Here is a 57,671-nt window from a genome sequence, read left to right on the forward strand (position 1 = left end):
GGACCGGTGCCTGCCCCCGCCCGGCCGCCGCCCGGCCACCACGGCCGCGGCCTGCTCGCGCCCGCCGCGCCCGCACCCGCGGGCCCGTGAGCTCCGTGCCGACCCCGGGTGATTCGGGCGCTGTCAGTGGCGCCCCGTATCCTCAGTGACCATGCTCGAAGATCCCTCGCTCGCGGCCCCCGCGGTGTGCCCGGCCTCCGCGGACTCCACGGCGTCCGCGGTGACTTGGCCTGCCGCCTTCCCCCAGGGGTACGCGGTCGTCGACGTGGAGACCACGGGCCTCGCGCGTGACGACCGCATCGTGTCGGCCGCCGTCTACCGCGTCGACGCCCGCGGCGAGATAGAGGACCACTGGTACACACTGGTCAATCCGGAGCGCGATCCGGGCCCCGTGTGGATCCACGGTCTGACGCACGAGGTCCTCAAGGGCGCGCCGCTCTTCGCGGACATCGCCGAGGAGTTCGCGTCCCGTCTCGCGGACCGCGTCCTGGTCGCGCACAACGCGGTCTTCGACTGGTCCATGATCGCCCGGGAGTACGCGCGGGCGCAGCGCACCGCGCCCGTGCGGCAGCGGCTGTGCACCATCGCCCTCAGCAAGGAGCTGGGCCTTCCGCTGGCCAACCACAAGCTGGAGACGCTCGCGGCGCACTTCGGCGTCGTCCAGCGCCGCGCGCACCACGCGCTGGACGACGCACGGGTGCTCGCCGAGGCGTTCCGGCCCAGCCTGCACGCCGCGGCGCACGGCGGGGTGCGGCTGCCGCTGCTGGAGTGCCGGCCGCTCACGGAGTGGTACGAGGGCGGGGCGGACCAGGGGGCGGCGGGCCGGATCGGACGTCAGGCGGGTTACCGGCCCGGCGGTTGGCGCCCGTCGCGCAAGCGACCGCCGTGCCCGTATCCGAACCCGGGCCGCTACGAACCGGGCAGGCCGCTCCAGCAGGGCATGCGGGTGGCGTTCTCCGGTGACACCTCCGTCGAGCGGGAGCTGCTGGAGGACCGGGCGGTGGCGGCGGGCCTGCACGTGGCGACCAGTGTGTCCCGGCTGACCAGCCTGCTCGTCACCAACGACCCGGACTCCGGCACCGGCAAGACCGTCAAGGCCAGGCAGTTCGGGACCCCCGTGGTCGACGAGGCGGCCTTCGGCCAGCTCCTGCAGGACGTGGCTCCGGCCCAGTAGCGCGGCGGCGCGGCATCCGGTGCGGACCCCGACGGCCTGCGCCAAGGGCAGCCACCCGCGCCGGGGCGCCGGCCGACGACTGCGGCGACACGGACAGCACGGCGACGGCGACGGCGACGGGCAAGGGTGACAGCCACAGCCGCGGCCACAGCGACCGGGTGACGCGCGCACCCTCGCCCCACGGCCCGGCACCCCGCGCCCCCTCACTCCGCGCCCCTCACCCCGTGGCGTCGGGTGGCGGCGGTCGCCGGCCGCGTAGGAGGCAGACGGACGTCAGACGGGTGACAGGCGGGCGACGCGCCCGGCCGTGGCTCGCCCCGCCGGCCGCGGAACCCCGCCCTGTGGCCCATGGCGGTGTGCGAGGTCTGCGGAAACGACTACGACATGTCCTTCGAGGTGCACGCGCCGGGCGCCGTCGTCGGGCACGCGTGGCACGTCGCAGGAGCCGGCGGACCGGGAGGGGGAGGGGGCCGCACCGCCGCCCGCCGCCGGGCCGCTCGTGCAGGTGCCTTCGGCGGACGACGAGGCGGCCGCCTGGCACCAGTTCATGGTCAAACTAGACCGCGCCAACGGCTCGGGATGACAGCTCCTCACCAAGAAGCTGCATAGTGCCCTGTCGGGCGGCGAGAAGGCGATAGCTCTGCACCTCCCGCTCTTCGCCGCTGTGGCGTCCCACTACGAGGCCGTACCGGATGCACCCCGCCCCATCCTGCTGGACGAGGTCGTCGGCGTGGACACCACCAACCGAGGTCAGGTGTTCGCCCTGCTCAGCGCCCTCGACCTCGATCTGATCCTCACCACCGACCACGAGTGGTGCACGTTCCGGGAGCTCTCCGGTATCGCCGTCCACCAGTCGATCACCGGGCTTCTGTCCAGTTTTGTGGGCCCACGCGACGATGATCCACTTTCCCCCGGTGACGCTTCCGTGTCGCGAAGAGTCTCCGTTGATGTCAAAAGTTGATGGGTGCGGGCAGAGTGCTGTGACCGGCACGGTTCACCGGCTTGCGACGCCCGACACGGCGCCTCGCTTCGTCGCCGAACCGACCGAGCAGCCCCGCTGCGAGGCCGGCCCGGCGCCTTGCGATTTACGGCACCGGACGCCGCGAGCTTCCGGCAGATCATCCGGGTCACAGCCCCAGCCGCCCGACGGCTGCGCTGGACGGGCCGGCGCCACGCCTGCTGCGGCCGAGGAGGGAGATCGGCGCTCCGGCCCTCATGGGTGGATCCCGAAGGGGCCGAGGACGTCGGAGTCGATGCGGAGCGATTCGACCAGCGCGGCGGCGTTGTCCACGGTGAAGACGTCGGCCGCGGCCAGTACCCCGAGGTATTTGCTGGTCACCGGGGCGGCGGCTTGCTCGGCGACTGCTGTCAGGTAGGTCTTGAAGACGGCCCAGAAATTGCCGGTGGGGCCGTATTTGGCGAAGTACGGGGTCGGGTCGAGCCCTGTGAGGGCAGCACGTGTGCTGGCGGTCAGGTCGGCCATGTACTGCTTCTGCGTCTCGGCGTCCGAGCGTTGGCCCAGGCGCCCGAGGTGGCCGCCGACCAGCGTCTGCCAGGGGTAGCCCAGCGCTGTGTCGTGGGCTTTGACCCAGTCGGGGATGTCCTGCGACACCGCGAGTTCCTTGAAGGGCACCCAGCCCGGGAAGAACACGTCGACCAGCATCAGGGTGCGGTACTCGGGTGCGTAGACGTAGATGTTGTCCGGGGAGTGGTTGGGCCCGTGGTAGGCCAGTTCCAGGCGCTCGCCGCCGACCTCGAGGGTGAAGTGGTCCTCGAAGACGGTGGTGGGCACAGGGCGCTCCGGGTCGGCTTCGCGCTGCAGCAGCCGGCGGCTCTCGACGTGGCCGATGCGCTCCACTTCCTTGCCCCACATCCCTGCCGCACCGATGTGGTCGGCGTGAGAGTGGGAGTAGACGAGGTGCGTGACCCGGCTCGGCAGGCCGAGCGGTCCGGTGACATCCTGGATGGCGCGCTGCAGGTTGTGGCCCAGGGTCGGCGGTGCGTCGACAAGCACCACTCCCTTCCGGGTGGCGAGGAACATCGCCTGGTAGGTGCCGTCGGTGACCCAGTGCAGGGCGCCGCCGATCCGGCCCACGTAGTAGCCCTGGGCGTTCGGCGCCGGGCCGAACGCCTGGCCGGGCAGGGGGGCGAAGTCGGGCAGGCCGTCGGTGTCGGCCGCGTGCGCGGTGCCGGGCAGCGCGGCGCCCAGCAGGCTGGCCGCGGCAGGTATGGACGCGGCCAGTGCGGCCCGCTTGAGAAGCGCGCGGCGGGCCGTCGATCCGGGTGTGTCGGTGGTGGTCATGCGCGATACCTTTCGGTGGAGGCGTTCGCCGCTACGGCAACGGCGAGCAACAGCAGCAGGGCGAGCAGGAGAGCCCACGCCGTGCCGGCGTGAAGGGTGAGCGCGGCTCCGCACAGGGCGCCGCACAGCATGGCTGCCACGGAGACGAGGCGGCGTATGGTCGGGAGCCCCGGGCGGTCGGACGCCAGCCCGGTGACGGTCAGCGTGAGCACGGTGGTGGTGAGGTCGGGGACGGCCAGTCGGCGGACGACTGCATTCTGCAGCCCCATCCCGCAGCCGAGCAGGATGATCAGCACCGTGACCGCACCTGTGGAGCGGTGGCCCAGCGTGGCAGCCGCCACCGCGGCTCCCGCCACCAGCAGAGCCTGGAGGCCGACAATGACTTGGAAGCGCCGCACGGTGTCGGCGGGGGTGCCCGCGAGGCGCGCCTCCGCCCACGCGCCCGCCATGAATGCGGCGATGGCCAGCGCGGGTGCCCAGACGGAGAGGGACTTGGCCCCCGCCAGGGAGAAAGCGGAGAAGACCACGTTGCCCGTCATGTTGGCCACGAAGACGTGACCGAGGCTGCGGTAGCTGACGGCGTCCACCACACCGGTGACGAAGGTGAGCACGATCAGCAGTGTCGGCAGCGGCCCGTACTTCGCGGCACCGCCGGGCAGCAGCCGGTCGGAGACACGGAGCAGGGCGCGTATCATGGCGCGTCCTCGGCGGCGGGGGTGGGCGGCGCCCGGTGCAGGACGAGTCGGGTGAGCAGGCCCGCGGCCACACCGGTCGCCGCGGCGGCCGCGGCGGCCCAACCGGGCCAGGGTGTCAGCCCGTAGACACCGTCGAGTGACCAGCGCCCGGGCCCCGTGAAGCCGAGCACCGCCGCGACCACCACGAGGAAACCGGGGTACTCGTAGCCGTCGCCCGGGGCCCAGGGCCCGTTCGCCCACTTCACGGTGACGGCGACGACCATCACTCCCACGGCTGTGGCGGCTGCCAGAGGAGTGAGCGCACCGGCGAGGAAGAGCGCTCCGGCCACGAGTTGACCGCCGCCCGCGGCCAGGGCGGTGAGCGCCCCGCCACGGAAACCGTCCCCACGGAACTCGGCGATACCGCCTGCCAGCCCCTGTCCGCCCAAGCGGAAACTCACCTTCTGCAGCCCGTGCGCGGCCAGCAACAGCCCGGCGGAGAGCCGGAGGACAAGCAGACCGACATTCATCCAAGCCCTCCCTATCCGAAGCAAGGGTCATCGAGGGCGGGGACATCGCCGGCCAGTCCGCGTTCGGCACGCCAACTGCGGTATTGGGTGGAATCGGCGGCGGCCTGGGCCAGCACCTCGGCCTGCCGGACCCCGGAGGGCTCCGGGCGGGACGGCCTGGGGGATGCCTGATAGCCGCCGAAGTGGGCGATCGGGCTCCAGTCAGGCACCACCGTCGGCGCCGGGGCGGCCAGTCCTTCGAACTGGCCGGCTGCGTACACGATGCGGCCGCCGGCTACGGTGAGCAGCGCTTCGATGCCGGGGATCTCCTCTTCCGGGACGGTGAAGTAGTCGTCGCTCAGGACTGCGAGGTCGGCGTAGAAACCGGGCCGCAACACGCCCTTGATCCCCTCCTCCCCGGTGAGGGACGCGCCGGCCGAGGTGTACATCGCCAGGGCCGTCTCCCGGTCGACCCGGTTGGCGCGCGAGCGCAGCGGCACCCCGCGGACGTTGCGGCCCGAGACCAGCCAGTACAAGGCGACCCAGGGGTTGAAGGTGGACACGCGGGTGGCATCCGTCCCCGCGGCCACGGTCAGGCCGCGCTCCCGCATCGCGCCCAGCGGCGGGGCAGCAGCAGCGGCCTCGTCACCGTAACGGTCGCGGAAGGTCTCGCCCTGATAGGCCAGCCGGTGCTGCACGCCTATCGCGCCGCCCAGGGCGGCGACACGGTCCAGGCTCTCGGGCGAGATGGTCTCCGCATGGTCGAAGAGCCAGCGGTTACCACCCGGGAAGAGCCCCTCAGCGGCCAGCTTCTCGAAAACAACAAGGTCGCGGCGGATGGTCTCGTCGTAGGTGGCGTGCAGCCGGAAACCCCAGCCATGCTCCATGAGCAGCCGCACCGCCTTTTCGAACTCACCCTCGTACGCAGGCAGTTGGGGGCGCGGCTGAGCGAAGTTCTCGAAGTCGGCGGCGGCCCAGGTGAGGTTCTCCCCCGCGCCGTTGAAACGCAGCCAGCCGTCGCCGTCCTCGGGGCGGACCATACCTATCCAGCGGCGCAGATCCTCCAGTTCACCGCCGAGGGTCTGCGGGAAAAGGTGATAGGCGACGCGCACGGTCAGCTCACCCGCCTCGTGCAGGCTGGTCACGGCGGCATAACCGCCGGGGAAGTCCTGGAAGCCGCCTGCCGCGTCGATCAGCGAGGTCAGCCCGAAGCGGTTCAGCTCGCGCAGGAACTGGCGCGTCGACTCCCGCTGGCCCTCGGGGTCCAAGACCGGGGCCTTGGCGATCGTGGAGTACAGCAGCAAGGCACTGGGAGCGGCGATCAGCATGCCGGTGGGTTCGCCGTCGTGGCCGCGGACGATCTGGCCACCAGGCGGCGCCGCGGTCTCCCGGCCGATCCCGGCAGCCTTCAGCGCGGCACGGTTGAGGATCGCCGCCTGATAGAGGTGCGTCACGATCACCGGCGTGTCCGGGGCAGCCTCGTTCAACTCGGCCGGAGTGGGCATCCGGCGCTCGGCGAAGGACTCCACGCTCCACCCGCCCGCCACCCGCACCCACTGGCCCTCCGGGGTCCGAGCGGCCTGCTCCCGCAGCATCGCCAGCGCCCGACGCAACGAACGCACCCCGTCCCAACGCAGCTCAAGGGTGTAGTGCAGACCACCGCGGACCACATGGTTGTGCGAGTCGTTCAGCCCGGGCACGGCCCGGCGGCCCATGGCGTCCACGACCACGGTGTCCGGCCCGATGAGGCCCGCGACGTCGGCGTCGCCGCCTACGGCGTCGATCACGCCATCGGTGGCCGCGAGCGCAGTTAGGAACGGCCGCCGGGAATCCCCCGTGTAGATCTTCGCGTTGCGGACGATGAGATCGGCGGGCCGGGCGGGCGATCCGGGGGCGAGACCCGCGACGGGCATGAATGTCATCCTTGGCTCCGTTTCCTGCCGCGTGTGAAGCGGCCTAGACTTCCGTGTTGAGCACTGCGCACCTGCGCTGACTTGAGTAGGAGTCGTTGATCTCGGGCCGGGTGAGTTCGATGCCCGCTGCTGTGCCATTCGAGGCCGGCGACTTCACGTGCCGGCCCGCGGCAGTCGGCCATGTCCGAGTAGGAGGCTGCTGCGTCCAGCAGACCGCGCACCCAGAGCACCGCGATCCACCGCCGGCGTCATCGCCTAGGGATGAATACCGAAAGCCCCGAGGACTCCCGCGTCGATCCGCACTGATTCGACCATCGTGGCAGCATTGTCGAGGGTGAAGACGTCCACGGCTGCCAACTTTCCGCGGTACTTGGCGACCAGAGGCGCCGCGACCTGCTGGGCAGCCGCATCCAGATACGCCGCATGTATGGCCCATGAATTATGGGACGGCCCGAACTCCTCCACGAAGGGCGCCGGGTCGAGCGAGGAGATGGCGTCTCGAGTTCCCGCTTCGAGATCCGCGACATACCGTTTTTGCAGTTCCGCATCCGCACGAAGCCCGAGCCGTCCGATGTGACCGCCCACAAGCGTCGTCCAGGGATACTTGAGAGCAATATTGTGCGCTTTGATCCAACCTGGTATGTCGCCGGACACGGCAAGCCATTTGAAGGGCACCCAACCGGGGTAAATGATGTCGACGACCATGAGGGTCTCATAGTCGGGGGCATAGACGAAGATGTTGTCCGGCGAGTGGTTCGGGCCGTGGTAGGCAAGTTCAAGGCGTTCGCCTCCCACGGAGAGATTGAAGCGGTCATCGAACGTCACCGAAGGAGGTATGCGGTTGGGGTCCCGGTCGATTCGCAGAAGGCGTCGGGTCTCCGTGTGACCGATCCGGACGACGTCCTTGCCGAAAACAGAGGAGGCGCCGATGTGGTCGGCGTGCGAATGAGAATAGATCAGATGAGTGATCCGACCCGGCCGGCCGTTCGCCTTGGTGACCTCGCGGATACCGCGCAGCAGGTTGTTGCCGATCGTGGGAGGCGCGTCGACGACGACGACGCCTTCACGTGTGCTGAGGAACATGGCCTGGAAGTAGGAGTCGGTGATCCAGTACAGGTTGCCCTTGATTCGACCGACGAAGTAACCGTCGGAGTTGAGGGCGGGCCCCAGCGCTGCGGAGGGGATCGGAGCATAACCGGACGAGGTCGGCGGCTCGTCCGCAGCCGCACTCTGGGATTCCAGCCCCAGAATCTGGACCGCCGTAGATCCGGCCGCAGCACCGGCGGCAATCCGGACGAATCCGCGACGATCGGGCCGGATACGGTGGGGTTGAATGGACATCAACGCTCCTTTGCTACAGAAACTTACGGGCGACATGGCACGGAACAGCAGCCTGCCCCCTTTTTCCGGGGTCGGCGAGACAGCGTACGATCAAATTCGGCCCACTGTTCTACGCAGCGGCAAATGATGCATTGCCGGGGTGCCGAGCAACCTCGGCTTCCAAGGACCGACCCGGCCTCCAGTCGGTACATGCAGCAGACCTCTGAACCGGCTTTGAATGCCGATTCCCTCCTGCATCCTCATCGCACCGCCGACAGTTGCGGTCACCAATTCCACCGCCCGCCGGCTGGCTTATGGGTGGTTGCCGAAGGGGCCGAGTACGTCGTAGTCGATGCGCATGGAGTTGATCATGGCGGCGGCGTTTTCCGAGGTGAAGACGTCGGCTGCGGCGAGCCGTCCGAGGTAGGCGCTGATGACAGGGGCGGCGGCCTGCTGCGTCGCGGCGTCGAGATAGGTCTTGAAGATGGCCCATCCGTTGCCGGTGGCACCGTACTTCTCGAAGAAGGGTGTCGGGTCCAGTGTGCTGAGCGTGGTGCGCACGCTGTCCTGGAGGTCGCTGACGTAGCCGCGCTGGACGTCCAGGTCCGTACGGGTCCCCAGGCGTCCCAGGTGCCCCCCGACCAGGGTGGTCCACGGATAGGAACGGGCGGTCTCGTGTGCGGCGATCCAGCCGGGGATGTCCTGGGACTCGGCGAGGTTCTTGAACGGGGTCCAGCCCGGGAAGACGACGTCCACGACCATCAAGGTCGCGTACGCGGGGGCGTGGATGAAAATGTTGTCAGGCGAGTGGTTGGGGCCGTGGTAGGCCAGTTCGAGCCGCTCGCCGCCGACCTCAACCACCAGGTTGTTCTTGAAGGTCACCGTCGGCAGGGGCCGATCGGGATCGGCTGCCCTGCGCAGGATCTCGCGTGTCTGGACGTGGGCTATGCGCTCGACCCGGTCGCCGAACAGGCCGGCCGCGCCGATGTGGTCGGCGTGGTTGTGCGAGTAGACCATATGCGTGACGCGGCTCGGCCTGCCGAGGGGGCGGGTCACGTCCTGGATCGCGCGCATCAGGTTGTGCCCGAGCGTGGGCGGTGCGTCGACCAGGACCACGCCCTCACGCGTGGTGAGGAACATGGCCTGGTAGTAGGAGTCGGTGACCCAGTACAGGTTGCCCGAAATGCACCCGACGAAGTAGCCCTCGGAGTTCACGGCCGGTCCCAGCGAAGCCGCGGGGACGGGCGCGAAGTCGGGCAGCGCGGAGCTTGTGGCCGCGCCGGCCGCAGTGACCGGAGTGGCCGCGGCGGCCGGTGTCGCCAGCACCGGTCCGAGCAGGGCAGCGGCCGCGGGCACGACCGTGCCCAGCGCCGCCCCCTTGAGGAGGACTCGGCGGGAGGACGACCGTGTCACATTGGAGTCGCGAGATTCAGATGTCATGATGATTCACCTTCGTGGAGTGGCCGGGTGAGTAGCCCGGGCCTTCGGATGAAGCGCTGTTTATCGGTCTTAGCCGTGCGCGGGGTCTGTCGGCCCGCAGCGGTGGCGTGGGAAGCCTTCGGAAGGAGGCGACGCTCAACTCGGCAGCGCGGGGCGGGCGCGATCGGCGCTGCGGGCCGACGCGTCACCGCGGGAGACGCTCGCGGTCCCCGGGACCGGGGCAGGCGCCCAGCAACGTGAAACGCGGTGTGGATCGTCGACGTCTCACGGGTGACCTCATCATGGTTCTTCCTGCCGCTGATGGCTGACGCACGGCCCTGGGGTGCAGCCGCGCCGGTGGCCTCAGATGCCCTGCCGCTCGAGCCAGGCGAGGGTGTATTCCGCGATCTCCCGCCAGCCGTGGTCGAAGACCAGCGAGTGGCCGCGGTCGGGGAACACCTGGTACTCGGTCGTGGCGTTCGAGCCCCGGTACAGTTTCCAGGCGGCCTTGGCGACGACTTCGGGGACGGTGTGGTCCTTTCCGCCGCCGATGATCAGCAACGGCCCCCGGTTGCTGTTCTTCGTGTCCACCGCTGCAGGGGAGGTCCTGCTGAAATTGGCGCTGCTCGCCTCGAACAGCGGTCGGCCGGGACCGGGGATGGCCCATCGCTCGAACAGGTCGTCCGATTCGGCCTTCGGAATGGCGTTGCCGAAGCCGTAGCGGAACTGCTTCCTGGTGAGCGAGACGGCCTTCTTCTTGTTGCCCGGCTTGCCGAGCACGGGCAGACCCGAGCGGATCTGTGCGAGCGGCACGGGCTTTACACCCTTGATCTGGCCGGGGTCGATGGCGACGGCGGCGCGGGCCCGCCCCTCGGCAAGGAGTTTCTGCGCTATCAGGCCACCGAAGGAGTGGCCGATGACGACCGGCGCGGCATCGAGCGTGTCGATCACACGACGGTAGCTCTCGGTGATGGCTTCGATGCCGTGGTTGGCCACCGCGGCGGCGTTCTGACGGGTGGCAGCCACGGTGTCGCCGTCTCCCGGCCAGCCCGGGGCCGTCGGCCGGTAGTGCGCCTGCTGGTAGACCTCCATCCAATTCTGCCAGGAGGTGGAGTGGATCCACAGGCCGTGAACAAGGACGATCGGAGTCGGAGCGGACATGGTGGGACTCCCCGCACATCAAGGTGGGCGTAGTAATAACTCAACGGGACGTGGCATGGCGCCGTAGGCCGCGGAACAGAGGCCCCCGGACCGGGGCTGCGGGCCGCGGGCCGGGAAACAGGTGAGGACGAGAGGATGCACCGCGTGAGTGAGCGGTCCGCCGGCACCGGCAGATGCCGAGGCAACGGCACCGGTTGCCGCGCCGGCCTCGGCTCCGGCCGACATCTGACCCGAAGGCACCGTTGCGTCGGCCGCGGCGACGGCATGCAGCCGATCGCGCCGGCGCGGCACTTCGCGGTCTTCGATGCTGACGAGCGGGGCGAAGTGGCTGCCGCAGGGGCGGCCCGTCCGGACACAAGTACCGTGTACTTCGCTCTCCGGCGCTGCTCCGGTCTCTCCTTGACGATGCGGAAGGAGGGGACCTTCGCGCCGGAGCGTTGTCGCGGACGGGCTTTCTCACGATAGTGCGGTGTTCTTCATTCCTGCCTTCCCGGGGAAACGTGGGTGTCTCGCGGTCATCGATGCGGCCGGCGAGGGGCAGGGGCGGTACGGTCCTGCGGTTTCCAGCCGCCCTCTTCCACGTCGGACGCGATGGACCTCGACAACGATTGCCGACTGGCCTCTTGCGCCGCTCGTCAGCGTCTCCCGATCGGCTGGTAACCGCATCCGTCGAACGACCGCCGTCGGCTGTCACGACACTCCGGGACGGGCAGTCGGTCCATCCCTGTCACCGGTATTTGTGCGGGTCGGAGGGTGGACGACGAGTGTCCCGGCGCGCATCAGTTCCCTGGCTCAGCGGTGGGGGTCGTCGGGGAGGGCGTCTGGACGCTGTGCCAAGCCATACGGGCGAGCAGGTGTCGGTCGGTGGTCGTGCCCGCGGGAATCGGCGGGCGGAAGGTGACGAAGGCGGTCAGGCCGCGTGCCCCGATAACGCGCCTTACGTACGAGAACAGATCCTCCTCGCCGAGGACTCCTGCGGTGACAGGTGCCGGGGCGCGGGGCCCCCGAACCGGGCGGCCTGACCGGCGTGTACTCAGGCCCGACGAGTTGTGCGGGCGACCTCCACTTCCCGCCGAGACGGCCGGAGCGGATACTGCCGTACACCGCACTGGTATCCGATGCATCGCGGAGGAAACCGGGTGGGACGGAACACGGGCGCCGTCGCCGACCAGTCCGCCGTAGTCCCGGTCTCAGTCACCCAACTCATGCGGGCGGGTCCCGTCCTCACTGATACTTGCCCGACAGGTCCGTACGGCAGCACGGGAGGTGCTGTTCCACAGCAGGCTTCCGAGGCTGGCAGGGGGAGAGGAGGGACGGTCCAGCAGCGGGCGTGAGCCGCCTGGTCTCCTTGGACAAGCTGTCGGCAGTGACCACACCGGAGAAGCCGCAATGTCAGGCATGTTCTGACGCCACTCTCCCGCGGGAGTGGCCCACGCCAGGCGCTCAGTACGTCCGCGGCCTTCGTGCCGCCGGCGGCATGCGCCGAGGAGCACTATGTCCAAGATCGTTCTTGTCGCGGAAGCTTCCAGCGGCCTCGGGGCAGCCACCGCGACGGCACTGGCCGACACCGGCCACACCGTCTACGCCGGCGTGGGACCCTTCACGGTCCATCCGGCTGCCGGCCCGGCCATGCCAGACCGGCGGACCCGTGACCACGACGCGCCCCTGCGTCCCATCGCCCTGAACACGGCCGACCAGCGCTCAGTGTCCACGGCGATCGCCGGCATCCTGGCGGAGGCCGGAAGAATCGACGCTGTTGTCCACGTCGCGGGACCTGTACCCCGTGGTCCCGTTGAGTCCTTCACCCCGTACCAGTTGGCACAGATCTACGACGCACATGTGCTGTCCACGCAGCGGGTGAACCGTTCTGTCCTGCCGCAGATGCGGCAGCGGCGTGAGGGTCTGCTGGTCTGGATGGTGCCCGGCGACCGCGAGGGCGCGAGCTTCCCCTACCTCGCCCTGCACTCCGCAGCGGTGACGGTGATCGAGCATCTCGCGGAGAGCTACGCACGAGAACTGATCGGCTTCGGGATCGAGACCACGATAGTCGCCGCAGGTTTCCCCACGCCGGTCACTGGATCGCGCTTGCGCGCCGTCCATCCCGACGACACCGAGGCTGTCCTGTCGTACGAAGGCCGCTACCCCGGCCTGCTTCATCGGGTTGAGGTGCAACTGGCCGAGCAGACGCCCGCGGAGGCAGAGGTGGCTCGGACGGCGCTGGCCATCGCCGCTGCCGTCGGCAGGCCCAAGGGTGCCCGTCCGCTACGGATCACGGCTGCCCGGTCAGGCTGCGGACCCGGCAGCGGCACATCACGGTAGGCGGCGTCCGCGTCCGCCAGGCCGCGTACTCCCGGTCCGGTCGCGCGGGGCAACAGGCGCCGGGCGGGGAGCATCCACGTTGTACCGTCCTGGTGGCCGGCCGGCCGGGGCAGCGGCTTGACGAACGCTCGGCCGCGGCGGCGGGGAGCTTTCGTATGTCTATGCCGCTGATCGGTTCGGCTTTCCCCCTGGCGGCGGCCCGATCAGCCATCGGGCCGCGCACCCGGCATGCGACATCCTCCGACCTGCGGGAGTACCGCCCGCACCGTTGTGACGACTGGCCACCCCGGCGGGTCGCGCCGGCGGACGGTGGTTGATCGACCGATGCGGCCACCATCTGTCCCAGGTGACATTCGGGGAGAACGGCCAGGGCCCGTGTGATCAGGCCGGACCTCGGTGAAAGACAGGGCTCTACGCCGCTGTGTCGCGTACGGCTCCCCTGTCTTATTCGATCTCGGCCACAACTCGTGACCACACATGGCCCTTACCCGGAGACATCCCTCTCAGAAGGAGACAACACATGTCCAGACGCCGCAATATACGCATCGCCGTCTTCGGCGCTGCAGGCTTCTCTTTGGCTGTGGGTATGGGTACGTTCGCGTGGGCTGCGCCGTCCGACGGCGCGGTCACCGCTGCCAAGCCGACTGTCGTGCTGGTCAACGGTGCCTGGTCCAACTCGGCCGGCTGGAGCGGTGTGATCAAGCGCCTACAGGCCGACGGCTACCCCGTCACCGCCCCGCCCACCGGCCTGCGCGGCCTTGCCGAGGACTCCGCCTACCTGGCCTCCTACCTCAAGACCATCCAGGGCCCCGTCATCCTGGCCGGCCAGTCCTACGGCGGATCCGTCATCACCGACGCCGCCACCGGCAACACCAACGTCAAAGCCCTCGTCTACATCTCCGCCTTCGCACCCGACACCGGCGAAAGCGCAGTCCAACTGGCCACCATGTACCCCGGCAGCCACATCACCACCGACCCGAACGCACCCGTCCCCACCGCCCTGACCGCCGTCCCCTACACCCAGCCCGACGGCACCAGCGCAGTCGACCTGTACGCCAAGGCCGACCAATACCACGACCTGCTCCTCAGCGGCCGCCTCAACAACAACACCGCCGCCGAACTCGCCGCCGCCCAAAGCCCCATCGCCTTCCAGGCCCTCGGACAGCCCTCCACCACACCCGCCTGGAAGACCATCCCCTCCTGGTACCTCGTCTCCGACGACGACCACCTCATCCCCCCCGCCGCCGAAAGCTACATGGCCACCCGCGCCCACTCCCACACCACCGAAGCCGACACACCCCACGCCGCACAGATCACCAACCCCGGACTCGTCACCCACCTCATCGAACAAGCCGCAAACACCACCACCGTCACCACCAACTGACCACACCCGACCACCCTGGCGAAAGCCGGGCGGCCACAGACCGGCACCTCGGCCGGGCGTGGTCGCAACGGGGGTGCCAAGCCCGCACACCCGGTCCTGGCACCCCCGCGCCAAGGGCGCCGTGGACCGTGGCCATCCCGGAAAACCCCAACAGGAGGCGGTCGGTCACAGCCCCGCCGAACCACGCAGGACCCAGGCCGGGGCCGTGAGCGACGGGGTCATTCCTGCGGGTCCGCCAGGGCGTCACGAAGAGCGGACCTGGACGTGATACCGAGCTTCGGAAAGATCTGGTACAGGTGTGAGCCGATGGTCCGGTGCGAGAGGTACAGCCGCTCCGCGATCTGCCTGTTGCTCAGGCCGGATGCCGCGAGCTCCGCGATCTCCCACTCCTGCGGCGTGAGCACCGCGCCGCTCGCCGTGGTCTTCACCGTGCCCCACCCGGTGGCCCGCAACTCCTTGGCGGCACGCTCAGCCCACGGCCCCGCACCGAGCAGCGTGAAGGCGTCGTACGCCAGCCGCAGCGGCTCCCGGGAATCGGCGTTCGCGCGGGCCCGTCGCAGCCGCTCCCCGTAGACCAGACGCACGCGGGCCAGATCGAACGGCCACCGCTCCGTTCCTGCTATGGCCAGCGCCTGCCTGAACAGGCAGATGGCCTCGTCGTCCTCGGTCGCGCACAGCGCCGCCGAGCCGCCTGCCAACAGGGCGAGCCGCGGGGACAGCGCTGCCATGCCGGTCTCCCGCATCGCGCACACATGAGCGGCCGCCTCGCCCTGCCGGTCGGTCCGTATCGCGGCTTCGACGACATCCATCGCCACCCACAGGGCGTGCGGAACGTGGGAGGCGAAGGTACCCGCGGCGCTGATCGCCGTCGCGTTGTGGTACGCGCGTTCGAAGTCGCCGCATCCGAGTGCGCCGACAGCACGTGCGTGCCGCGCGTAGTGCACCGCTGTCTCGATGCCCCTGGGGGTGGCCCAGCGGATCATCCGGTCGGTCATGCGGTCGGCGGTTTCCTCGTCGCCACGGGCCGCGGCGACGATGGCCCGGCTGTACAGGAAGTACCAGGCCAAGGCGTGGTACCCGGAACTCTCGCACAGCTGTATGCCTTCCTCGGCCAGTTCTGTGCACTCGTCCCACCGGCCGGTCAGATAGTCGTCCAGGCACAGGTGCACCAGCGCGCCGAGGTGCCGGCGCACCGGACCGCCGTCGCGCCCCTGCAGGACGACCCGCCATGAGGAATCGCGCACAGCCCCCAGGCGGTCGGCATAGATCGAGGCACTGCCGGCCCGGACGATTTGGGCCGGGTCGGTCTCGTCCTGGAACTCGGCGAGGACGGAATCCAGTTGATCCAGCGCGGCAGCCCCCGAACGAGCCGGATCGGAACCGGTCCGGGCAGCCACGGACAGCAAGGCGGGCGGCTCCGGTCTCAGACGGCCGACTGCCACGTAGAAAGGTTTCCACAGCTCTGCGCGGCCGCTGAAGAAACACAGGACCAGCAGCAGGTGGAGCGCGTCGACGAGGGCGCTGTCACTGGCCAGGTACTGGTGGGTGCCGGACTCGATGGCACCGACGAGCAGCCGGTAGGCAGCGCCGACGTTTCCGTCGTCGTTGAGGACCAGGAAAACGGCGGCGGCGGCGGAGCGCAGGGAACCCTTCAGATCCGGGTCGGCCAGCCGGGCGTTCTCCAGCAGTTCCGAAGCACCGCGGAGCTCCCCGGTCGCCTCGGCACCGAGGTAGGCCGCTTCTGCCAGCCGACGGGCACGGTCCGAGCCGCTCGGGCTCAATTCGGCCGCCCGCACGAGCACGGCCACCGCCCCGACACAGTCGCCCCGGCCCGTGATCCGGTGCGCCGTCTGTTCCAGCAGGGCGGCCACCTGCTCGTCCGGTTCGACGGAGGCTTCCCCGAGGTGCCAGGCGCGGCGCTCGGGCTCGTTCACCAGGACGTGCGCGAGGGCGCGGTGCGCGGCGCGGCGTTCGGCACTTGTGCAGACGTCCACCACCGCCGACCGGATCAAGGGATGCCGGAAAACGAGCCGTCTGGTGCCCTCCTTGAAAGTCACCAGGCGGTCCTGCTCAGCCGGGGCGAGCGCGTCGAGCTCGGCTTCGTAGCCGGCCCGCCGCGCCGACGCCTGCAGGATTCCGAGGTCGCCGGTCCCCTCCATCGTCACGAGAAGCAGCAGGCGCCGTGCGGCAAGGGGAAGGGCGGCCACCCGGGAGGCGAACATGGCCTGGAGCCGTCGGCTCATTGGCAGTACCTGGGGAAGGTCCTCCAGGGCCGCGCGCTGCTGGCCGTTCAGGGCCGTGGGCAACTCCAGAAGAGCCAGGGGGTTGCCCTCTGCCACCGACAGAATGCGCTGGGAAACGCGCTCGGCGAGCGTCGGGAATTGCGTGGTGAGTAGAGTTCTCGACGACTCCGCGTCCAGGGGCGGCACCTCGAACTCGGGCAGGCCGCCGCCGTTGAAGAAGGTATCGGTACCCGAGCGCATGGCGCCGAGGAAGGTGACGCCGGTGCCGTCGAGTCTGCGGGCGACGAAACCGAGGACGGCGGCACTGGCTCGGTCCAGCCAGGTCAGGTCGTCCACGACGAGGAGGAGGGGGCTGGATGCGGCCACGTGCCGCAGCAGCATGAGGGCCGCGCTGGACACGACGAGACGTTCCGGTGGTGGCCCACTGCCGAAGCCCAGGGCGACCCGCAGGGCATCGCCGTGACTTGTGTCGAGGTCACCGAACGCCTCGTGGAAGGGGAAGAGGACCTGGTGCAAGCCGCAGTAGCTCACGTCGGCTTCGAACTCCACGCCGGCAGCACGCAGTACCTGCGAACCGTCGGCGACTGCGGCCTCTGCCACGGCGTTGAGCAGGGCGGTCTTGCCCACTCCCGGATCGCCCGACAGCAGGAGTGCCCCACCGCGGTCCGTCGAGCCGAGAAAGTCGCGAATGCGTTCGAGCTGCCTGGCGCGCCCCACCAGGGCGTCGGCGGCGTCGTCTGTGAAGGGACTGCTGTAGCCCACAGGTCACGCTCCCCTTGTATCCGCGCCGAGCCTGGTAGATGGAAACGCGTTCGGCGAACATTCTTGATGCAACTGTGCGGCGTGTGTTCGCCGCGTGCTCGGTGTCCGTCGTCTGTGCCGTGCACCGGCTTACGCCGCATCCCGCGGACAGGAGATCACACAGCGCTGCCTCAGGACATCACCAGGACTGACGAGGACGACCAGCGGCGTCCTGTGTCCGACGCCCCGGAGGGTCGTCGGAACTGGTGATCCGTGCTGTGCCTCCATGGCGCCTTGCACGCAGCCTTGGCGCGGACCATCACCCGTTTGTCGGCCACCCTGGCCCGGTGGAGTCGGGTGCGGCTCTTCCGGACCGCACGACCAGCGGGCCGGGATGCGGGCGGAATCGTCGGTGAGCAGGTCGTCGATCCGGTCCGCATGGGTGCAGTGGACGAGGATGCAGACCCGTATGGTCTGGCGGCCGTCGACGACGGTGCTGGAGAGAAGCACACGCGGATCGTCGTTGAGCCGCGCCAGCAGGTGACGGGTGGCCCGGTCCGCCTCTTCCGCAGCCTGCGGGCTGTCATCGCGGGGGCGGGCCCGGAAGGCACGGTGGTCAAGTCCGGGCGCCGGGGAACCCCGAGCGCCTGGAACCCCGTCAGCCTGCCGTACACACGCTGGGCGAGGTCGATTTCTTCGTCGAGGGCTTCCCGGGAGGCTGCCCCGCCGCGCAGGTGCAGGTCATCCAGGCGCGCAGCCCACGCGAGGCGGTCGTGCCGGGCCGCGGGCACCGCCGAGAACGTCGCCACGGAGCCGCCGGTGGTCAGCAGGCCGGTACTGCCCTCCGGTAGACCGCACACGTCCTGCGCCATCCAGCGCAACACGCTCCTTCAGCGCGGTGAGTGCCGGAGCGCCACGGCCAAGCTGCTGTACGGGTCGGTACCCCGGGCGTAGAACTCGGCGAGTGCGGAGGTGCACGGACCACCGTACGCCAGATCCCCAGTCCCGCAGTCTCCGGAGCGGAGTCGACGGCGCTGTCCGGTAGCCCGTGGACGGCCGGCGAGCGACATCACCCGGCCGACTGCCTATCGTCACGAAGCTTGTTGGCGAGCTGGACGCGTGAATTGATTTCCAGCTTCCGGAATATGGTGCGAAGGTGCGCGGCAATCGTATTGGGGGAAAGCATGAGCTCACCGGCGGCCGACCGATTGGAGTGGCCTGCTCCCACGAGACGGGCGACACGCTGCTCCGTGTCGGTCAGCGCTTCCCAGCCGGACAGGGGCCGCTCGCCGGCGCTGGTCCAGCGCCGGCGACGCAGGCCCGTGGCCTGCATGGCGTGCTGGACGCGGCGCACGTCCCCCAGTGCCCCCAGGTTCTGGAAGGCGTCCCCGGCCGTTTCCAGCATCTGGGTCGCCTCCGCCTTGTCGCCGCGCCGGAGCAGCGCATACCCGACCCTCTCCCATGCCCCGGCCTCGAGAAGCCTTCGCCGGCTATGCTTGATCCCTTCGAGCCCCCGCCGCAGGAGTCCGACGTCATCGGTTGTCAGTCCTTCTGCCTGGTCGGCCAAGCCGCTGATCAGGTGGGAGTTCGGATTGCGCTCGGCGTAGCAGCGGAGAAGGCGGGCCATCCGGACGGCCACATCGTGATGACCGCTCGCGGCCGCTGCCTCGGTGAATTCGACGATCCACTCGGGAATGCCGGCCGGCTGCTCGGACCCCCTGAAACCGATGCGGAAGTCGTCCAGTATGCGGTGGTGCAGGACGAGGCGGATAGCTTCGTCGGGCTTGCCTTCGGCGAGGAGAATGCGACCCCACATGATCACCTGGCGTGGCTCGGGCGGTTCCCCGGTGACGTCCCAGTTCACTGCGCCGCAGAGCTCGCGAGCGATCCGGAGGTCGCCGCGGTGGAGGGCGATCCGGGCCATGACGACCTTCGCCGCTTTCTGGAAAACATGTTGTGGACCATCTCCCAGGGCCATCAGCGCGGCGAAGCCGGTGCTGGATTCGTCGAGTCGGCCTTTTCGGAAGTCAAGCACTGCTTGGGCGAACAGCAGACCGGGAATTTGGTACGAAGTTCCTGTGTCGTCGGCGCTGCGCCGGCTCAGCAGAATCAGGCGGCTAGCGGAGTCATATTCGTCCACGAGCAGCAGGGTCATGATCTCGCCCACATCGAAAGATCGTCCAGTGGAGCGCAGCAGCGAGAACTGCTCCAGAGCCGCGCTGACGCGGCCTTCGGTCAGCGCGATGTCGGCCCGCGCGCGCAGGGCAAGGGCCTCGGCGGACCGGTCGCCGCTGCGGCCGGCCTCTTCGAGCACCTTGACGCTGACCTGTTTGGCCCGGACAAGGTCCCTCCCTCGCGAGAGCGCGAGCGCGTGGAGGCTGAGCAGGTGCCGACGTGTTCTGGGCGAAAGTCCGTTCAGTGCGAGTGCCGCCTCGATCCTCGCGCACATCTCGTCGGGCCTGCCCAGGCTCCACAGCAGCCAGGCCAGCCTTCCCTGGATGCGTGCTGTGTCCTCGTTACTGAGATGGTTTTCCAGGAGGTCGTCGCCCAGCGCCATCGCCTCACGCGTGCGGTGGGCCTCGCCGAGGATATCGATGGCCTCCTCGCCGAGGCGCAACGACAGGTTGTCCCACCGTGGCAGCAGGGCGAGGGCGGCGACAATGAGGTCGGCCGCCGTCATGGGAGCGAGGGTACGCAGTGCCGCGGCCGCCCGGTGCAGGATGTCGACTGCTCTGCGGTCGTTCTTCACCGCACTCACCAGCAGATGGGGCGCCGCTTCCACGGGATCGTCGCCGGTCGTCAGGAGCAGCTCCGCCGCGGCCCGGTGGAGCATGGTGCGCATCGGGTGAGGCACGTCCGCGTAGACCGCTTGCCGTACCAGGTCGTGACGGAAGACGATGCGGTCCTTGTCGGTCCCGAGGACACCGGCCCGCATGGCCTGTTCCAGCCAGCGGATGACGTCCTCGGTCGAGGCACCGTCCAGCAGCGCCGCGGCATCGTCGATGCGGAATGACCGTCCCAGAACGGCGCCGACGGCCAGGACGCGGCGGACCTCCTCGGGCAGCGAGTGCAGCCTGCCGCGCAGTCCCGTCACAAACGGGGCGGGAAGTTCCTGGCCGCCGGTCGCCGCGTCGTCGCCCGCGGGTCCGGCCTCCACGCACATGGCATCGATCAGTTCGACCGCGAGGTAGGGCACGCCGTTCGCCCCCTGCAGCAGACGCACCAGACGCTCGCCCGGTGGAGCACCCAACCGGTCCCGGGCGACCAGTTCGACATCGGAGGCCGCCAACGGCTGGAGGTCGACGACCTCGACGGGAATGTCCGTCCTCACGGCGGCATGCACCTTCTCCGCCGTTCCAGCAGGGTCTGTGCGGGAACTGAGCATCCACACAACGGGCACATCCGCCAGCCGCACAGGCAGGGTGCGAAGAGCGAAGACGCTGAGGCGATCGGCCCATTGGACATCGTCCACCGCGATGAGGAGCGGGGACCGCATCGCGTGCTCCTCCAGCACTCCGGCCAGCCGGTCCACAAGCCACAGCTTCTGGCGGTACAGAGGTGCAAGGTCCGCGAAGGCTTCGGCCGACAGGAGCGGGCGGCTTCCGAAGCGCAACGCCGCGAGGAGAGGAGCCATCGGAGCGATCTGGTTCTGCTCTTCCGCTTTCCCGAAACCGATCGTGAATCCCAGGCGGGAAGCCTGTGCCACCACTGTGTCCAGCAGGGCGGTCTTGCCGATGCCGGGCTCCCCACGGACGAACACGGCTGCGCCCTGCCCCGTCTGCTCCACTCGTCGAAGGAGGCTGAGAACCCGGCTCATCTCATCCGCACGTCCTCTGAGAACTGGTTTCACGACCGCCGCCTTCCGACGCTGCCGCGGCCGGCGGCGGCCGCCTCGGCGAGGAGCGGGAGTACGTCCTCGTCGACGGGAGTCGCGTGGCAGCCACCGCATTTCAGCACGGCATCGGTCGCCGCCCCGCCGCGTCCGCGGAGGCTGCCGGTAACGTGCCATGTCCCGGGCACGGCATCTCCTCTCCTTCAACGCGGGCGGCCCGAATGGACGACCGGCCCGCGCCTGGCTCCGCCTCACTACGACGGGTCGCCCTTGCCCCCACTCTGCGCCAGTTCAGTCCACCGGTACACGAAGACCGTCAACACGCCCGACCTCGATTGCAGACAGCATTTTCCATATTTTCCATGCTGCGACGGCCGGGCTCTCCGCCGGTGCGGCCGGCCTCGGTCTGCCGACGTCCGGCAGAACGCAACCGTGGAAGGAACGCCCGCCACGAGGCGTCCCTCCGCGAGAGCGGCCCGCGCCCGAGCCTCGGGACTGCGCGCGGCTGCGGGTGCCCCCGTCAGTCCCGGTCAGCCCTCGTCAGGAGGTTTCGATCGCGTTCTTGATGCGCCGGCCGAAAGCGGGTGCGTCCTTGCGGGACGCGCTGACCGCGAGACCGACCAGCAGCTTGCCGAAGCCGTGGCCCTCCAGCACGTTGAACAGCCGCATCCGGGTCTTCCCGTCCCCGGTCAGTTGCAGGTCGTAGCCGCCTTCGGTCGTGGTCACCGTGTTCTTGGACAGTTCCGTCCAGCGGATCTTGAACGGGGCCTCCAGGGCGGTGATCCTGATTTCGCGCTGCGAGGTCATGCCCGCATCCTTCGCGGTGCTGCGGAACATCGTACCGACCGTGGTGGCACCGGCCGGATCCTTGTCGATCCGCTGCACCCGCGGGCTGAACTGCGGATCATTCGTGCCCTCCGCGAGAAAGGCGAAGACCTCCTCGATGGGCCGATCGATCTCGGTGACTACTTCGATCTGTCCGCTCATGACGATCACTCCCTCGTTCCAGAATAACGTCGTCCGAGCATCGAGACGATGACGTGAGTGTGGGCCAGGCCCAGGGCCTGCTTCATCTCGCGGTAGTCGTGCTCGATCCGCCAGCGGAGCTCGGACAGCCGCACAAGCGTGGTCAGCGGGGTGTCGTCGGGCAGGTTGGAGAGCCGGAACTGCACCGGCTCTGACGCGGTGGCGGGCCACTCCGCCAGCAGCCAGCATGCGGGCAGCTCCGATCCCCCGACGGCCTTGCGGATTCTCCCGTCCGGGCAGCCGGATCCGCAGACCACGAAGCGCGAGTACAGGCGCTTGAACCCGCTGCGGCCGGTGCCCCGGCGGGATCCCTCCCGCCACTGCACGGGCTGGGCCGCCTGCTTTCCCGCGGCGCTGACCAGCTCTTTCACGCTCTTGGCCGCCTCGGGGTATGAAGGGCCGGGTCGGACGTCCACGACCGCTGTGGGGCGGGGTCTGCAGCGTCGCGTCGTGCGGGTGGCGGTGACAGTGGCCGGGACTTCACCGCCGCCCGGCCCGGCACCCGGCTGCTCCCGGCGCTCCTCCACCACGGTCGATCCGCTCACGCTTGCCCCAGCCGCGCAGGATCTCCCGGCTCACCCCCGGATCCCGCGCGACCTCCGTGATCGTCTTGTCGGAGGAGCGAACCAACGCGATCACGGCCCGCTTGAACCCCACCGAGTACCGCTTCGAGTACTGGCTACCCACCTGGCACTACTTTCTTCGGACCCTCACCTCCCAGACTCCAGGTGTCCAGCCACACGGGGAAGCTTCAACGACCGGCTCCTCCACGGACTCGTGCTCGGTGATGGTCTCGCTCATCAGGCGTCTCCTTGATCATCGGATCCGCCGTTGATTAGTCAGACACTCCCGGAATCAGCGCCTGGGACGCACGTCGAGATTGCCGTACTGCTCGCCACGCACCTGTGCGGGGTCGAACAGACCCGAGAGGAATGCGATGTCGTCCGCGCTGAGCGGCACCGCTGTGGCGGCGATGTTCTGTCGTGCGTACGGTGCCCGCTTCGTGCCGGGGATGGGGGCAATGTCGTAGGGCTGGGCGAGCAGCCAGGCCAGGGCGATCTGCCCTGGGGCGTGTCCCCGCTCGTCGGCGAACGCCTTCAACTGTTCGATGAGGCGCAGGTTGTGCGCGAAGTTCTCTTCCTGGAACTTGGGCAAGGTGGCGCGGAAGTCGTCGCTGGACAGCGAGGGAGTGCCGGTGAAGCCGCCGGCGAGGGCGGCTCGGCCCAGGGGACTGTAGGGCACGAAGGTGATGCCCAGCTCGCGGCAGGTGGCAAGCACCTCCTGCTCCACCTCGCGGGCCCACAGCGAGTACTCGCTCTGGAGAGCCGATATCGGCGCCACCGCGGCCGCTCGGTGCAGCAGGTCCGGCTCGACCGAGCTGAGTCCGAGCGTGCGCACCTTGCCCGCGGTCACCAGGTCGGCCATCGCGCCCACGGTGTCCTCGATCGGCACTGTGGGGTCGAGGCGGTGGTAGTAGTAGAGGTCGATGTGGTCGACACCGAGGCGGCGCAGGCTTTCGTCGCAGGCGGCGGCGACGTATTCGGGCCTCCCATCGAAGGTCACCCCGCCCTCCGGGGCGGGTTTCGCGCCGAACTTGGTGGCCAGGACGACCCTGTCGCGTACGCCGCGCACGGCCCGGCCCAGTAGTTCCTCGTTGTGTCCGAAGGCCTTGCTGGACTTCTGGTCGGTGGCCGAGGAAGCCGCGCCGTAGATGTCGGAGGTGTCGAAGAAGTCGATGCCGGCGTCCATGGCTGCCCCGATCGTGGCGATGGAGTCCTCGTCGTCCGCGTCGCCGTAGTACTGGGACATTCCCATGCATCCCAGGCCGATCGGCCGGATGGAGACGTCGCTGTGTCCGAGGGTGATACGGGCTTTTTGCATAATGTTCCTTGGTCTTTCAGAGTCCTTGTAGCTGTCAGGCAGCGATAGCGGCGATGGTCTTGTACTCGATGTACTGGGCGAGGCCCGTGGCTCCGAACTCGCGGCCGATGCCGCTGCTCTTGGCGCCCCCCCGAAGGCGCCGCCTGTGTCGATGGGACGCCGTTGACGGGCACCCGCCCGGCGACACACCGCCGGCGAGGCCGTACTTGGAGTCGTTGGCGATGCGCACGGGACCGTCCTCGTCGTCGAAGGGGATGACGATCAGGACGGGGCCGAAGTCCTCCTCGCGAGCGATCCGCAGGGCGCTCTCGACGTCAGCGAACAGTGTCGGACGGACGTGGTGTCCGCCTTCCGGTCTCTCGGGCGTCCGTGTGTCGCCGGTGACCAGCCGGGCTCCTTCGACGACGCCGAGGACGATGCGCCGACAGCCGCGGTGGAACCGGTGAAGGCGTGGCCACTGGACACCTGTCAAGCGTCCAGTGGCCCACACGTTGGCGCGGTACGCCGTCGTCGCGGGGGCGCCCACACCGTGTGCCACGCTTGTGAGGCCGGGGACCCTGAGTGTCTTACACCGAGACCGTCTTGTACTCGATGTACTGGCTCAGCCCCACGGGCCCGAACTCCCGACCGATGCCGCTTGCCTTGTACCCGCCGAACGGGCCCTCCAGGGAGTGGGGAGCGCCGTTGACGGAGAACGTTCCGGTCCTGACCTGGCGTGCGATGGCCAGGCCGCGTTCTTCGTCGGAGGTCCACACTCCGCCGCCGAGACCGTAGGGGGAGTCGTTGGCGATGCGCACCGCCTCCTCGTCGGTGTCGAAGGGGATGACCACCAGCACCGGGCCGAAGATCTCCTCCTGCGCGATCCGCATCGAGTTGTCGACGTCTGCGAAGAGCGTCGGCCGCACGTAGTAACCGTGCGCGAGTCCTTCCGGGACCTCGGGGCCACCGGTGACCAGTCGGGCTCCTTCTTCGATGCCGAGGTGGATGTACGAGATCACCCGCTGCTGCTGGTCCTCCCGGACCATGGGGCCGATGAAGGTGGCCGGGTCGGCGGGGTCCCCGACCGTGAGCGACTCCACCATGCCCTTCAGCCGCGCGAGGGTCTCGTCGTACCGGCCGCGGTGGACCAGGATCCGGGTGTGGGCCACGCAGTTCTCGGCGTTGTTGCCGAAGGAGAGGAACTTCAGCCCTTCGCTCAGTGCGTCGAGGTCGGCGTCGTCGAGCACGATGGCTGCGGACTTGCCGCCGAGTTCGAGGCTGACCCGCTTGAGCTGCTCGCCGGCGATCGAGGCGATGCGGCGGCCGGCGGCCGTGGATCCGGTGAAGGCGATCTTGTCCACGCCGGGGTGGGACACGAGGTACTCACTGGTCTCGCGGTCGGCGGGCAGGATGCTGAGCACACCCTCCGGCAGTCCCGCCTCGTTGAACAGCTCACCCAGCAGGAGCGTGCTGAGCGCTGTCTCCGGTGAGGCCTTGAGCACGGCGGTGCAGCCCGCGAGCAGTGCCGGCACCAGCTTGACGAGAGCGGACTGGTGCGGGGCGTTCCACGGGATCACCGCGGCGACCACACCCACCGGCTCCCGGCGCACCAGGGTCCTGGTCCCTTCGGCGGTAGCGCGGGAGATGTCCTCCTCCCAGGCGAAGGAGTCGGCCGCGCGCAGGAAGGCGGCGGTCTGTTCGGACAGCGCCTTTGTGGTCCAGCCGGTGAACCAACGGGCCGAGCCGTTCTCGGCCGTGGTCAGGTCGGCGATCTCGTCCGCGCGGGCGGCGTGGAGCTCGGAGAAGCGGGCGATCACGCGCGCCCGCTCGGCGGCGCTCATACGCGGCCACGGCCCGTTGTCGAATGCCTCTCGCGCGGCACGCACGGCACGGTCGACATCGGGGGGCGTGGCCTCGGCCGCCCGTCCGACCAGGGACTGGTCATGAGGTGAGCGGACCTCCAGGAGCTCGGCCCGGGTCGGCTCGACCCACTGGCCACCCACGTACAACTTCGGGTAATTGATCATGATCTTCAAGCTTCCCATGAACCTTTTTGTCAGTAAATGATGCTGTTTGCTTCTCCTCGACCACGTTAACACAACGCCGTTTCACTAACAAGGGAACATCGTTGTGCTAACCTGGCCGTTGTCGTGAGCAGTCAAGATGTGTCGTTCCGGCGCGCCCGCCGGCCGGAGCACAAGGAGCTGAGGGCGTCGTCGATCATCGAGGCGGCGCGCAGGCTCGGGCTGACCAAGGGGGTCCGCGCGGTCACGCTCACCGACATCGCGGGCGAGGCGGGCCTCCACAAGTCCGCGGTGCTGCGCTACTTCGAGACCCGCGAGGAGGTCTTCCTGCGCCTCACCGCCGAGGGATGGACGCAGTGGGCCCGCATGCTCCGCGACGAGCTGGACGGAGCGTCCGGGGCCACCCCCCAGGCGCTGGCGGAAGCGGTAGCCAAGACTCTGGTCGAGCAACCGCTCTTCTGCGACCTACTGGCGCACGCCTCCCTCAGCCTGGAACGCGAAGTGTCGAGCGACACGGTGCTCACCTTCAAGACCGTCGTCCTCGCGGCGGTCGAGGATCTCGCAGCGACGGCCGCCCGCTACCTTCCGCCGCTCGGAATGAGTGGAGCCCGGGAGCTGATCGGAGGCGTCAGCATGCTCGCCGCCGCCCTCTGGCAGATCTCCCATCCGCCCCCCACACTGGCGACGCTCTACCTCGAACGCCCCGAGCTGGCCCACGCCGCCGTCGACTTCGCTCCCAAGGTCACCGAGTACACAGCAGCTCTGGCTACGGGGCTGACGGAGCGCGGAGCCGGCAAGCCGGCGCAGTGAGGGCCTGAAGGGCCTCGTCCTCGGCGAGCAGTTCCCGTAGGTCATTGGCATCCGGCCGGGACTGACTCAGCACAATTGTCGATTGCTCGATCTGATTTGGTCGTCAGCATCACGGGGAAACATCGGGCTGTCACTGTGGGTTCTTGAACACCTGCCCCTTCGCCTCGACGCCATAGCTCCCGTCCATGCCAAGCGGCTGGACGTACCGGTGCCGCGCTGCCCCTGGCATGTCCAACATGGCCTTGACCGGAGGGGCGCTCTCACTGGCTAAGCCGCCGCCCGCCCTCGCCGGGCAGGACTGTTTGCCACATCAGTCTTCGTCGTCTCCCCCAGTCGTAAGGATGTGGTGGATGCCCTCCAGCACCTCCTCCGACAAGACCGGAGCCCGTGACAGCCAGTAATCAAGCCAATCACCGTTCGCCATAGGTGCAGGTCACCACCCCAAGTCGAGGTACCGTCGTCGTCAAAGAGGAGAGTCCATCGCTTCGGCGGTCTCCCGGTCGGCCTTCAGTGCGGATGTGGTCCTCGATGGCGGGCAGGTAGGAGGGATCGGGCGTCCTCGACAATCCGGTGCGAGCGGTGGCGGAACCCGCCGGGAACGTCGTCCATCAGTCCGGCCTGGCGACCGAATTCGAGGACTTGCCAGAAGCCCGTCAGCAGGCTGCTGCGGTACTTGTTGGTGTCTTGGCATAACCCATGAACCATCCGGTTTCTAACCGGAACGCCCTCTCAGATCCCACTGCTGGTTCGATGCGCCCGAGCAACTCCACAGTTGGATCTTCGTTCCGTTGGCGGTGCCCGCGTCGCCGGCCTCAAGACACAACCCCGACTGCACTCCTGTGATCGTGCCGTTGGCGTTGACGTTCCACTGCTGGTTCGTCTGCCCGTTGCAGTCCCAGATGATCGCGGCAGTGCCATTGCCGGTCCCCCGCCCGGAGGCGTCCAGGCACTTGCTGCCGTAGATCATGAGTTGCCTGGAGGCGGTGTAGGTCCACCGCTGGTTGGTGCCGCCGTGGCAGTCCCACAGTTGTGCCTGGGTGCCGTTGGCCGTGGTGGAGTTGGGGATGTCGATGCAGCGGCCCGACTGCCCGCCGACGATCTGCTGGCCCGTGGGCGGGGGCGGGGTGGTCGAGTCGAACTGGGTGAAGAACTTCCACACCTCTCCCGACGTCCAGGTCTGCCAGCCGCTGCCGCCGCTGTCGATGGGGCCGGGGTCGTGACCCCCGTCGAACGCGGCCCATACGACGGGATGCCCGGACGAGCACCCCGAGTAGGCCGTGATGATGTGCGTGTGGCTGCCGGACGACGGCTCGGGCGGGTTCTGCGGGGTGCAGCCGTTGTTCCGTACGAACGTGTCGCGCAGCGCCCGTCCCGAAGAGATCGGCAGGACGTTGTCATTGATGCCGTGGAGCCCCATGTACGCGATGGGCTGGGTGCCGCCGCTGCATCCGCTGAGGTTCGCGCCGGAGTAGACCGCGACCGCGCGGAAGACCGTCGCCCGGGAACAGGCCAGGGCGTACGTCATCGCCCCGCCGTAGCTGAAGCCGCCGGTGAACAACTGCGCCGTGTCGACGCACAGGCCTGCCTCGATCTGCCGGACCATGTCGTCGACGAAGGTCACGTCCTGGCCGCCGGAATTGGCCCAGCCGTTGTTGATGCCCTGGGGCGCCACGAAGATCGTGCCGTTGTTCGCGCTGTCCGCCAGCCGCCTGAGGCCGTAATAGGACCAGTTGTATCCGTCGGATCCGCCCGAATCGACATCGTTGGCGGTGCCGCCCACCCAGTGGAATCCGAAGACCAGCCGGTAGGCGCGGGTGCTGTCGTAGTTCGCCGGGACCCTGAGGATGTAGCTGCGGCTCTGGCCGCTGCTCGAGATCGTGTGCGTACCACTGTTCAGCGCCGGAGCCTTGCCGCATCCGTCACTGGCGGCGGCACTGGCACTGGTGGGCGACGTGCCTGCGTCGGGACTGCGGCCCAGCGCCGTACCGGCACCGGACATGACGAGAAGTGCCGCGGCCACAAGGGGCATGAAGAGGGACCTTCTCTTCTTCACTGCTTCTCCTTCTCCTTCTCCGTCGAGGCGCAGGCGGCTCAGACGCCGGCGATGGTCCACGCGTTGTTGGTGCTGGAATTCGGCGTCCACATCACCGTCGTCGAGCCGGACGTGGTGCTTCCCGCGCCGTCGAGGGCGGTGCCGGTGCCGCGGTTGACGATCTGGTAGCGGTTGTTGCCGAGGCTCTTGAGCGACCACTGCTGGTTGTTGCCGCCGTTCCACGCGCTCTGCCGGGCGGGAGCGCCGTTGGCGGCGTCGCCCCAACTGTCGGCGGCCATGCCATTGGTGCGGTTCATGATCCGGTAGTAGCCGTTGCCGAGGTCGATCAACTGCCAGTGCAGGTTGCTGCTCCCGTCGTAGGTCCACTGCTTGAGGTTGGAGCCGGAGGCGACGTCGCCCCCGCTGTCGAGTGCCAGCCCGCTGGTCACATTGGTGATCTCGGCCCAGCTAACGGGGACGCCCGCGCCGTTCAGGGCGGGGATCTGGCCGGAGAAGGTGAGCTTGATCGTGTACGCCAGGGCGCTGAACGGCGCACCGGACGAGGGCATGGCCAGGTGCAGGCCGGAGGTGTCCTGGGTCGGTGCGGGCAGGTTGATGTACGTGCCCGCGGTGTTGTCCAGCAGTTGTGCGCCGGTCAGGCTGCTGAGGTTGATCCGGTTCGAGCTCAGCGTGGCGATGGTCATGGTGCCGCCCTGCCAGCCCAGCGCGGTGGCGTACAGGACCTTGTTGTCCTGGCTGCGGGTGAACCGGATGTCCTTCGCCGTGCCGGCCACCGGGCCGCTGAACGAGCCTCCGCCCATCTGGGTGGGGCCCTCGCCGTAGCTGGTCCAGGAGCGGGTGCCGTAGATCGCTTCTCCGAAGCGGCCGAGCCAGTCACCCATGGCGAGCAGGATCGACTGCTGCCCGGAGGGGATGGTGCCGTCGGCCGTCGGGGCGATGTTCAGCAGCATGCTGCCGCCCTTGCTGACGCGGTCGATCAGCGCGTGCAGCAGGGCCTGCGTCGAGTAGTAGCCGATGCCCACCGTGTAGCACCAACTGGAGGAGGAGATGCTGTCGTCGGTCAGCCAGTACGGGGTGAGCAGCCCGGCCGGGCCGCCGCGCTCGAAGTCGAGGACCTCGCCCTTGTTGTCGAAGCCGTCCTTGTAGGTCGCGGCCACGTCCTTGTTCCAGGCGACCGCCTGGTTGTAGTAGTGCGCGAGGAACTGGAGCCGGTAGGACTCCTGCACCTGACCCAGGTTGAAGTCCTGCCAGACCAGGTCCGGCTGGTAGCCGTCGACGACCTCGATCAGCTTCTGGTACCAGAGCTGGTTCTCCGCGGCCGCGCCCTGCTGGCCGTAGAGGATGCGCAGCGTCGGGTCGGACTGGTACGGCACGTGGTCGTAGTAGCCGGTGAAGTGGTACGCGTGGTGCAGCGAGGCCATGAACTTCAGCCCCTGGCCGCGGATGGCCTTCGCCTGCAGCCCGACGAGGTCGAGCTTCGGACCGTGCTGGACGGAGTTCCACGGGCTGGCGTGGCTGTCCCACATGGAGAAGCCGTCGTGGTGTTCGGCGACCGGGCCGGCGAACTTCGCGCCCGCGGACTTGAACAACTGCGCCCAGGCGTCCGGGTCCCACTTGCCGCCCTGGGAGGCGAGCTTGGGGGCGAACTGGACGAAGTTCCCGGCCTTGTCGCGGGCGCCGTCGATGAAGTTGTGGTACGGCCAGGCCGACGGGTCGCCGTAGGTGGCGATGTGGTGCTTGTTCTCGTTCGAGCCGCCGACGTACATGTTGCGCGGATACCACTCGTTCCCGTACGCCGGGACGCTGAAGACGCCCCAGTGGTAGTAGATGCCGAACTTGGCGTCCTGGAACCAGGCCGGGGCCGGAGGGTGCTGGTCCACCGAGGACCAGCTCGCGGTGTAGCTCTGCGGGCCGTCGGTGGCGGCGGCCTCGGGGGCGAAGCGCAGCAGACCGAAGGCCGTGGCCGCGCCCGCCGCCGCGATCAGCCGGCGCCGGCTGATCGGAAGGGAGGAGGAAGTCATAGGGGGGCCTCTCTGCGTGAGTGGCGCGGGTGGGTTCAGGAGGTCAGCCGTGCATCCACTTCTGGTTGCTGCCGCCGTTGCAGGTCCACAACTGCAGCAAGGTGCCGTTCGCCGTTCCGCCGCCGGTGGCGTCCAGGCACAGGCCGGACTGGACTCCGGTGATCGTGCCGTTGTCGTGGATCGTCCACTTCTGGTTGGTGCCGCCGTCGCAGGACCAGATGTCCACCTTGGTGCCGGGGCTGGTGCCCTGGTCCGAGGCGTCCAGGCAGGAGCTGCCGTAGACCCGCAGCTCGTCCGCCGCGGTCTTCGTCCACTGCTGGTTGCTGCCGCCGTTGCAGTCCCACAGCTCCACCTGGGTGCCGTTCGTCTGCGACTGGTTCGGCACGTCCACGCACCGGCCGGAACCGGTCCCGGTGATCGGGGCGGTGATGCCGTTGGATCCGCCGGACCCGGGGGTGAGGGACAGGTTGTCGAACTGCGCCGTCTCGGTCTGGCTGGTCGCGTAGCCGACCTGGCCGCCGGCGTAAGTGCTGTCGTTCACGGCGGCGACCTTCGTATCGTCGATGACGGCGGTGATGCTGCTGCCGGAGAAGGTCAGGCCCAGGGTGTGCCACCGGTTGGTGCCCAGGGCCGCGGTCGTGCCCTGGGCCAGGGTGGTGACGTTGCCGTTGGTGTTCGAGCGCTGGATCGACCACGCGCCGGTGTCGCTCACTCGCAGGTGATAGGCGTTGAGCTGGCCGGTGCTGCTGTAGTCCTGCGTGTTCGCGCGTCCGATCAGTTCGGCGTATCCGGACTGTTCGAGCAGTACGTCCGAGGAGACGGTGTAGTTGCTCCAGCCCACGTCGCCGAGCAGGGCGTGCGGATCGGACAGCGCGTCCCAGGTGATCGGCTTCTGCGGGCTCATCTGGCGTACGCATTTGCCGGAGCGGCCGCCGCCGCAGCCGGCCACCTCGAAGGCGCCCTGCCAGTCCATGAGGTACTTGGCCTCGGTTCCGGTGGCGTAGCTGTCGAAGGAGTCGCTGTACGGCAGGCCGAACGTGCCCCGGGCGGGACCGGTGGCGGTGCCCTTGCCCTGTCCGGTCGTGGTGGTGAGGGTGTACACGCGGCCGGGCTGCAGGGTCAGGCTGAAGGCGCCGCCGGACGGGGTGATGTCCGTGGCGTGCACGAAGTGGTCGGACGTGTTGTTGGACCGGACGTCGGTCGACCAGACGTGGACGGTCCTGGTCGAGGCCAGCCCTCCGGCGACGTTGAAGTTCAGGGTCTGGGCGCCGCTGGCGTCCATCGTCTCGATGACCGTGGAGTAGTCGGAGTTGTTCGTGGACTTCAGGGATACGTAGCTGCCGTTGTTCCGGTTGCCGCCGATATAGCCGCTGGAGTCGTCGAGGTAGTGCCACCCCGGGGCGGTGAACTGGCTCGTCTGCGCCATCACCCAGGCGTTCTTGCCGATCGCGTAGTAGCCGGACCACGGCTCCGGTGCCAGGGCGAGCCCCATACTGGGGTAGGGCAGGTTGGGCGTGAGCGCGGCGACCACGGGCCAGTTGAGATACGCGGTCATCCGGCCGTCGATGTATCCGCGGTTGATGCCGCGGGCCACGGCCGTCGCGCCCGCGTTGTAGTCGTCCGAGCCGTTCTCGCTCGCCCATAGCTGCTTGCCGGACGAGGTGGCGGCCGACGGCACCGAGCAGTTGGTCTGTGCGGAACGGTAGCCGCAGGGGTAGTGCGTGCCGATGATGTCCACCGACGCGCGGAACGCGGCGTTGGAGTTGATGTCGTTCGCCACGGCCCAGTCCGAGTCGGCTGCGACGATCTTTACGTTGCCGTAGCCGTTGGCGTTGAGCGTGCTGCGCAGTTGCTGGTACCAGGAGACGTTGTAGCCGCGCTCGTTCCACCCGCCGAGGTAGTCGATGGTCAGCCCGTGCTGTTTGGCGCAGCCGAGCCATGAGACCAGATAGTTGATCATGTCGGTGGACCAGAAGTTGCCGTTGCCGATCCAGCCGGGTGCACCCCAGGAGAGCGCGGCCAGTTTGATGTCCGGGTTGCGGGCCTTGGCCTGTTCCATCAGCCACCACTCGTAGCCCCGGTTGCAGTTCAGGTCGGACCGGGTGTGCTGGTGGCTCGGCTCGGCCCCCGAGGTGGAGTTGGTGTCGCCGCCGACCTCGGCTTTGAGGATCTGCAGGGAGGCGCCGTAGCCGGGCTTGAACAGGTAGTCCAGGACCTGGCCGCGTTGGGGTTCGGGATAGTCGATCAGGAGTCTGCTGTTGCCGCCCCCGCCGCTGATCGCGCCGACGCCGTCGAAGGTGCGGCCGCCCGACGCGCCGTTGATGGTGATCGAGGTGGCGGCCTGGGCCAACGTGGCGGTCGTGCCCACGATGCCGCCCGCGGCCAGGATGAGGCCCGTACACATGGCCGTCGGGACGCGCAGGCGCCGGAGCAACCGGCGGAATGCTGACACGATGGTTTCCTTTCGCAGGTCGGAGGTGCCCCGTGGCCGGTGCGGTGGTCAGCGGAGTACGAAGTTCTGGTTGGTGCCGGGAGCGTTCTTGCACGGCCACTGGTCGAGTTGCTGGCCCGGGGTGTCGGACGCGCCGTAGACGTCCAGGCACAGGCCGCTGTTCTTGTTCTGGAACTCGTAGGAGCCGTCGGACTGCCGTACGGGCAGCCAGAGGCTGCTTGCCGCCGTGCCGGTGGCCTGCTGGACGATGTCCGGGGTGCCCGCCGTCGTGGAGCCGCCGGCCACCGCCACGTCGAGGCCCGAGTTCTGGGCCCGCAGTTCGCCGTAGCCGCCAGAGGCCGGCACGAACCGGAACTGCTGGTTGCTCTGCCCGTTGCAGGTCCACTGGTCGATCGCGGCGCCCGCGCTGCCGGAGTTGCCGTGTACGTCCAGGCACAGGTTGTTGTCGGCGACCACGAGCTGGTGGTAACCGCTCGGGAAGCCGGCGCCGGACGTGGCGGGTGTCAGATAGACCGCGAACGCGTCGTGCGAGGCCTGGAACGACAGCGGCACCGTGAGCGAGCCGGCCGAGGTGCCGACGTTCTGGTCGTACACGATCTGCGGCGCGGCGAGCGGCGCCTGGTCCGGGATGCGGTGCACGGTGACGTGCACGCTGCCGGCGTCCGCCAGCCAGGGCACGGACGCGAGCCCGTTGAAGGCCACGGACGCGGAGCCGGTGTAGCCGTTCGCGTCGCCGATCATCGCCACGGCGCGCTTGTTGACGGAGTCCTGGGAGGCCGAGATCGCGGTGGAGCCGACCTGGCCGGAGGTCTCCACGAGGGTGCCGGTCATGTCGGCGTAGTCCCGCAGCGCCCACCAGTTGCCGGTCGGCTGCCAGCTTCCCCCGCTCTGGGTCAGGACCCCGGTCAGGTTCGGGGTCATGCAGCACACCCAGTTGCCGCGCATCGCGTTCGTGTACCCGGACTGCGCGAACCGCGCCAGGTACCACGCCGTCACCCCGGCGGTCTGCCGGTCGGCCGGCTGGTACTCGTTCGAGGACAGCGGCAGCGGGCCGATGCCCGCCGCGTTCAGGCTGCTGTTGAGGGACTGCGAGACGGTGACCGGGTCGTCGACATCGCCCTCATTGTGGTTGGCGATCATGTCCGGCACCGTCCCGGCCGCCTTCGCATGCGCGAGCCAGGTCTGCCATTGGCCCGGGTTGCGCTGCGGGGTGAAGGCGAAGGACGGCCCCACGATCTTCGCCGAGGGGGCGAGGCGCCGGATCTCGCGGTACGCGGTGTCCCACATCTGGAAGTACTGAGCGCTGTTCACGCCCCGGGTCCAGAAGTAGGAGATGTCCGGCTCGTTCCAGATGTCGTACGCGAACGTCAGCCCCGAAGCCTGCAGCGCTCCCACCGTGGAGTCGATGAAATTGATCCAGTTGGAGCAGTCGCCGTTGTCGCACGGATACCTGGTGTTCGACGGCTGGCCGCCGTTGGCGCCGTAGATGTCGCTGACCAGCACCTGGTACTGCGCGTGATAGGGCGCCTGGGTGAGCCGTTCTCCCTGCGCGATGATCGAGTCGAGGTCAGCCCGGGTGGCGGAGCCGTACTGGTAGTCGTCCTTGATCCAGCCGCCGGAGAACCAGCCGCCGCCGCGGAACGCGTTGACCCCCAGCGGCTTGATGAACTGGTCCGCCGGCTGACTGCCGTCCGCCGTGAACCCGTAGAGAAACCCCTCGCCCACGCCGGTCGCCGGGCCCCGATCCGACGCCAGGCTCACGCTCAGCGCCTCGCCCGCGGCGGCCCGGCTCTCGGCCGTCGCGAGCATCTGCAGCACGAACGCCAGGACGGTGCCGACCGCGAGTACCAGGCGGCCGCGTCTCGCTCTCGTTCTCATGGGATCCTCCGCGGTCAGCTCATCGACCATTGCTGGTTGGATCCGCCGTTGCAGGTCCACAGTTCGGCCAGGGCACCGTTGGCGGTGGAAGCGCCGGTGACGTCCAGGCAGAGGCCGGACTGGGCACTGGTGATGGTGCCGTTGGCGTTGACGTTCCACTGCTGGTTGTTCTGGCCGTTGCAGGTCCAGGTGATGACCTTGGTGCCGGGGCTGGTGCCCTGGTTGTCGGCGTCCAGGCATAGCTGGCTGCCGCCGCTGTAGACGGTCATCTGGTTGGCGGACGTACGGGTGAAGGTCTGGTTGGCGCCGCCGGTGCAGCTCCAGATCTGCATCTGGGTGCCGGTCGTGGTGGACGAGTTCGGCACATCCAGGCACTTGCCCGCACCCACCGCGTGCAGCGCGCCCGTCGTGCCGGTGCTGCCTCCGCCGCCGTAGCCGGCCGCGGTGATGGCGGCCTGGACGGCGTTCTCGGTGGCGTCGGAGGGATAGCCCGACGTCACCGCGCCTTCGAAGAACTCGCCGACGCCCGAGACGCTGTTGTCGCCCCCCGTCCCGAGCAGGACCGAGCTGTCCACCTTCATCGGTGAGTAGCCGTTCGGTAAGGGGCCAAAGAAGGTGGTGGTCAGGCCGCCGCTGGTGGCGTTGCCGTATTTCAGGGCGAAGTTGCTGGTGCCGTTGTTCTTCTCCCATGCGCTGACGAAGGGGTAGTGCACGCCGCTGTTGCTGGGGTCTTTGTTGGAGCCGGTGTTGGTGTGGAACATGCCGTTCTCCAGGTCGGCCTCGACCCACGGGCCGGTGCCGGTGCAGCCGCCGAACCAGCAGGCGTTGCCCCAGTAGATGGCGTTCATGGTGGCGTTGCCGGTGTCGGTGTGGGTGTTCTCGCCGAGGCCGTAGTCGAAGCAGCACCACTGGTTCGTGTAGTTCGACGACGTCACCATGTAGATGCCGCCGGGCTGGGAACCGGTGGGGACCCCGCTCGCGTTGTCGTGCCGGTAGCCGACACCCTGGGTGACCTTGACCCCGAAGACCTGGTGGCCGCCGGCGGTCACGGGCAGGGCCATGGCATCCGCCCCGATGTCGGAGCCGTTGGGTCCTGGCCCCTTCCAGTAGCCGCCCCAGGAGATCGGCAGGTCGTTGTGCCGGGCGGTCTGGTCGTAGATCTTCGTGATCGTGCACGACGTGCCCGAGCAGAACGACACCTGGGACGCGGCGTCCGCGTAGCCGCCGGGACCGAGCACCCCGATGTCGCGGTAGCTGTGATCGGAGGCCCGCTGGATCTGGTACAGCGGCCCGCCGTACGACGCGAAGAGCGCCCTGGTCGTGGCGTGCGCCGTCACACACGGCGTACCGCCCGCGGCATAGATGTCGCACGGAAGCGAGGCGCCGGCCGCGACCGCCGGTGTGCTGAACGCGGCCACGATCACCGCCAGGGCAACCATGATCAGGGCTGCGCATCGAAGGGGGAGCGCGGGGGACCTCATGCCAGCGTCCACTTCTGGTTGCTGCCGCCGTTGCAGGTCCACAGCTCGGCGAGGGTCCCGTCGGCGGTGGCCGCTCCCGTGACGTCCAGGCACAGGCCGGACTGGACGCCGGTGATCGTGCCGTTGGAATTCAGCGTCCACTGCTGGTTCCGCTGGCCGTTGCAGGGCCAGGTCACCACCTTCGTTCCGGGCGCGGTCTGGTTGTCGTACGCGTCCAGGCACATCTGGCTGCTGCCGGAGTAGACGGTGAGCTGGTTGGACGTGGAGTGCGTCCATCGTTGGTTGGTTCCGCCGGTGCAGCTCCAGATCTGCACCTGGGTGCCGGCGGCCGTGCTCGAGTTCGGTACGTCCAGGCACTTGTCCGCGCCCACCGCGCGCAACTCGCCGGTCACGTCGGTGCCGCCGCTGGTGCCGCCCGCGACCCGGTACATCACCGTCCCGTGCGCCGGCACCGAGGCGCTGATCGTGCCCGAGGTGCTTGAGGTCGCTCCCGACCACAGGTCGGTCAGGGCGTAACTGGACGCCCCGGTCTTGCCGATCGCCGCCGCCGTGGTGGAGATGGTCGCGGTCGAGCCCGTCTCGTTGAACAGCACCACCGACACGTCCCCGCCCGCAAGCGGCTTGGCCAGCACGTCCAGGCCGCCCGCGGACGACACCAGGGTGCCCTGCTTCCCCAGGGGGTCCTGGTCGACCGCGATCACCCGGGAGTTGGTCAGCGTGGCCAGGGTGTCCGCGCTCGCCTGGGGGATGTTGGTGCCGGCGATCAGCGGCGCGGCCATCTCCGCCCACAGGCTGAAATGACTGCGGCTCTCGGTGGCCGTCATCGAGCCGTTGCCGACCTCCAGCATGTCCGGGTCGTTCCAGTGGCCCGGACCGGCGTAGGAGGCCAGCCCCACGTTGCTGTGGAAGATCGACAGCATGCTGGCGAAGTTCGCGCTGATGTCCCCGGTGGTACGCCAGCTATTGCCCACGTTCGCGCCCCAGGTCCACACATTGTCCTGGCCCCAGTTGCAGAGGCTGTAGAGGATCGGCCGGCTGGTGGCCGCCAGGGCGTCCCGCATCGCGGTGTACCGGGTCTGCGCCGGCACACCGTTGTTGTTGCAGTTGTCGTACTTCAGGTAGTCCACGCCCCAGGACGCGAACGTCTGCGCGTCCGTGGTCTCGTGTCCCAGGCTGCCCGGATACCCGGCGCAGGTCGCGGTGCCCGCGTCCTCGTAGATCCCCAGCTTCAGCCCCAGCGAGTGCACGTAGTCCGCGGTGCCCTTGATGCCGTCGGGGAACTTGGCCGGATCCGGCACCAAGCGGCCGGCGGAATCGCGGCTGTGGGTCATCCAGCAGTCGTCGATGTTGACGTACTCGTATCCCGCCGCCTGCATGCCGTTCGTATGCATCGCCTGCGCGGTGGACTTGATCAGCGACTCGGAGACGTCGCAGCCGTACGCGTTCCAGTCGTTGAACCCCATCTGCGGGGTCAGCGCGAGCCCGTTGTCCAGCGCGGCGGCGGGCTGCGCCGTGCCGGCTGAGACGACGGAGGCCGCCGCGATGAGCAGCGCGACCGAGGTGAGCGCCACCGCCCTGCGCAAGAGCGGTCGCGGGAGGAGGGACAGAAGTCGTCTAATAATGGCCATGTCAATAACTCTCCTGGGCGGGTCTCTCGTGGCCGTGCATTGGGTGTGCTGGAGGAGGCCGGCCTCCTCCAGCACGGGGGCGAACCTCAGCGGTAGCCGGCCGCGGTGATGTTGGCCTGTACCGCGTTGTCGGTCGCGTCGGACGGGTAGCCGGCGACGATGGCCCCCTCGTAGAAGGTGCCGGCGCTCAGGTTGGCGCCGCCGCCGGGCTTGCAGCAGTCACCGCCGCTTCCCAGGACGATGGCTCCCTGTTTCTTCATCGGGCTGTATCCGTTCGGCAGGCCGCCGTCCCACAAGGTGGTCAGGCTGCCGGACTGCGCGTTGGCACCCTTGAGGGCGAATCTCGACGTCCCGTTGTTCTTCAGCATCGCGGTGACGAATTTGCTGGTGAACGCCCGCTGGTTGGGGTTCCAGGACTGGCTGCCACCGGAGTACAGGCCCCATTCGAGATCGGCCTGCACCCAGGGGCCGCTGCCCGAGCAGCCGCCGAACCAGCACTGGGTGCTGAAGTTGATCGCGTCCATCGCCCCGGCGGCGTCGGCGCTCCTCGTCGTCTCGCTGTTGCCGTAGTCGAAGCAGCAGCCGCCGTTGACGTGGGTGCCGCTGGTCACCATGTACGCCCCTTCGGGCGCGCTGCCGGTCGGCACGTCCGTCAGGTGACCGTCCCGCCAGTAGCTGTTCCCGGGATTGATGTAGAGCGAGTACGCCTTGGTGCCCCCGGCGGTCAGCGACTCGGAGGCCGCCTTGGCGGGGCTGCTCTGGCTCGATCCCGGGACCTGGGCCGAACCCTGGTACCACAGGTCGTTGCCGTGTCCGGACTGGTCGTAGACGACCGTGATCACACACGAGGTGCCCGCGCAGAACGCGTCCTGCGCCGCCGCGTCGGCGAAGCCGCCGGCCGCAAGCACACCGATGTTCCTGGTCGCGTTGTCCGAGGAGCGCCTGACCTGGTACAGGTTGCCGCCGTACGACCCAAGGAGCGCCCGCACCGTGCTGTGCGCGGCCACGCACGGCGTACCGCCCGCCGCGTAGATGTCGCACGGGCCCGATCCGTCGGGCGGCGGAGTCGACGGCGTGCTCCACTTCTGGTTGCTCTGGCCGTTGCAGGTCCACAGGATGACCGCGGTGCCGTTGGCCGTGCCCGCCCCGTTGACGTCCAGGCACAGGCCGGACTGGACGCCGGTGATGGAGCCGTCGGCGTTCTGCCGCCACTGCTGGTTCTGCTGCCCGTTGCAGGACCAGATGATCACCGCGGTTCCCGGAGCGGTCCGGTCGCCGTAGGCGTCCACGCACCGGGTGCCGCCCATCGTCCTCAGCTCACCCGCCGACGTGAACTCGAACGCCTGGTTCGCCTGACCGTTGCAGTCCCAGACGTCCAGCGCCGTGCCCGCCGTGTCGACACCGCCCTTGACATCGAGGCACCGCCCCGACGCCGCACTCACCAGGGGTGCCGGCGCCGATGCCGACCGCGCCGGCGCGATCGACAGCAGCATGGCCAGCAGTGCCGTCACGCAGACGGCGGCGGCCGTCGTCGAGCGGGAGCTCCGGAACGAAACCGATGAAGGCTGCATGGTGTTCCTCGGGTATGTGGAGGGCGAGGGTCCGGGAGCGCTCCGACTTTGCGAAACGCGCTCAGACATCCCATGTGCCATAGTGATTCCACAAGGCACTTCGCCTGTCAATACACATATCGCTCCCGGGGTTAACGTAATCGATCCCATGTCTACCTCGGTCAGACCGCCGTGAAGGCATGCCGGAACCAGCGCCCGGCCAAAGCCGCCACACCGGGCGCGGGAGTTCTCGCCGGATCACCTCACTTGAAGTTCCAGTGCTGGTTGGCGCCGCCGTTGGAGTCCCAGATCTGGACCGGTGTCCCGTTGGCCGTCAGGCCGCCGGGTGTCTCCAGCGCCCGTCCGGAAGCGACGTTGGTCAAGGTGTACGAGCCGTCGCCGTTCCGGCTCGCCCGCCAGTGCTGGTTCGCGCCGCCGTTGGCGTCCCAGATCACCATCTGCGTGCCGTTGGCCGTCTGACCGCCCGGCTCGTCCAGAACCCGCCCACTGCCGACGTTCGTCAGCGTGTACGAGCCGTCGCTGTTCTGGCTCGCCCGCCACTGCTGGTTGGCAGCCGTGCCGTTGGCGTCCCAGACCTGCACGGACGTGCCGTTCCCGGTCTGTCCCGACGGTACGTCCAGCACCCGGCCCGCGGCGGCATTGCTCACCGAGTACACCGTGCCCGAGACGATGCCGCCCCCCGTGTTCCCCTCGCCGCCCAGCGCGGACAGGACGGCGTCGTAGGCCGGCTTCTTGTTGCCGTTGCCGTCGAACAGCAGCGGGTTCTCCCCGGACCGCCACGAATCGCTGTCCCTGATCCCCCACACGGTGATGCCGGTGCAGCGGGCGACGTTCATGCACGCCCGGACCGTGTTGCCGTAGGCGGTCAAAGACGCCTGGGCGATGTCGAGTTCGGTGATCTGGACGTCGACGCCGAGGGCGGCGAAGTTGGACAGCGTGGTCTGGAAGCCGGCGGGCGGGCCGCCGGAGCCGAAGTGGCTCTGCAGGCCGACGCAGTCGATGGGCACGCCGCGCGCCTTGAAGTCCTTGACCATCGCGTAGACGCCCTGCGTCTTGGCGTCGCTCCAGTTCTCGATGTTGTAGTCGTTGTAGCAGAGCTTGGCCGCGGGATCGACGGACCGGGCGGTGCGGAACGCCTCCTCGATGAAGCCGTTGCCGAGTACGTTCTGGAAGACCGAGCTGCGGTGCTGGGTGGAGCCGTCGGCGAAGGCCTCGTTGACCACGTCCCAGGCGTAGATCTTCCCCTTGTAGTGGTTCATCACGGTGGTGATGTGGTTGTTCATCACGCTGCGCAAGGTGCCCGCGTCGCCGATGGAGCTGACCCAGCCGGGTAACTGCCCGTGCCACACCAGGGTGTGGCCGCGCATCCGCTGACCGTGCGCGGAGGCGTGGCTGACGATCTGGTCGGCCGGGCCGAAGTTGAAGTTGCCGCGGGACGGTTCCGTGGTGTCCCACTTCATCTCGTTCTCCGGGGTGATCATGTTGAATTCCCGGTCGAGAATCGTGGAATACGTCGAGTCGCCGAGTCTCCCGGCGGCCACGGCGGCGCCGAAATAGCGGCCGCTGTCGGCCGCGGCCGCACCCAGCGTGCTGGAAGCGCCATGTGCCTCGAGGCTCGCCGGCCCGGCCAGGGCCAGTACCGTACCGGCGATCAATCCGGCGACCGGGGCCAGGAGCTTGCGGCGGCGGGGCTCTTCGTTGAGCCAGGACATGAGGAATCAATCTCCTTGTGGGTGGGTCCGGGGGTTACGAGACCGGTAGCGCGGTCCACTGCTGGTTGGCGCCGCCGCTGCAGTCCCACAGGACTAGCTGCGTACCGTCGGCGGTGGACGAGTTGGGATCGTCGAGGCAGCGGCCGGAGACCGGGTTGCGGTAGCCGCTGTTGTAGGCCAGCCATTGCTGGTTGGTGCCGCCGTTGCAGTCCCAGATCTCGATCTTGGTGCCGTTGGCGGTGCCGCGGCCGGTGGCGTCGAGGCACTTGCCGAGCGCCCGCAGGGTGCCGTCGGAGCGCGCGGACCACTGCTGCCCGGTGGAACCGTTGCAGGTCCAGATCTGCGCGGCGGTACCGTTGGCGTTGCTGCCGCCGTTGACGTCCAGGCACTTCCCCGCGATGCCGGAGCGCACCTGCCCGCCACCCACGGAGACCGGCGGCTTGATCCAGCCGGCGGCGTCCGCGGCCTGGACACCTGCGTCGAATGCCGCCGCCATCTTGCTGAAGCCGTTGTCGTTGGGGTGCAGCGAGTCGGACAGGTCCGCGGTGGTCAGGGCACTCATGTCGACCAGGCGGACGTGTTTGCCGGCCGCCTGCTCGGCCTGGACGATGCCGGGCAGCTTGGCGTTGAACGCGGGCCGGTTGGCCTCCTCCGTACCGCTGGTGGAGATGAGCACGGTGCCGACGAGGACGGTCGCGTCGGGTGCGGCGTTGGTGATCTGGTCGATCAGCGCACGCATCCGGTCAGCGGCGGTCGGGATCTGGTAGTTGCCGTTCAGATCGTTGGTGCCGATCTCCAGCGTGACGACATTCGGCCGGAAGCGGGCCAGCACGGAGTCCGCGATGCCGGCTATCTGGTCGATCCGCCAGCCGCTGTGGCCCTCGTTGTCCGGGTCGGACATGGTGCCGTTGCGGCCCGAGCCGACGAAGTCCTGGGTGTGCCCCTCGGCGGCCAGCCGGTTCCACAGAAAGCTCCGGTAGCTGTTCCCGGACGCACTGCCGACGCCCCAGGTGATCGAGTCGCCCAACGGCATCAGCCGCAGGGTGGCGGGCGCGGCGGCGGACGCCGAGGTGCCGGTGGCGGCCGCCGCGGGCCATGCCGCGCCCGTACCGAGCGCGGCCGACAGCACCGCGACCAAGGCTGCCAAGAGCTTCTTCATCTGTTTCCTCACTGGTGCGGGACGGCGGGCGTAGGGAACGAGCCGGTCAGCGCGGAGTGAAGTCCTGGTTGGAGCCGGCGGCGTTCTTGCACGGCCATTGGTCGAGTTGCTGGCCGGTGTTGCTGCCGCCGCCGTACACGTCCAGGCACAAGCCGCTGTTCTGGTTCTGGAAGGAGTACGAGCCGTCGGACTGCTGCACCGGCAGCCACAGGCAGCCGGTCGCACCGTTCGCGGCCTGCTGCACGACGTCGGGCGTACCGGCGGCGGTGGCATCGCCGGACACCGCCACGACCAGCCCGGAGTTCTGCGCCTGAAGCCGGCCGTAGCCGCCTGAGGCCGGCACGAACTGGAACTGCTGGTTGGCCTGCCCGTTGCAGGTCCACTGGTCGATCTTGGCGCCCGGACTGCCGGAGTTGCCGTACACGTCCAGGCACAGGTTGTTGCTGCCGATCACCAGCCGGTGGTAGCCGGTGGGGAAGCCGCCGCCTGTGGACTGGACGCCGGCCTGCTGGATGACGTCCTTGGTGCCCTGCGGCCAGTTGGTGCCGCTGACCTGGACGTTTCCGGTGAGGACGGTGTTGTGCGGCGGACCGGTTGCCACGTAGGTGTTGCCGCCGTTGTACCAGTTGCCGGAGAAGGTGCTGTCGTCCGTGTGGTTGTTCGCGTTGGCGTTGGTCAGCGCCCGGTTGCCCGCGTCCTGCACCAGGTTGTGGGACACCGTCAGATAGCGGGCGCCCTCGTCGAGGTACGGCGCGGTGGTGTGGTTGTTGTCGTACATGTAGTTGTCGGAGATCACCGCGCCGGGGTTCGCGGACAGGGCGTAGATGCTGCCGCCGTCGAACATCGCGTTCTTGGTGTCGTGGATCAGGTTGTGGGAGACGGTGGTGTTCTTCAGCGTCGTGGGAGTGCTGTGGACGGGCTGGTGGTCGTACGTGCCGCGGTTGACGTAGTCCTGGCTGCCGCCCGGGTCGTTGACGCCCCAGCCCCAGCCGATGTCGATCCCGTCGTACGGGAGGTGGTCCACCTGGTTGTGGGTGATCGTCGCGTTCGTGACGTAGGTGGACAGGATCCCGGCGGTCTCCTTGTAGTCGGTGCCCACCCCGCTGACCTTGTTGTTGCTGATGGTGATGTTCTGGTTGGTCATCCGCGCATCGCTGGGGTGGTGAGCGTCCGGCCGGATCCCGCCGACCTGGATGCCGCTCCCGGCGAGGTCGGTGAATGTGTTGCCGGTGACGGTGACGCCGCTGGCGCCGAGTCCCGTGCCGGAGGCCGTGGCGGCGGCGTCGTTGCCCACGCCGATACCGGCCTGCCCGAGTTCGGAGAAGGTGTTGCCGGAGAACGTGATGCCGCTGGCGGCGGAGACCTGGACGGCCGCGGGCATCTGCGCCCAGTGGTTGCGGGTGGCCTCGAACTGCGTGCACCCCGACTTGCAACTGGTCGGCCAGTTCGCGGGCATCGGGTACGCGCCGGTTAGGTAAGCGCCGCTCTGCTGGTCCGCGTAGCCGTCGGAGCCGCTCGGGCCGAGCCAGGAGGTACCGGTGAAGTGGATGCCGCTGAAGTGGAGATCGGCCGCCGGCGAGCTGTAGCGCCCGCTGACGCCGAGGAGGCTCTGCAGCCGGGGCATTTCGACGTCGAGGCTGTTCGGGTTCTGCCCCGACGGGGCCCGGTAGTACAGGTCGCCGGTGGACGCGTTGAGGTACCACTGCCCGGCCTGCTTCAGGAACGCGTAGTTGTTCTCCAGGTACGTCGTCCCGCCGGCGAACGGTGCGTTGATGGTGTCGTAGCCCCAGGAGTTGTTGTTCCACGCGGGCTGCTGCATCGTGATGGTCCGGCCGCTGATCGACTGGACCGGCGCGTAGCGGTCGGTGAAGGAGTCGACGCTCTCGACTTCCATGTGGCTCTGGTCCGAGAGGCCCCACAGGTAGTCGAGCGAGGAGTCGGTGAAGGTCAGGCCGGTCTGGGTGAAGGTGAAGGCGGAGCGGGACACCTGGATCGCCGCCCGAGGTGCCTCCTTGCCGTTCACGTACGACTGGCGCGTGTGCACGCCGGTGCCGACGTGCACCGACCAGATGTTGTTCGTCTGATCCTGTTCCTGCCAGCCGGTGACCTGCTGGGCGCCGGTCACGACCGGCTGCTGCCCAAAGGCGGCCTGGTAGGTGATGGTGTGGCCGTTCTGGCCGCCGTCGCCGGCTCCGAAGGCCAGCGGCTCGGACAGCCGGTAGGTGCCGCCTGCCAGGTAGACCACGACGTCCGCGTCGGCCGAGAGCTGGTGCGCGGGCTGCTGCGCCTGCTCGATGGTCGCGAACGGCTGCTGGGCGCTGCCGTTGCCACCGGGAGCCGCACCCGGCGCCACGTACAGGGCGGCGGTGGCCGCCTGGTCTGCGGCCGGTGCGGCGCTCGCGGTCCCGACCGTGGCCACGCTGCCGGCCAGCAAGGCGAGCAGCCCCGCGGGGGTGGCCCAGCGGGCCCGGAACGGTACTGGTCTGGACATGTCATCCCTCCGGCGGCATCGGGGCCGTGTGGCGCCCCAGTGGCGAAGCCACCGGGGGCCGGAGCGGGGTCAGGTCAGCCGAGGTTCCACTGCTGGTTGGAGCCGCCGTTGCAGGTCCAGAGTTCGACCAGGGCGCCGTTGGCGGTGGAGGCGCCGGTGACATCGAGGCAGAGCCCGGACTGGGTGCCGGTGATCGTGCCGTTGGAGTTCAGTTGCCACTGCTGGTTGGCGCCGCCGTTGCATGGCCAGGTCTCCACCTTGGTGCCGGCGGAGGTCTGGTTGTTGTACGCGTCCAGGCACATCTGGCTGCTGCCGCTGTAGACGGTAAGTTGGTTGGAGGACGTGCGGGTCCAGGTCTGGTTGGCGGAGCCGCTACAGTCCCAGATCTGCGGCTGTGTGCCGGCCGTGGTGGACGAGTTCGGCACGTCGAGGCACTTGCCCGCGCCCACCGCGTGCAGCGCGCCGGTGCTCGTCCCGCCGGACGCATTGCTGTATCCGGCCGCGGTGATGTTGGCCTGAACCGCGTTCTCGGTGGCGTCCGACGGGTAGCCGGAGGTCATCACGCCCTCGTAGAAGGTGCCTTGGGCGCCCTTGCTGTTGTCGCCACCGATGCCCAGGATGATGGCGCCCTGCTTCCGCATCGGGTTGTAGCCCGCGACGTTGGGACGTGGTCCGTCGTAGAAGGTGGACAGTCCGCCGGACTGCGCGTTGCCCCCACGGATCGCCCAGTGGTTCGGGCCGCCCTTGATGATGGCGGTCGTATACCGGTGGTTGATGGTCGGGTCGCCCGCGTTGTAGTGCTGGTTCACCCCGGAGAACAGGCCGTTCTCCAGGTCGGCCATGATCCAGGGGCCGTTGCCCGCACCGTAGCCCCAGACCTTGATGTTGCCGAAGTAGATGGCCTCCATGGTGCCGTTGCCGTCGTCGTTGTTGGACGTCTCGGCGTTGCCGTAGTCGAAGCAGCAGCCGCCGTTGTAGTGCGTGCCGTCGAAGATCGCGTACATGCCTTCGGGGTTGTCCCCGGTCGCGATGCCGTTCGTGTGGTTGTTGCGGTACCCCGTGCCGGGCGCCACGAAGACGCCGTAGGCCTTGTGACCGCCCACCGTGGTGGGCGCGGCGGTCGCGTTCGCGAGGTTGTCGGGACCGCCGGCGGCACCGCCGCCGGGCGCCTGGGTGAGATGGTTGCCGCGACCGGACTGGTCGTAGAGGACCGTGATCAGACAGGTCGTCCCCGCGCAGAACGAGTCCTGGGCGGCGGCGTCGGCGTACCCGCCCGCACTCAGAACGCCGATATCCCGGGTGGTGTTGTCCGAGGCACGCCGGACCTGGTAGAGCGGCCCGTTGTACGAGGCGTACAACGCCCGCGTCGTACTGTGCGCCGCCACACAGGGCGTACCGCCCGCCGCGTAGAGATCACACGGCCCGGACGTGGCGGCCCCGGCCGTCTCCGCCGTGGCCGTGGCACCGGCCAGCGCGCCGACGACGAGCACGGTCGCGGCTCCCGCCCGGGCGAACGTTCTCGGCAGGGAGCGATGGGAGCGCTCCCATTGTCGTACAGGTGCCTGATCCGGCACATTTTCCGGCCTGCCGCGGCGCCGTAGCGCCGCGAGCAGCCGTTGGACGCCACCGCGCCCGGACAGCAGGTGGCGTCTCGTACGTGTGGTTCCCATCTGATCTCCCTACCGTGCCGGCGTAACCCAGTCCGGGTTTCGCAGGTGGCGCTGACATATGCGGATGCGCTTGCACGTGCCGTTCGTGCAGTGAGATTGCAGAAAGGTTTCGGGGGGAGACGGTGCTCCCGATTCCAGGAGGCTGTCAAGGGTGCGGAACCTTCTTCCACGACTCTTGTCGCGGAATCGATTCGATGGCCGGATCCTGCCGATCGGCCATCGACCGGCGCGCTTGAGCACGTTCGGCGAGGCGGCGGCCAACTGGTGGTGCGCCTCCCGCGCGCGCGGCGCGGCGGATCGCGTGGGTTCGCCCGACGGCCGGGCCCGGATCACCCGGGCGACCCACCGCCACGTCACTGAACAGGGACGCAGCCACCGAACCCCGGGTGATGAGGGGCCGGTGCGATGGCACGGGCAGAAGCGGCGGGCCCCGGCCCGTGCGTCGGAGCCGCCCTGGTCTTGTGGCACGCCATTGACCCCACCCCCCGCCGGTCATAGCATCCCGTCGAAGCGCTTGCATGGAATCGATTCGCTGTGTATTCGCCAACTGCCCTCCCGCAACGCGTGAGACGCGGAACGCGTGTCTGTGCCCGGCAGCCCGGCGCAGTTCCCCGCGTACTCATGACACTCGGGCATCCTTCGGCCGCCCTGGCCCACGGCGCGCAGGCCATCCGCCTGGCACCAGGGCGCTCGTCCGGCACCACCCATGACGAGTCCATCGGGGGTGGCTGCGCCGTCGTATGCACGGCCCGCCGCCGCGGACTCATCACCCTTGCGCCGCACGCCCACAGCGAAGTGGCGCCGAAGCCGAGGAAGACGCGATGAGACGAGACCCGGCCGCTCGGCCACGGCCGCCATGACTCCATCGACAACGGCGATCATGCTGACGGCACCGGCACGAGGCGAGGCGGGCACCTCGCCGGCAGTTGGATCGGCGACGGACTCCGCGACGGCTCCGCCCCTCCCCGCCACTCCATGCCCCGCCGGCGAACCGATTCGCGCGAGGTACCCTTCCGGCCGGCCGGCAGGTTCTTGGGGAGTCGCATGAACATAGGGGAGATCGCCCGGCGCGCCGGCGTGTCACGTAGCACTGTGTCGTATGCGCTCAGCGGCAAGCGGCACGTCGCGCCCAGCACCCGCAGACGGATCCAGGACGTCATCGACGAATTGGGATATCGCCCCAACGCGGCGGCGAGGGCTCTCAAGGAGGGCCGGACCCGGACGATCGGTCTCGTGATCCCACCGGCCGGCAACCGGCTCACGCACATGCAACTGGACTTCGTCGCCAGCGTGGTCGACGCCGCCGCCCGGGTGGACCTGGACGTGCTGCTGTCCTCCTCCGGCGGGGATCACGACCGTTCCTTCGAGCGCCTGGTCTCGGAGTACCGGGTGGACGGCGTGATTCTGATGGAGATCCGCCTGGAGGACCCTCGCGTGGGCCGCCTGCAGAAGGCCGGGCTGCCCTTCGTCGGTATCGGGCACACAGCCGGCGACCAGCAGATGCCCTGGATCGACGTCGACTACGCCGGCTTGATCCAGCACTGCGTGCGGCACCTCGCCGATCTGGGGCACCGCCGGGTGGCTCTGGTCACCCGTTCCCCGGAACTCATCGCGGCCGGCTACGGCCCCGCGCGCAGGGCCAGGGAGGGCTTCGAGACGGCTCTGACCGAACGCGGTCTCGACGGCATCGAAGTGCCTTGCGGGGACGATGCCCGCTCCGGCCAGGAATGCGTCGAGGCGCTTCTGCGCAGCCATCCGGACCTCACCGCGGTCACCACCATCAACGAGGCCGCCCTGCCCGGCATCCAGCGTGCGCTGGCGGACACAGGCCTCGAAGTGCCGTACGACTTCTCCATCACCGGAGTGGCGGCCAGGACATGGGCCGAGGACTTCCGTCCGCCGCTCACGGCGGCGGACGTACCGGCCCAGGAGATGGGCGAGAAGGCCGTTTCCCTGCTGGTGGAACGTATCGCCTCACCGGACACTCCGCCTCGGCACATCCTGTTGACGCCCCCGATCTCACTGCGCTCCAGCACAGCCGCGGCACCCACCCCCTGGCCGTCGCGAGTCGATCGCGCGGCGCACTGACGCACTGAGCTTGTCTTTTACCTCCGTGCGCTTGGGTGTGCGGCGCGCCTCCGTAGGGTGCGGTGTTTGATCAAGCGGAAGGGGAGAGCTGTTCGCGCACCCATTCGGGATCGAGGTTGGTGTGTGGCCGGCCCGCCACGACGACGGTCTGCACGATCTCGTTGCCGTCGTCCTGAGACGATCGCCCGGAAAACTGCGCTTGCGCAGGTCAGCCCCCGTAGCTCAGTGGATGGAGCAGGCGCCTTCCAAACACCTGCTCCACCACCTCGACGCCGTTGCTCCCGTCCACGCCAGGAGGCTGGACGTACCGGCCCGCGCCGCCCCTGGCACGTCCCACGGCCTTCCCCTGGACGATCCTGCTCGTCAACGTCACCGGCTGCGCGCCGGCCTCGACAGGAGGGGCTCTCGCCGGCTAAGCCGCCGCCGGCCCTCGCCGGGCAGGGCTGTTCGCCACCTCAGTCTTCGTCGTCTCCCCCAGTCGCAAGGATGTGGTGGATGTCGTCCAGCGCGTCCTCCGACAGGACCGGAGCCCGTGACAGTCAGTAAGCAATCCGATCACCGTTCGCCATAGGTGCAGGTCACCACCCCAAGTCGAAGTACCATCGTCGTCAAAGAGGAGAGTGCACGTCTTCGACTGCTTCGCCTGCGCCATCCACCGCATGGCGCCCCTGTGCGAGTACTGCCGGGTGCCGATCATCGGGCAGGGCGTGGAGGTGGACGGCCGCGGGTACTGCGGGGCCCACTGCTCGCGGGCCGAGGGCCGGGCGGGGATCATCGACAGGGCCTGAGGGCCCCTGACCGCGGCTGCCCGGGGCCGCGGGGGTACCGTCATGGGGTGTACCGCTTCCTGTTGTCCCGGCAGTGGGTGATCCTCACCCTCATCGCGCTCGTGCTGATCCCGGTGATGATCCGGCTGGGCTTCTGGCAGTTGCACCGGCACGAGCACCGCGTCGCGCAGAACAAGCTGATCGCCGACGCGCTGGCCGGACCACCGGTCCCTGCGGAACGGCTGACCTCTCCCGGGCATGCGGTGGCGCACTCCGAGCTGTACCGCCGGGTGACGGCGACGGGCACCTTCGACACCGGCCACGAGGTGGTCGTACGGCGCCGGACGAACGCCGACGAGCAGGTCGGTTTCCATGTGCTGACCCCCCTGGACCTCAGGGACGGGCGGGTGCTGATGGTCAACCGCGGCTGGATCCCGGCGAACGGCGCGCAGACCGCGTTCCCGAGGATCCCGGCGCCCGCGCACGGCGAGGTCACGGTCACGGGGCGGCTGATGGCCGACGAGACCACCGCGGAGAGCGGGATCAAGGACGTCAAGGGACTGCCGCCGCGGCAGGTCATGCTGATCAACAGCCGGCAGCAGGCGGAGCGGCTGGGGCGCCCGGTGCTCGGCGGCTACGTGGAGGAGGTCTCCCCGGCGCCGAAGGGCGGGTCGCCGGAGCTGATCCCCGAACCCGATCACAGCAGCATCGGGCCGCACATGGCGTACGCCGTGCAGTGGTGGCTCTTCTCGGCCGGGGTGCCGGTGGGGTGGATCGTGCTGGCCCGCCGTGAACGCCGTGACCGCGAGGAGCGGGCGGCCGCGCAGGCGCGGGCGGCGGCCGCGGCGGACCTGGCCGATGTGACGTCCTGAACGGCCCAGGCGCCCTGAGCCGAGCCCCGGCGCCATGAGCGCCCCCGGCCGCGCCCTGGGCGGGTTGCCTGCGGTCCGAGGGATCGGACGGCACACCTGCACCCGAAGGGGTGAATCCACCACCGTCCGGTCCCGCACGGCAAGGCCCCTCCGCCACGGTCCACGCCGCCACGGCGCGCAGCCGTGCGCGAGGCAGGGAAGCCGCGTCCCGGGGTCCCGCCGGGGCGGCGGGACGAGCCCGCGGGCAAAGCGCCGCAGGGCCCCGCGGAAGCCGTTCACCCGGCCGGACCTCGCGGGATTGCCGTGCGCCACGGCCGGGAACCCGATTCCAATGCAGCGACGCATCGAGGACTACGCGATCATCGGCGATCACCAGACCGCCGCTCTGGTGAGCCGCAGGGGCTCGATCGACTGGCTCTGCCTGCCGCGTTTCGACTCGGCCGCCTGCTTCGCCGCGCTGCTCGGCACCGACGAGAACGGCCACTGGCTCCTCGCCCCGAAGGGCGCGGCCGCCTGTACCCGCCGCGGCTACCGGCCCGACACGCTGGTCCTCGACACGGAGTGGGACACCGCCGACGGCAGCGTCCGCGTCACCGACCTGATGCCGCAGCGCGACGTCTACCCGGACGTGGTGCGGATCGTCGAGGGCCTCTCCGGCCGCGTCACCGTGCGCAGCACCCTGCGGCTGCGCTTCGACTACGGCTCCGTGGTGCCCTGGATGCGCAGGGCGGACGGCCACCGGGTGGCCATCGCCGGCCCGGACTCGGCCTGGCTGCGCAGCGAGCCCGAGGTGCGAAGCTGGGGCAAGAACTTCGGCACCTACGCGGAGTTCACCGTCGCGGAGGGCGAGAGGGTCGCCTTCGTCCTCACCTGGCACCCCTCCCACGAGCCCCGCCCCGAGCTGATCGACCCGTTCCAGGCCCTTGAGGACAGCATCGACGACTGGCGGGCCTGGGCGTCGCACTGCGGCTACCGGGGGCCTTACCACGAGCAGGTGCTGCGCTCGCTGATGGTCCTCAAGGCCCTCACCTACGCGCCCACCGGCGGCATCGTCGCCGCGGCCACCACCTCCCTGCCGGAGGAGCTGGGCGGCGTACGGAACTGGGACTACCGCTACTGCTGGCTGCGGGACTCCACCCTCACCCTCGACGCCCTGCTCGCCGCCGGCCACCTGGAAGAGGCGAAGGCGTGGCGGGACTGGCTGCTGCGGGCCGTCGCGGGCGACCCGGCCGACCTCCAGATCATGTACGGGCTCTCCGGCGAGCGCCGCATCCCCGAGTTCGAGCTGCCGTGGCTGCCCGGCTACGAGAACTCCGCACCGGTACGCACCGGCAACCAGGCCGTGGAGCAGCTCCAGCTCGACGTGTACGGCGAGGTCATCGACTCGCTGACGCTGGCCGCACGGGCCGGCCTCGGCTCGCAGCCGCACGCCTGGCGGATGCAGAACGCGCTGCTGGAGTTTCTGGAGTCCACCTGGCAGCAGCCGGACGCAGGGCTCTGGGAGGTGCGCGGCCCCCGCAGGCACTTCGTCCACTCCAAGATCATGTCGTGGGTGGCGGCCGACCGGGCGGTGCGGGCCATGGAGGCCGATCCGGGCCTGGGCGGGGACGTGGACCGCTGGCGCCGGATGCGCGACGCGATCAAACGCGAGGTGTGCGAGCGGGGCTACGACCCCGACCGGAACACCTTCACCCAGTCCTACGGCTCCGCCGACCTGGACGCCGCGCTGCTGCTCATCCCGCGCACCGGCTTCCTGCCGCCCACCGACTCCCGCGTCGTGGGCACCGTCGACGCGGTGTGCCGGGAACTGTCGCACGGCGGCCTCCTGCGCCGCTACACCAGCGAGGCGTCGGAGGTGGACGGGCTGCCGGGCACCGAGAACGCCTTCATCGTGTGCTCGTTCTGGCTGGCGGACGCGCTGTTCCTGATGGGCCGCAAACAGCAGGCGCGCGACCTCTTCGACCGGCTGGTCGGCCTCTGCAACGACGTCGGCCTGCTCGCGGAGGAGTACGACCCGGACACCGAACGCCAGCTCGGGAACTTCCCGCAGGCGTTCAGCCACATCGGCCTGGTCCACACCGCGTTCGTGCTGTACGGGGAGACGGGCGGCGGGCTGGGGGGCGAGTAGCGGCCGGAACGCGGGCTGGCAGGATGTCCGCATGGATCTGGGACTCAAGGGCCGTGTGTACATCGTCACCGGCGCCACCCGCGGCCTGGGCAACGCCACCGCGCGTGAGCTGCTCGCGGACGGCGCGAAGGTGGTCATCACCGGGCGGGACGAGCGGCGGGTGGCCGAGGCCGCCGACGAGCTCGGCGCGGGCGCGGTGGGCGTGGTCGCCGACAACGCCGACCCGGCGGCGCCGGACCGCCTGGTGGGCGCCGCCTACGAGCACTTCGGCGCGCTGCACGGGCTGCTGATCAGCGTCGGCGGTCCCGCTCCCGGACCGGCCGCCGGCGCCACGGACGAGCAGTGGACGTCGGCCTTCGAGTCCGTGTTCCTCGGCGCGGTACGGCTCGCCCGCACGGCCGCGGCACGGCTCGGGGCGGGGGATGCCGGCGCCGGGCGGGGCTCCGGTGCGCAAGGGGACGGCGGCACCGGCGAGGCGGACGCGGTGATCGGGTTCGTGCTGTCCGGCTCGGTGCACGAGCCGATACCCGGTCTCGCTATCTCCAACGGCCTGCGCCCCGGTCTCGCGGGTTTCGCCAAGACCCTCGCGAGCGAGCTGGGACCGCGTGGCATACGCGTGCTGGGGCTGCTGCCCGGGCGCATCGACACGGACCGGGTGCGCGAGCTTGACGCCCTGGCCGCCGATCCCGCGGCCGCCCGCGCGGCTTCGGGGGCCCGTATCCCGCTGCGCCGCTACGGCACACCGCAGGAGTTCGGCCGGACCGCCGCATTCCTGCTCTCCCCCGCGGCCTCGTACCTGACCGGCATCATGCTGCCGGTGGACGGCGGCGCACGGCACGGCTTCTGAGCGCACCGCTCCGGCCCCGTCGCAGCCGGGCCCCCCGTTGCCCCGCCCGTCGTCCCCGAGCCCGCCGCGGCCGAGTCGGCGTCTCCGCAGAGTCGGCGTCTCGGCCGAGTCGGCGTCTCCGAGCCCGTCGCGGCCCAGCCCGCCATGACGGCCCGCGCGCCGGCTCGCGCCCGCACGGCCCCGAGCCCTCGCGGCCGCTACAGCACCCGCTGGGCCCGGTGCTTGACCGGGCGGAGCTGCACGGTGGCGGGCAGCCGGCGCAGGCGGGCGGACTCGCGCGCCACCTCCAGCGGCCCGGTCGTGAGCCGGTGCAGGGTGTCGCCGGGCGCCGCCTGCGGTTCGAGCAGCAGCCGCAGCCGGGTACGGGGCGACTCGCGCCGTCCGGTGAGAACCACGTCGGCCCGCTCGACGCCGTCCAGCGCCGATGCCTCACCGGCCAGGACCGCTTCCACGGCCCGGCCCCGCAGCAGCGCCTCCTCACCGTCGCCGGTGTCCACGAGCACCTCCGCCAGCCGGTGCCTGCGCAGCACCGAGGAGAGCCACCACAGGGCGAGCAGCAGCGCCAGGGCAAGCACCGCGAAGACGGTGGGCCACCACCAGTCGCTGTCGTGCCAGCGCGTCCGCTCGTGCCGGCTCAGCAGGACGTCGTCCTCACCCTGGTGGATCCACCAGCCCGGTGCCTTGGCGCCGAGGCCGACCGCGAGCACCGGCACGCCGAGCGCCAGCAGCACCAGGCCGGTGAGGCCCACCAGCACCCGGTTGACCGTCTTGAGCACCGTCCTCACCGCTTCCTGCTCGCGCGCTTGACGTGCACCGTCAGGGCGGGGGGGCTGGCCAGGCCCAGGTCCCTGATGCCGTTGCCGAGCGCGGCGTACAGGTCGGAGCGGACCTCGTCGAGCTCCCGGAAGTGCGAGACGGCGCGGACGCGTACCGAGCGCCGCCGGGTGCGCACCCCCGCCGACTGCACCCCGGGCACCTCCATGGCCCGGTCCCTGAGCACCAGGGTGACCGCGGCGCGGTGCAGACCGGCCCGTACGTCCGCGTGGGTGCGCACCATCGGCAGCAGCCTGCGCCGGCCGGGGGTGACGGCGAGCAGCAGCAGCCACAGCCCGAGCGCGGTCACCGCGGCCGCGCCCGCCAGCACCGCCGTGTCGTCGAGGTGGCGGGAGGCGAGGCCGTCCGCGAGGTTCTTGCGCCACTGCATCGCGGACCGTCCGGCGCGCACCGAGGCGAGGTCGTAGAGCACCAGGCCGCTGGCCGCGAAGACGAGCAGCGCCACGATGCCGGCCGGCACCCTGCGCGGCGACCAGAAGCGGCCGGCCCTGCCGGCGCCGTCGACGGGGTTGTAGACCGTGGCGGAGGAGGGTTCGCCGGCGCCCTCCCGCGCCTTCTCCAGGACCGGCAGCCGCTGTGTGGTGCCGGCCTCGTGCGACCCGGTCCCCCCGGCGGAGTCGGCGCGCCCGGCACCGCCGGGGGTGTGGCCGGGCTCGCTCATCGCGTCCTCCCCTGTCCCTCGCCGCGCGTCCGGGCCGAGTGCAGCCGCTCCACCTGGACGACGACCTCGCGCACCGCCATGCCTGCCAACGCCTTTACCCGCTGGGTCACCTGCCGACGCACCTCGGCGCAGCGGCCCCCGATGTCGCACGGGTACTCCAGATCGACGCTGATGCGCACCCGTGCCGTGCCCTGGTGCACGGCGACCGTTGCGTGCGGGGCGCTGCCGTCGCGCGGCACGGTCCCCAGCGCCTCGTGGGCCGCCTGTGAGGCGATCTTGGCGACCACCCGGTCGGTGATCCGGGTGGCACCGCGCTCCGCCGCACCGACGGTCTGACCGGGCACCCGGCGTCACCGCCGCCGGCTGCCGCGCGAGCGGAAGAAGTCGCCCGGTTCGAGATCACCGTCCGCGAACCGACCGGCTACGAAGCCGATGGCACCCAACGCCGCCACCAGCAGAAATGCCCAGAACCCGCCGAAGTACCCGGCGAATCCCAGAACCATACCGGCCACCATGCCGATCATTGGCGTGCTCATCGTGCGCTCCTTGGTGAGTGGCGGTCGGCCCGTGTGCGAGGCGTCGTCGCCGGACGACGCCGATGATCGACGGACGACGCTACTGCAGACGGGTCTCGCTCTCCTCCTCCTCTTCCTCGGGAAGCTTCACATCGCTGACCGCGATGTTGACCTCCACGACCTCCAGGCTGGTCATGCGCTCCACCGCTCCGACCACGTTCTCCCGCACATCCCGTGCGACGTCGGAGATCGCCACGCCGTAGTCGACGACGATCTCCAGGTCGAGCGCGGTCTGCAACTCGCCCACCTCGGCCTTGACGCCCCGCGAGACGGACCTGGCGCCACCCGGGACGCGCTCGCGCATCGCGCCGAAGGTGCGGGCGATACCGCTGCCCATGGCGTGCACACCGATGACGTCCCGGGCGGCGAGCCCGGCGATCTTCTCGACGACGCCGTCGGCGATGGTGGTGCGGCCGCGCTCGGCCGGTTCGCCGATGCGACGCTGGCCGCCCCTCCTGGTCTGCTCGGTCTGCCTGTCCGGAGAGGCCTTCTCCGCGGTCCCCGACCCGCTCCATCCTGTGGTGTCGGCCATCGCGATTCATCCCTTTCGGACGGAGGTGTACTCCTTTATGGGAATTCCACTTCTTTGACCACAGTAAGCGCAATGACCGCAGCTCGCGCCGGGGATGGGGCAAACCGGAGCAACGGAGTCGGACGGCCCGTCCACCCCGGCGCACCGCTGTCCCCACCTCGGCCACCCGCGTCGGGCCCGAGGAGCCTGCGGACACCTTCCTGGGACCGCCTTCCGTCCGCCGGCGAACCCGGCGCGCGGCGACCGGCGACCGGTAGCCGTGCCGGACGGCGACCGCGCGGGACGGCGGCGGGAGGCTCCGGAGCCGGGGCCGGGTCAGTGCCGGGGCCGGGTCAGTGCCGGGGCAGGTCAGTGCCGGGGCCGGGAGCGGCTCGGGGCCGGGACCGGGAGCGGCTCGGGGACCCTCCGATCGGGCGCGGCACCGTCGAACGGGTTCCTAGTCGCCGATGCCCGCCAGGTCCCGCAGCCGGCGGGCCTGGGCGGAGCGTTCCGCCGCACGCTGCTCGTCGTAGGAGCGGCCGGCCGCGCCCTGGAGCAGCGCCTTGGTCTCGACGACCGCGTCGCGCGGCGCGGCGAGCAGCGCCGCGGCGAGGTCGTCGGTGGCGGCGTCCAGCTCGGCGCGGGGTACGACCAGGTTCACCAGACCGGTACGGGCTGCCTCGTCGGCGTGTACGTAGCGGCCGGTCACGCAGATCTCCAGGGCCCTGGCGTAGCCGACGATGCCGACGAGCGGATGGGTGCCCGCGAGGTCCGGCACAAGGCCCAGAGCGGTCTCACGCATGGCGAACTGGACGTCGTCGGCCGCCACCCGCAGATCGGCGGCCAGCGCGAGCTGGAAGCCCGCACCGATGGCATGCCCCTGGACGGCCGCGATGGACAGCACATCGGGGCGCCGCCACCAGGTGAACGCCTCCTGGAACGTGGCTATGGCGGCGTCCAGCTCCGCGTCCGGACGGCGCGCCAGATCGGTGAACGACGGCTCGCCGTCGAGGCCCTCGGGCGTGAACGCCTGCCTGTCGAGCCCTGCGGAGAAGGACACGCCCTCGGCGCGCAGCACCACCACGCGGACGCTGCCGGGCAGGGCACTGCCCGCCTCCGCGAGCGCCCGCCACAGGGCCATGCTCTGGGCGTTGCGCTTGGCCGGACGGGTGAGCGTCACCGTGGCGATCGCCTCGTCGACGGTGAGTCGCACACCGTCCTTGTCGATTACCGGGTCGAGCGAAACCATGGGCTCCTCCGATGGGCCGCAGTCAGGCAGGGTGCAGCCCTCGACCGAGGACGACACCCATAAGTGACTGAACAGTAACCACCCGGCCGATCATGGGAAACCCCAGGTCCGCAAGGCACCGGGGAGGAACCGGCCGGGTGGCACCACCGAAGGCGGTGGGCCGCCCGCCGTTAGCTGGCGGAGGCCTTCTTGCCCCGCGTGGCCCCGCCGCGTCCCCGCAGCGTGACCCCGGACTCGCTCAGCATCCGGTGGACGAAGCCATACGAGCGGCCGGTTTCCTCGGCCAGCGCCCGAATGCTCGCACCGGAGTCG

The 57,671-nt window shown here is 69.6% G+C and carries 41 protein-coding genes and 3 pseudogenes (1 of these 44 running past the window's edge); 10 read left to right on the forward strand and 34 right to left on the reverse strand.

What is annotated here, in order from left to right:
• Positions 1 to 151: 151 nt before the first annotated feature.
• The gene (locus IE313_RS05840; protein WP_189929860.1) at positions 152 to 1,174 is read left to right on the forward strand and encodes a DEDDh family exonuclease; all 1,023 of its coding nucleotides are present in this window, start codon (positions 152 to 154) and stop codon (positions 1,172 to 1,174) included.
• A gap of 601 nt (positions 1,175 to 1,775) precedes the next feature.
• Positions 1,776 to 2,135, forward strand: a complete 360-nt coding sequence (locus tag IE313_RS05845; RefSeq protein WP_268256690.1) for an SbcC/MukB-like Walker B domain-containing protein — start codon at positions 1,776 to 1,778, stop codon at positions 2,133 to 2,135.
• Between the two features lie 252 nt (positions 2,136 to 2,387).
• On the opposite strand, the gene IE313_RS05850 is transcribed toward IE313_RS05845, so the two are convergent.
• The 7 genes from IE313_RS05850 to IE313_RS05880 form a co-directional block, all read right to left on the reverse strand.
• Entirely contained in the window at positions 2,388 to 3,476 is a 1,089-nt protein-coding gene (locus IE313_RS05850) for an MBL fold metallo-hydrolase (RefSeq protein WP_189929861.1), read from the reverse strand.
• Positions 3,473 to 4,171: a YoaK family protein gene (locus IE313_RS05855; RefSeq protein ID WP_189929862.1), complete on the reverse strand. Its 699-nt coding sequence runs from the start codon at positions 4,169 to 4,171 to the stop codon at positions 3,473 to 3,475. Before IE313_RS05855 ends, IE313_RS05850 begins: the two co-directional genes overlap by 4 nt.
• Complete coding sequence (locus tag IE313_RS05860) at positions 4,168 to 4,680, reverse strand: DoxX family protein (protein ID WP_189929863.1); 513 nt, start codon at positions 4,678 to 4,680, stop codon at positions 4,168 to 4,170. The genes IE313_RS05855 and IE313_RS05860 overlap by 4 nt, the downstream gene beginning before the upstream one ends.
• An 11-nt stretch (positions 4,681 to 4,691) precedes the next feature.
• Positions 4,692 to 6,581 carry an amidohydrolase gene (locus tag IE313_RS05865; protein ID WP_189929864.1) on the reverse strand — a complete coding sequence of 630 codons (1,890 nt, stop codon included), beginning with the start codon at positions 6,579 to 6,581 and terminating at the stop codon, positions 4,692 to 4,694.
• 246 nt (positions 6,582 to 6,827) lie between these two features.
• Positions 6,828 to 7,913 carry an MBL fold metallo-hydrolase gene (locus tag IE313_RS05870; RefSeq protein ID WP_189929865.1) on the reverse strand — a complete coding sequence of 362 codons (1,086 nt, stop codon included), beginning with the start codon at positions 7,911 to 7,913 and terminating at the stop codon, positions 6,828 to 6,830.
• Between the two features lie 291 nt (positions 7,914 to 8,204).
• On the reverse strand, positions 8,205 to 9,332 hold the full coding sequence (locus IE313_RS05875) for an MBL fold metallo-hydrolase (RefSeq protein ID WP_189929866.1): 1,128 nt from the start codon (positions 9,330 to 9,332) through the stop codon (positions 8,205 to 8,207).
• 342 nt (positions 9,333 to 9,674) lie between these two features.
• On the reverse strand, positions 9,675 to 10,472 hold the full coding sequence (locus IE313_RS05880) for an alpha/beta hydrolase (protein WP_189929867.1): 798 nt from the start codon (positions 10,470 to 10,472) through the stop codon (positions 9,675 to 9,677).
• A 1,494-nt stretch (positions 10,473 to 11,966) separates the two neighbouring features.
• Between IE313_RS05880 and IE313_RS05885 the strand changes: the two genes are divergently transcribed.
• Together IE313_RS05885 and IE313_RS05890 are read left to right on the forward strand one after the other, a co-directional pair.
• Entirely contained in the window at positions 11,967 to 12,791 is an 825-nt protein-coding gene (locus tag IE313_RS05885) for an SDR family NAD(P)-dependent oxidoreductase (RefSeq protein WP_189929868.1), read from the forward strand.
• Positions 12,792 to 13,311: 520 nt separating this feature from the next.
• Positions 13,312 to 14,175 carry an alpha/beta fold hydrolase gene (locus IE313_RS05890; protein ID WP_189929869.1) on the forward strand — a complete coding sequence of 288 codons (864 nt, stop codon included), beginning with the start codon at positions 13,312 to 13,314 and terminating at the stop codon, positions 14,173 to 14,175.
• 218 nt (positions 14,176 to 14,393) lie between these two features.
• On the opposite strand, the gene IE313_RS05895 is transcribed toward IE313_RS05890, so the two are convergent.
• From IE313_RS05895 to IE313_RS05930, 8 genes and pseudogenes are all read right to left on the reverse strand, one after another.
• Positions 14,394 to 17,180: a helix-turn-helix transcriptional regulator gene (locus IE313_RS05895; RefSeq protein WP_189929870.1), complete on the reverse strand. Its 2,787-nt coding sequence runs from the start codon at positions 17,178 to 17,180 to the stop codon at positions 14,394 to 14,396.
• A 1,048-nt stretch (positions 17,181 to 18,228) separates the two neighbouring features.
• A complete protein-coding gene (locus IE313_RS05900; protein WP_308439143.1) occupies positions 18,229 to 21,168 on the reverse strand; it encodes an ATP-binding protein in 2,940 nt (979 codons plus the stop codon).
• A gap of 363 nt (positions 21,169 to 21,531) precedes the next feature.
• Positions 21,532 to 21,978: an SRPBCC family protein gene (locus IE313_RS05905; protein WP_189929872.1), complete on the reverse strand. Its 447-nt coding sequence runs from the start codon at positions 21,976 to 21,978 to the stop codon at positions 21,532 to 21,534.
• Between the two features lie 59 nt (positions 21,979 to 22,037).
• Positions 22,038 to 22,476 (reverse strand): annotated as a pseudogene (locus IE313_RS05910) (transposase); the annotation flags it as partial.
• A gap of 21 nt (positions 22,477 to 22,497) precedes the next feature.
• The gene (locus tag IE313_RS05915; RefSeq protein ID WP_189929873.1) at positions 22,498 to 22,704 is read right to left on the reverse strand and encodes a transposase; all 207 of its coding nucleotides are present in this window, start codon (positions 22,702 to 22,704) and stop codon (positions 22,498 to 22,500) included.
• 168 nt (positions 22,705 to 22,872) lie between these two features.
• A complete protein-coding gene (locus IE313_RS05920; protein WP_189929874.1) occupies positions 22,873 to 23,898 on the reverse strand; it encodes an aldo/keto reductase in 1,026 nt (341 codons plus the stop codon).
• Positions 23,899 to 23,932: 34 nt separating this feature from the next.
• Positions 23,933 to 24,316, reverse strand: a pseudogene (locus tag IE313_RS05925) (aldehyde dehydrogenase family protein); the annotation flags it as partial.
• A gap of 148 nt (positions 24,317 to 24,464) precedes the next feature.
• Complete coding sequence (locus IE313_RS05930) at positions 24,465 to 25,904, reverse strand: aldehyde dehydrogenase (RefSeq protein ID WP_189930249.1); 1,440 nt, start codon at positions 25,902 to 25,904, stop codon at positions 24,465 to 24,467.
• A 123-nt stretch (positions 25,905 to 26,027) separates the two neighbouring features.
• Between IE313_RS05930 and IE313_RS05935 the strand changes: the two genes are divergently transcribed.
• Positions 26,028 to 26,711 carry a TetR/AcrR family transcriptional regulator gene (locus tag IE313_RS05935; RefSeq protein WP_189929876.1) on the forward strand — a complete coding sequence of 228 codons (684 nt, stop codon included), beginning with the start codon at positions 26,028 to 26,030 and terminating at the stop codon, positions 26,709 to 26,711.
• A 712-nt stretch (positions 26,712 to 27,423) separates the two neighbouring features.
• Here IE313_RS05935 and IE313_RS05940 read toward each other — a convergent pair.
• From IE313_RS05940 to IE313_RS05990, 11 genes and pseudogenes are all read right to left on the reverse strand, one after another.
• A complete protein-coding gene (locus tag IE313_RS05940; RefSeq protein WP_189930250.1) occupies positions 27,424 to 28,740 on the reverse strand; it encodes an RICIN domain-containing protein in 1,317 nt (438 codons plus the stop codon).
• 62 nt (positions 28,741 to 28,802) lie between these two features.
• Positions 28,803 to 30,785 carry an alpha-L-fucosidase gene (locus tag IE313_RS05945; RefSeq protein WP_189929877.1) on the reverse strand — a complete coding sequence of 661 codons (1,983 nt, stop codon included), beginning with the start codon at positions 30,783 to 30,785 and terminating at the stop codon, positions 28,803 to 28,805.
• A 43-nt stretch (positions 30,786 to 30,828) separates the two neighbouring features.
• Positions 30,829 to 33,237, reverse strand: coding sequence for an RICIN domain-containing protein (locus IE313_RS05950; protein WP_229924419.1), 2,409 nt, complete (start codon positions 33,235 to 33,237; stop codon positions 30,829 to 30,831).
• Between the two features lie 48 nt (positions 33,238 to 33,285).
• Positions 33,286 to 35,115: an RICIN domain-containing protein gene (locus IE313_RS05955; RefSeq protein WP_189929878.1), complete on the reverse strand. Its 1,830-nt coding sequence runs from the start codon at positions 35,113 to 35,115 to the stop codon at positions 33,286 to 33,288.
• 14 nt (positions 35,116 to 35,129) lie between these two features.
• Positions 35,130 to 36,596, reverse strand: coding sequence for an arabinofuranosidase catalytic domain-containing protein (locus tag IE313_RS05960; RefSeq protein ID WP_229924420.1), 1,467 nt, complete (start codon positions 36,594 to 36,596; stop codon positions 35,130 to 35,132).
• Entirely contained in the window at positions 36,593 to 38,224 is a 1,632-nt protein-coding gene (locus tag IE313_RS05965; protein WP_189929879.1) for a glycoside hydrolase family 27 protein, read from the reverse strand. Before IE313_RS05965 ends, IE313_RS05960 begins: the two co-directional genes overlap by 4 nt.
• A gap of 86 nt (positions 38,225 to 38,310) precedes the next feature.
• A complete protein-coding gene (locus IE313_RS05970; protein WP_189930253.1) occupies positions 38,311 to 39,717 on the reverse strand; it encodes a lectin in 1,407 nt (468 codons plus the stop codon).
• Positions 39,718 to 40,040: 323 nt separating this feature from the next.
• Positions 40,041 to 41,507, reverse strand: a pseudogene (locus tag IE313_RS05975) (glycoside hydrolase family 10 protein); the annotation flags it as partial.
• Positions 41,508 to 41,541: 34 nt separating this feature from the next.
• A complete protein-coding gene (locus tag IE313_RS05980; protein WP_189929881.1) occupies positions 41,542 to 42,666 on the reverse strand; it encodes an SGNH/GDSL hydrolase family protein in 1,125 nt (374 codons plus the stop codon).
• A 46-nt stretch (positions 42,667 to 42,712) separates the two neighbouring features.
• Positions 42,713 to 45,157, reverse strand: a complete 2,445-nt coding sequence (locus IE313_RS05985; RefSeq protein ID WP_189929882.1) for an RICIN domain-containing protein — start codon at positions 45,155 to 45,157, stop codon at positions 42,713 to 42,715.
• A gap of 74 nt (positions 45,158 to 45,231) precedes the next feature.
• Entirely contained in the window at positions 45,232 to 46,827 is a 1,596-nt protein-coding gene (locus IE313_RS05990) for an arabinofuranosidase catalytic domain-containing protein (RefSeq protein WP_229924421.1), read from the reverse strand.
• Between the two features lie 1,044 nt (positions 46,828 to 47,871).
• Between IE313_RS05990 and IE313_RS05995 the strand changes: the two genes are divergently transcribed.
• Positions 47,872 to 48,915, forward strand: a complete 1,044-nt coding sequence (locus tag IE313_RS05995; protein ID WP_189929883.1) for a LacI family DNA-binding transcriptional regulator — start codon at positions 47,872 to 47,874, stop codon at positions 48,913 to 48,915.
• A 208-nt stretch (positions 48,916 to 49,123) separates the two neighbouring features.
• On the opposite strand, the gene IE313_RS35940 is transcribed toward IE313_RS05995, so the two are convergent.
• The gene (locus tag IE313_RS35940; RefSeq protein ID WP_268256687.1) at positions 49,124 to 49,252 is read right to left on the reverse strand and encodes a hypothetical protein; all 129 of its coding nucleotides are present in this window, start codon (positions 49,250 to 49,252) and stop codon (positions 49,124 to 49,126) included.
• Between the two features lie 283 nt (positions 49,253 to 49,535).
• Between IE313_RS35940 and IE313_RS06000 the strand changes: the two genes are divergently transcribed.
• The 4 genes from IE313_RS06000 to IE313_RS06015 all read left to right on the forward strand — a co-directional run bounded on the left by IE313_RS06000 (position 49,536) and on the right by IE313_RS06015 (position 53,529).
• Positions 49,536 to 49,703 (forward strand): hypothetical protein, encoded by a 168-nt coding sequence (locus tag IE313_RS06000; protein ID WP_189929884.1) that lies wholly within the window; start codon positions 49,536 to 49,538, stop codon positions 49,701 to 49,703.
• Positions 49,704 to 49,750: 47 nt separating this feature from the next.
• Entirely contained in the window at positions 49,751 to 50,554 is an 804-nt protein-coding gene (locus IE313_RS06005; RefSeq protein WP_189929885.1) for an SURF1 family cytochrome oxidase biogenesis protein, read from the forward strand.
• Between the two features lie 331 nt (positions 50,555 to 50,885).
• Positions 50,886 to 52,682 carry a glycoside hydrolase family 15 protein gene (locus IE313_RS06010; protein ID WP_189929886.1) on the forward strand — a complete coding sequence of 599 codons (1,797 nt, stop codon included), beginning with the start codon at positions 50,886 to 50,888 and terminating at the stop codon, positions 52,680 to 52,682.
• Between the two features lie 31 nt (positions 52,683 to 52,713).
• Positions 52,714 to 53,529, forward strand: a complete 816-nt coding sequence (locus tag IE313_RS06015) for an SDR family oxidoreductase (RefSeq protein WP_189929887.1) — start codon at positions 52,714 to 52,716, stop codon at positions 53,527 to 53,529.
• A 197-nt stretch (positions 53,530 to 53,726) separates the two neighbouring features.
• On the opposite strand, the gene amaP is transcribed toward IE313_RS06015, so the two are convergent.
• From amaP to IE313_RS06050, 7 genes are all read right to left on the reverse strand, one after another.
• The gene (amaP, locus tag IE313_RS06020) at positions 53,727 to 54,305 is read right to left on the reverse strand and encodes an alkaline shock response membrane anchor protein AmaP (RefSeq protein ID WP_373316941.1); all 579 of its coding nucleotides are present in this window, start codon (positions 54,303 to 54,305) and stop codon (positions 53,727 to 53,729) included.
• Between the two features lie 5 nt (positions 54,306 to 54,310).
• Entirely contained in the window at positions 54,311 to 55,024 is a 714-nt protein-coding gene (locus IE313_RS06025; RefSeq protein WP_229924422.1) for a DUF6286 domain-containing protein, read from the reverse strand.
• Positions 55,021 to 55,368, reverse strand: a complete 348-nt coding sequence (locus IE313_RS06030) for an Asp23/Gls24 family envelope stress response protein (RefSeq protein ID WP_189929889.1) — start codon at positions 55,366 to 55,368, stop codon at positions 55,021 to 55,023. Before IE313_RS06030 ends, IE313_RS06025 begins: the two co-directional genes overlap by 4 nt.
• Before the next feature lie 6 nt (positions 55,369 to 55,374).
• Positions 55,375 to 55,560 carry a DUF2273 domain-containing protein gene (locus tag IE313_RS06035; protein ID WP_189929890.1) on the reverse strand — a complete coding sequence of 62 codons (186 nt, stop codon included), beginning with the start codon at positions 55,558 to 55,560 and terminating at the stop codon, positions 55,375 to 55,377.
• Between the two features lie 79 nt (positions 55,561 to 55,639).
• On the reverse strand, positions 55,640 to 56,131 hold the full coding sequence (locus IE313_RS06040) for an Asp23/Gls24 family envelope stress response protein (protein WP_189929891.1): 492 nt from the start codon (positions 56,129 to 56,131) through the stop codon (positions 55,640 to 55,642).
• Positions 56,132 to 56,567: 436 nt separating this feature from the next.
• On the reverse strand, positions 56,568 to 57,359 hold the full coding sequence (locus tag IE313_RS06045; protein ID WP_189929892.1) for an enoyl-CoA hydratase/isomerase family protein: 792 nt from the start codon (positions 57,357 to 57,359) through the stop codon (positions 56,568 to 56,570).
• 170 nt (positions 57,360 to 57,529) lie between these two features.
• Positions 57,530 to 57,671, reverse strand: partial view of a helix-turn-helix domain-containing protein gene (locus IE313_RS06050; RefSeq protein ID WP_189929893.1) — the 3' portion only. 80 nt of this gene lie beyond the right edge of the window; only the last 142 of its 222 coding nucleotides appear in the window; its start codon lies off the right edge, out of view; its stop codon occupies positions 57,530 to 57,532.

The sequence above is a fragment of the Streptomyces sulfonofaciens genome, assembly GCF_014656295.1.
Lineage (GTDB): Bacteria > Actinomycetota > Actinomycetes > Streptomycetales > Streptomycetaceae > Streptomyces > Streptomyces sulfonofaciens.

Bases quoted from the DNA above. Each gene is read 5' to 3' on its own strand.
- IE313_RS06025 (WP_229924422.1), bottom strand. From the start codon at position 55,024: ATGAGCGAGCCCGGCCACACCCCCGGCGGTGCCGGGCGCGCCGACTCC.
- IE313_RS05900 (WP_308439143.1), bottom strand. From the start codon at position 21,168: ATGGCACGTTACCGGCAGCCTCCGCGGACGCGGCGGGGCGGCGACCGA.
- IE313_RS05880 (WP_189929867.1), bottom strand. From the start codon at position 10,472: ATGTCCGCTCCGACTCCGATCGTCCTTGTTCACGGCCTGTGGATCCAC.
- IE313_RS05855 (WP_189929862.1), bottom strand. From the start codon at position 4,171: ATGATACGCGCCCTGCTCCGTGTCTCCGACCGGCTGCTGCCCGGCGGT.
- IE313_RS05890 (WP_189929869.1), top strand. From the start codon at position 13,312: ATGTCCAGACGCCGCAATATACGCATCGCCGTCTTCGGCGCTGCAGGC.
- IE313_RS05860 (WP_189929863.1), bottom strand. From the start codon at position 4,680: ATGAATGTCGGTCTGCTTGTCCTCCGGCTCTCCGCCGGGCTGTTGCTG.
- IE313_RS05955 (WP_189929878.1), bottom strand. From the start codon at position 35,115: ATGAGAACGAGAGCGAGACGCGGCCGCCTGGTACTCGCGGTCGGCACC.
- IE313_RS05995 (WP_189929883.1), top strand. From the start codon at position 47,872: ATGAACATAGGGGAGATCGCCCGGCGCGCCGGCGTGTCACGTAGCACT.
- IE313_RS05970 (WP_189930253.1), bottom strand. From the start codon at position 39,717: ATGCTGCTGTCGATCGCGCCGGCGCGGTCGGCATCGGCGCCGGCACCC.
- IE313_RS06015 (WP_189929887.1), top strand. From the start codon at position 52,714: ATGGATCTGGGACTCAAGGGCCGTGTGTACATCGTCACCGGCGCCACC.
- IE313_RS05920 (WP_189929874.1), bottom strand. From the start codon at position 23,898: ATGCAAAAAGCCCGTATCACCCTCGGACACAGCGACGTCTCCATCCGG.
- IE313_RS05840 (WP_189929860.1), top strand. From the start codon at position 152: ATGCTCGAAGATCCCTCGCTCGCGGCCCCCGCGGTGTGCCCGGCCTCC.
- IE313_RS05865 (WP_189929864.1), bottom strand. From the start codon at position 6,581: ATGACATTCATGCCCGTCGCGGGTCTCGCCCCCGGATCGCCCGCCCGG.
- IE313_RS05905 (WP_189929872.1), bottom strand. From the start codon at position 21,978: ATGAGCGGACAGATCGAAGTAGTCACCGAGATCGATCGGCCCATCGAG.
- IE313_RS06035 (WP_189929890.1), bottom strand. From the start codon at position 55,560: ATGAGCACGCCAATGATCGGCATGGTGGCCGGTATGGTTCTGGGATTC.
- IE313_RS06045 (WP_189929892.1), bottom strand. From the start codon at position 57,359: ATGGTTTCGCTCGACCCGGTAATCGACAAGGACGGTGTGCGACTCACC.
- IE313_RS05940 (WP_189930250.1), bottom strand. From the start codon at position 28,740: ATGCCCCTTGTGGCCGCGGCACTTCTCGTCATGTCCGGTGCCGGTACG.
- IE313_RS05875 (WP_189929866.1), bottom strand. From the start codon at position 9,332: ATGACATCTGAATCTCGCGACTCCAATGTGACACGGTCGTCCTCCCGC.
- IE313_RS05945 (WP_189929877.1), bottom strand. From the start codon at position 30,785: ATGACTTCCTCCTCCCTTCCGATCAGCCGGCGCCGGCTGATCGCGGCG.
- IE313_RS05850 (WP_189929861.1), bottom strand. From the start codon at position 3,476: ATGACCACCACCGACACACCCGGATCGACGGCCCGCCGCGCGCTTCTC.
- IE313_RS06040 (WP_189929891.1), bottom strand. From the start codon at position 56,131: ATGGCCGACACCACAGGATGGAGCGGGTCGGGGACCGCGGAGAAGGCC.
- IE313_RS05980 (WP_189929881.1), bottom strand. From the start codon at position 42,666: ATGAAGAAGCTCTTGGCAGCCTTGGTCGCGGTGCTGTCGGCCGCGCTC.
- IE313_RS06010 (WP_189929886.1), top strand. From the start codon at position 50,886: ATGCAGCGACGCATCGAGGACTACGCGATCATCGGCGATCACCAGACC.
- IE313_RS05985 (WP_189929882.1), bottom strand. From the start codon at position 45,157: ATGTCCAGACCAGTACCGTTCCGGGCCCGCTGGGCCACCCCCGCGGGG.
- IE313_RS05930 (WP_189930249.1), bottom strand. From the start codon at position 25,904: ATGATCAATTACCCGAAGTTGTACGTGGGTGGCCAGTGGGTCGAGCCG.
- IE313_RS05960 (WP_229924420.1), bottom strand. From the start codon at position 36,596: ATGAGGTCCCCCGCGCTCCCCCTTCGATGCGCAGCCCTGATCATGGTT.
- IE313_RS05990 (WP_229924421.1), bottom strand. From the start codon at position 46,827: ATGGGAACCACACGTACGAGACGCCACCTGCTGTCCGGGCGCGGTGGC.
- IE313_RS05870 (WP_189929865.1), bottom strand. From the start codon at position 7,913: ATGTCCATTCAACCCCACCGTATCCGGCCCGATCGTCGCGGATTCGTC.
- IE313_RS05965 (WP_189929879.1), bottom strand. From the start codon at position 38,224: ATGGCCATTATTAGACGACTTCTGTCCCTCCTCCCGCGACCGCTCTTG.
- IE313_RS05885 (WP_189929868.1), top strand. From the start codon at position 11,967: ATGTCCAAGATCGTTCTTGTCGCGGAAGCTTCCAGCGGCCTCGGGGCA.